Origin of the sequence: Leptolyngbya sp. FACHB-261 (assembly GCF_014696065.1) — a bacterium.
Classification (GTDB): domain Bacteria; phylum Cyanobacteriota; class Cyanobacteriia; order FACHB-261; family FACHB-261; genus FACHB-261.
Genome location: NZ_JACJPL010000013.1, coordinates 115344 through 170498, shown reverse-complemented (window position 1 = coordinate 170498; position 55155 = coordinate 115344). Strand labels below are relative to the sequence as shown.

General features: G+C 48.5%; 68 protein-coding genes, 2 tRNA genes and 1 riboswitch (1 of these 71 cut by a window edge). Of the genes, 21 read left to right on the top strand and 49 right to left on the bottom strand.

Annotated features, from left to right (window positions below; genetic code table 11):
• Position 1 precedes the first annotated feature (1 nt).
• A complete protein-coding gene (locus H6F94_RS05970) occupies positions 2 to 442 on the top strand; it encodes a GNAT family N-acetyltransferase (protein ID WP_190801305.1) in 441 nt (146 codons plus the stop codon).
• 94 nt (positions 443 to 536) lie between these two features.
• Here the strand turns inward: H6F94_RS05970 and H6F94_RS05965 are convergent, their stop codons facing one another.
• From H6F94_RS05965 to H6F94_RS05950, 4 genes are all read right to left on the bottom strand, one after another.
• Positions 537 to 941 carry a GFA family protein gene (locus H6F94_RS05965; RefSeq protein ID WP_190801304.1) on the bottom strand — a complete coding sequence of 135 codons (405 nt, stop codon included), beginning with the start codon at positions 939 to 941 and terminating at the stop codon, positions 537 to 539.
• Between the two features lie 286 nt (positions 942 to 1227).
• A complete protein-coding gene (locus H6F94_RS05960; RefSeq protein ID WP_190801303.1) occupies positions 1228 to 1560 on the bottom strand; it encodes a helix-turn-helix domain-containing protein in 333 nt (110 codons plus the stop codon).
• A 50-nt stretch (positions 1561 to 1610) separates the two neighbouring features.
• On the bottom strand, positions 1611 to 2351 hold the full coding sequence (locus H6F94_RS05955; RefSeq protein ID WP_190801302.1) for an SDR family oxidoreductase: 741 nt from the start codon (positions 2349 to 2351) through the stop codon (positions 1611 to 1613).
• Between the two features lie 114 nt (positions 2352 to 2465).
• Positions 2466 to 2744, bottom strand: a complete 279-nt coding sequence (locus H6F94_RS05950) for a hypothetical protein (RefSeq protein ID WP_190801301.1) — start codon at positions 2742 to 2744, stop codon at positions 2466 to 2468.
• A gap of 128 nt (positions 2745 to 2872) precedes the next feature.
• Here H6F94_RS05950 and H6F94_RS05945 point away from each other — a divergent pair, with 128 nt between their 5' ends.
• Positions 2873 to 3847: an AraC family transcriptional regulator gene (locus tag H6F94_RS05945; protein ID WP_190801300.1), complete on the top strand. Its 975-nt coding sequence runs from the start codon at positions 2873 to 2875 to the stop codon at positions 3845 to 3847.
• 211 nt (positions 3848 to 4058) lie between these two features.
• On the opposite strand, the gene H6F94_RS05940 is transcribed toward H6F94_RS05945, so the two are convergent.
• The 14 genes from H6F94_RS05940 to H6F94_RS05875 form a co-directional block, all read right to left on the bottom strand.
• Positions 4059 to 5270, bottom strand: a complete 1212-nt coding sequence (locus H6F94_RS05940) for a glutathione S-transferase family protein (RefSeq protein WP_190801299.1) — start codon at positions 5268 to 5270, stop codon at positions 4059 to 4061.
• 59 nt (positions 5271 to 5329) lie between these two features.
• Positions 5330 to 6241 (bottom strand): NmrA/HSCARG family protein, encoded by a 912-nt coding sequence (locus H6F94_RS05935; RefSeq protein ID WP_190801298.1) that lies wholly within the window; start codon positions 6239 to 6241, stop codon positions 5330 to 5332.
• A gap of 94 nt (positions 6242 to 6335) precedes the next feature.
• Entirely contained in the window at positions 6336 to 7103 is a 768-nt protein-coding gene (locus H6F94_RS05930) for a red chlorophyll catabolite reductase (protein ID WP_190801297.1), read from the bottom strand.
• Positions 7104 to 7740: 637 nt separating this feature from the next.
• Entirely contained in the window at positions 7741 to 8382 is a 642-nt protein-coding gene (locus H6F94_RS05925) for a hypothetical protein (protein WP_190801296.1), read from the bottom strand.
• 303 nt (positions 8383 to 8685) lie between these two features.
• Positions 8686 to 9675 (bottom strand): NmrA/HSCARG family protein, encoded by a 990-nt coding sequence (locus H6F94_RS05920; protein WP_199320236.1) that lies wholly within the window; start codon positions 9673 to 9675, stop codon positions 8686 to 8688.
• 304 nt (positions 9676 to 9979) lie between these two features.
• Positions 9980 to 10474: a P-loop nucleotide/nucleoside kinase family protein gene (locus tag H6F94_RS05915; protein WP_190801295.1), complete on the bottom strand. Its 495-nt coding sequence runs from the start codon at positions 10472 to 10474 to the stop codon at positions 9980 to 9982.
• Positions 10475 to 10593: 119 nt separating this feature from the next.
• Positions 10594 to 11061 carry a nuclear transport factor 2 family protein gene (locus H6F94_RS05910; RefSeq protein WP_190801294.1) on the bottom strand — a complete coding sequence of 156 codons (468 nt, stop codon included), beginning with the start codon at positions 11059 to 11061 and terminating at the stop codon, positions 10594 to 10596.
• Positions 11062 to 11186: 125 nt separating this feature from the next.
• Positions 11187 to 11555, bottom strand: coding sequence for a hypothetical protein (locus H6F94_RS05905; RefSeq protein ID WP_190801293.1), 369 nt, complete (start codon positions 11553 to 11555; stop codon positions 11187 to 11189).
• A 42-nt stretch (positions 11556 to 11597) separates the two neighbouring features.
• Positions 11598 to 11768 (bottom strand): HTH domain-containing protein, encoded by a 171-nt coding sequence (locus tag H6F94_RS33510; protein ID WP_396426420.1) that lies wholly within the window; start codon positions 11766 to 11768, stop codon positions 11598 to 11600.
• Between the two features lie 325 nt (positions 11769 to 12093).
• A complete protein-coding gene (locus H6F94_RS05895) occupies positions 12094 to 12456 on the bottom strand; it encodes a DUF1428 domain-containing protein (protein ID WP_190801292.1) in 363 nt (120 codons plus the stop codon).
• A gap of 111 nt (positions 12457 to 12567) precedes the next feature.
• Positions 12568 to 13047, bottom strand: a complete 480-nt coding sequence (locus tag H6F94_RS05890) for an SRPBCC domain-containing protein (protein ID WP_199320235.1) — start codon at positions 13045 to 13047, stop codon at positions 12568 to 12570.
• A 19-nt stretch (positions 13048 to 13066) separates the two neighbouring features.
• A complete protein-coding gene (locus tag H6F94_RS05885) occupies positions 13067 to 13390 on the bottom strand; it encodes an ArsR/SmtB family transcription factor (protein ID WP_190801291.1) in 324 nt (107 codons plus the stop codon).
• Positions 13391 to 13620: 230 nt separating this feature from the next.
• Positions 13621 to 13947, bottom strand: a complete 327-nt coding sequence (locus tag H6F94_RS05880; RefSeq protein ID WP_199320234.1) for a hypothetical protein — start codon at positions 13945 to 13947, stop codon at positions 13621 to 13623.
• Positions 13948 to 14093: 146 nt separating this feature from the next.
• Entirely contained in the window at positions 14094 to 14906 is an 813-nt protein-coding gene (locus tag H6F94_RS05875) for a hypothetical protein (RefSeq protein WP_190801290.1), read from the bottom strand.
• 511 nt (positions 14907 to 15417) lie between these two features.
• Here H6F94_RS05875 and H6F94_RS05870 point away from each other — a divergent pair.
• A complete protein-coding gene (locus H6F94_RS05870; protein WP_199320233.1) occupies positions 15418 to 16809 on the top strand; it encodes an LVIVD repeat-containing protein in 1392 nt (463 codons plus the stop codon).
• Between the two features lie 371 nt (positions 16810 to 17180).
• On the opposite strand, the gene H6F94_RS05865 is transcribed toward H6F94_RS05870, so the two are convergent.
• On the bottom strand, positions 17181 to 17645 hold the full coding sequence (locus tag H6F94_RS05865) for a hypothetical protein (RefSeq protein ID WP_190801289.1): 465 nt from the start codon (positions 17643 to 17645) through the stop codon (positions 17181 to 17183).
• Between the two features lie 577 nt (positions 17646 to 18222).
• Between H6F94_RS05865 and H6F94_RS05860 the strand changes: the two genes are divergently transcribed.
• Positions 18223 to 19275: a serine hydrolase domain-containing protein gene (locus H6F94_RS05860; RefSeq protein ID WP_190801288.1), complete on the top strand. Its 1053-nt coding sequence runs from the start codon at positions 18223 to 18225 to the stop codon at positions 19273 to 19275.
• Here the strand turns inward: H6F94_RS05860 and H6F94_RS05855 are convergent.
• The 7 genes from H6F94_RS05855 to H6F94_RS05825 all read right to left on the bottom strand — a co-directional run bounded on the left by H6F94_RS05855 (position 19259) and on the right by H6F94_RS05825 (position 23211).
• A complete protein-coding gene (locus H6F94_RS05855; RefSeq protein ID WP_190801287.1) occupies positions 19259 to 19396 on the bottom strand; it encodes a hypothetical protein in 138 nt (45 codons plus the stop codon). The genes H6F94_RS05860 and H6F94_RS05855 overlap by 17 nt on opposite strands.
• Positions 19397 to 19458: 62 nt before the next feature.
• Positions 19459 to 20013 (bottom strand): VanZ family protein, encoded by a 555-nt coding sequence (locus tag H6F94_RS05850; protein ID WP_190801286.1) that lies wholly within the window; start codon positions 20011 to 20013, stop codon positions 19459 to 19461.
• Positions 20014 to 20381: 368 nt separating this feature from the next.
• Positions 20382 to 20888, bottom strand: a complete 507-nt coding sequence (locus H6F94_RS05845; RefSeq protein ID WP_190801285.1) for a GNAT family N-acetyltransferase — start codon at positions 20886 to 20888, stop codon at positions 20382 to 20384.
• The gene (locus tag H6F94_RS05840; RefSeq protein ID WP_190801284.1) at positions 20867 to 21193 is read right to left on the bottom strand and encodes a hypothetical protein; all 327 of its coding nucleotides are present in this window, start codon (positions 21191 to 21193) and stop codon (positions 20867 to 20869) included. The genes H6F94_RS05845 and H6F94_RS05840 overlap by 22 nt, the downstream gene beginning before the upstream one ends.
• Before the next feature lie 154 nt (positions 21194 to 21347).
• Positions 21348 to 21884 (bottom strand): GNAT family N-acetyltransferase, encoded by a 537-nt coding sequence (locus tag H6F94_RS05835; RefSeq protein ID WP_190801283.1) that lies wholly within the window; start codon positions 21882 to 21884, stop codon positions 21348 to 21350.
• Between the two features lie 180 nt (positions 21885 to 22064).
• On the bottom strand, positions 22065 to 22481 hold the full coding sequence (locus H6F94_RS05830; RefSeq protein WP_190801282.1) for a VOC family protein: 417 nt from the start codon (positions 22479 to 22481) through the stop codon (positions 22065 to 22067).
• Between the two features lie 442 nt (positions 22482 to 22923).
• Positions 22924 to 23211: a hypothetical protein gene (locus H6F94_RS05825; protein WP_190801281.1), complete on the bottom strand. Its 288-nt coding sequence runs from the start codon at positions 23209 to 23211 to the stop codon at positions 22924 to 22926.
• 340 nt (positions 23212 to 23551) lie between these two features.
• Here H6F94_RS05825 and H6F94_RS05820 point away from each other — a divergent pair, with 340 nt between their 5' ends.
• Entirely contained in the window at positions 23552 to 24433 is an 882-nt protein-coding gene (locus tag H6F94_RS05820; protein ID WP_190801280.1) for a bile acid:sodium symporter family protein, read from the top strand.
• Positions 24434 to 24706: 273 nt separating this feature from the next.
• On the opposite strand, the gene H6F94_RS05815 is transcribed toward H6F94_RS05820, so the two are convergent.
• The 5 genes from H6F94_RS05815 to H6F94_RS33505 all read right to left on the bottom strand — a co-directional run bounded on the left by H6F94_RS05815 (position 24707) and on the right by H6F94_RS33505 (position 28028).
• Positions 24707 to 25162, bottom strand: coding sequence for an HIT family protein (locus H6F94_RS05815; RefSeq protein ID WP_190801279.1), 456 nt, complete (start codon positions 25160 to 25162; stop codon positions 24707 to 24709).
• Between the two features lie 249 nt (positions 25163 to 25411).
• Entirely contained in the window at positions 25412 to 26083 is a 672-nt protein-coding gene (locus H6F94_RS05810) for a glutathione S-transferase family protein (protein WP_190801278.1), read from the bottom strand.
• 155 nt (positions 26084 to 26238) lie between these two features.
• Positions 26239 to 26613 carry a nuclear transport factor 2 family protein gene (locus tag H6F94_RS05805; RefSeq protein WP_190801277.1) on the bottom strand — a complete coding sequence of 125 codons (375 nt, stop codon included), beginning with the start codon at positions 26611 to 26613 and terminating at the stop codon, positions 26239 to 26241.
• A 391-nt stretch (positions 26614 to 27004) separates the two neighbouring features.
• Positions 27005 to 27901 carry a DUF4238 domain-containing protein gene (locus tag H6F94_RS05800; protein WP_190801276.1) on the bottom strand — a complete coding sequence of 299 codons (897 nt, stop codon included), beginning with the start codon at positions 27899 to 27901 and terminating at the stop codon, positions 27005 to 27007.
• Entirely contained in the window at positions 27849 to 28028 is a 180-nt protein-coding gene (locus H6F94_RS33505; RefSeq protein ID WP_190801275.1) for a DUF4238 domain-containing protein, read from the bottom strand. Before H6F94_RS33505 ends, H6F94_RS05800 begins: the two co-directional genes overlap by 53 nt.
• 683 nt (positions 28029 to 28711) lie before the next feature.
• Between H6F94_RS33505 and H6F94_RS05790 the strand changes: the two genes are divergently transcribed.
• Positions 28712 to 29080: a hypothetical protein gene (locus H6F94_RS05790; protein ID WP_190801274.1), complete on the top strand. Its 369-nt coding sequence runs from the start codon at positions 28712 to 28714 to the stop codon at positions 29078 to 29080.
• A gap of 28 nt (positions 29081 to 29108) precedes the next feature.
• Here H6F94_RS05790 and H6F94_RS05785 read toward each other — a convergent pair whose 3' ends face one another.
• Entirely contained in the window at positions 29109 to 29270 is a 162-nt protein-coding gene (locus tag H6F94_RS05785) for a hypothetical protein (protein ID WP_190801273.1), read from the bottom strand.
• A gap of 18 nt (positions 29271 to 29288) precedes the next feature.
• The gene (locus H6F94_RS05780) at positions 29289 to 29459 is read right to left on the bottom strand and encodes a hypothetical protein (protein WP_190801272.1); all 171 of its coding nucleotides are present in this window, start codon (positions 29457 to 29459) and stop codon (positions 29289 to 29291) included.
• Positions 29460 to 29908: 449 nt separating this feature from the next.
• Between H6F94_RS05780 and H6F94_RS05775 the strand changes: the two genes are divergently transcribed.
• Positions 29909 to 30553, top strand: a complete 645-nt coding sequence (locus H6F94_RS05775; RefSeq protein ID WP_190801271.1) for a hypothetical protein — start codon at positions 29909 to 29911, stop codon at positions 30551 to 30553.
• Between the two features lie 664 nt (positions 30554 to 31217).
• Here the strand turns inward: H6F94_RS05775 and H6F94_RS05770 are convergent.
• A tRNA-Val gene (locus H6F94_RS05770) sits at positions 31218 to 31289 on the bottom strand.
• 30 nt (positions 31290 to 31319) lie between these two features.
• On the opposite strand from H6F94_RS05770, the gene H6F94_RS05765 reads away from it, so the two are divergent.
• The 10 genes from H6F94_RS05765 (at position 31320) to H6F94_RS05725 (ending at position 38769) form a co-directional block, all read left to right on the top strand.
• Positions 31320 to 31889 carry a metal-binding protein gene (locus H6F94_RS05765; protein WP_190801270.1) on the top strand — a complete coding sequence of 190 codons (570 nt, stop codon included), beginning with the start codon at positions 31320 to 31322 and terminating at the stop codon, positions 31887 to 31889.
• Positions 31890 to 32107: 218 nt separating this feature from the next.
• A riboswitch (guanidine-I (ykkC/yxkD leader) is annotated at positions 32108 to 32252 on the top strand.
• A 90-nt stretch (positions 32253 to 32342) separates the two neighbouring features.
• The gene (locus tag H6F94_RS05760; protein WP_190801269.1) at positions 32343 to 33530 is read left to right on the top strand and encodes an agmatinase family protein; all 1188 of its coding nucleotides are present in this window, start codon (positions 32343 to 32345) and stop codon (positions 33528 to 33530) included.
• 3 nt (positions 33531 to 33533) lie between these two features.
• Positions 33534 to 33920, top strand: a complete 387-nt coding sequence (gene hypA, locus H6F94_RS05755) for a hydrogenase maturation nickel metallochaperone HypA (RefSeq protein ID WP_190801268.1) — start codon at positions 33534 to 33536, stop codon at positions 33918 to 33920.
• The gene (hypB, locus tag H6F94_RS05750; RefSeq protein WP_190801267.1) at positions 33904 to 34644 is read left to right on the top strand and encodes a hydrogenase nickel incorporation protein HypB; all 741 of its coding nucleotides are present in this window, start codon (positions 33904 to 33906) and stop codon (positions 34642 to 34644) included. Before hypA ends, hypB begins: the two co-directional genes overlap by 17 nt.
• A 57-nt stretch (positions 34645 to 34701) precedes the next feature.
• On the top strand, positions 34702 to 35742 hold the full coding sequence (locus H6F94_RS05745) for an ABC transporter substrate-binding protein (RefSeq protein WP_190801266.1): 1041 nt from the start codon (positions 34702 to 34704) through the stop codon (positions 35740 to 35742).
• A gap of 57 nt (positions 35743 to 35799) precedes the next feature.
• Positions 35800 to 36645 (top strand): ABC transporter permease, encoded by an 846-nt coding sequence (locus tag H6F94_RS05740; RefSeq protein ID WP_190801265.1) that lies wholly within the window; start codon positions 35800 to 35802, stop codon positions 36643 to 36645.
• Positions 36646 to 36651: 6 nt separating this feature from the next.
• The gene (locus H6F94_RS05735; RefSeq protein ID WP_190801264.1) at positions 36652 to 37428 is read left to right on the top strand and encodes an ABC transporter ATP-binding protein; all 777 of its coding nucleotides are present in this window, start codon (positions 36652 to 36654) and stop codon (positions 37426 to 37428) included.
• 110 nt (positions 37429 to 37538) lie between these two features.
• Positions 37539 to 37661: a hypothetical protein gene (locus H6F94_RS32845; protein WP_277878000.1), complete on the top strand. Its 123-nt coding sequence runs from the start codon at positions 37539 to 37541 to the stop codon at positions 37659 to 37661.
• A tRNA-Gly gene (locus H6F94_RS05730) sits at positions 37647 to 37717 on the top strand. Before H6F94_RS32845 ends, H6F94_RS05730 begins: the two co-directional genes overlap by 15 nt.
• A gap of 584 nt (positions 37718 to 38301) precedes the next feature.
• Entirely contained in the window at positions 38302 to 38769 is a 468-nt protein-coding gene (locus tag H6F94_RS05725; protein ID WP_190801263.1) for a type II secretion system protein, read from the top strand.
• Positions 38770 to 39095: 326 nt separating this feature from the next.
• Here H6F94_RS05725 and H6F94_RS05720 read toward each other — a convergent pair whose 3' ends face one another.
• From H6F94_RS05720 to H6F94_RS05650, 15 genes are all read right to left on the bottom strand, one after another.
• On the bottom strand, positions 39096 to 39485 hold the full coding sequence (locus H6F94_RS05720) for a DUF302 domain-containing protein (protein ID WP_190801262.1): 390 nt from the start codon (positions 39483 to 39485) through the stop codon (positions 39096 to 39098).
• Positions 39486 to 39512: 27 nt separating this feature from the next.
• Positions 39513 to 39680 carry an SDR family oxidoreductase gene (locus tag H6F94_RS05715; protein ID WP_199320231.1) on the bottom strand — a complete coding sequence of 56 codons (168 nt, stop codon included), beginning with the start codon at positions 39678 to 39680 and terminating at the stop codon, positions 39513 to 39515.
• A gap of 5 nt (positions 39681 to 39685) precedes the next feature.
• On the bottom strand, positions 39686 to 40369 hold the full coding sequence (locus tag H6F94_RS05710) for an SDR family NAD(P)-dependent oxidoreductase (RefSeq protein ID WP_190801261.1): 684 nt from the start codon (positions 40367 to 40369) through the stop codon (positions 39686 to 39688).
• 100 nt (positions 40370 to 40469) lie between these two features.
• A complete protein-coding gene (locus tag H6F94_RS05705) occupies positions 40470 to 41219 on the bottom strand; it encodes an SDR family NAD(P)-dependent oxidoreductase (RefSeq protein WP_190801260.1) in 750 nt (249 codons plus the stop codon).
• A 156-nt stretch (positions 41220 to 41375) separates the two neighbouring features.
• A complete protein-coding gene (locus tag H6F94_RS05700; protein WP_190801259.1) occupies positions 41376 to 41753 on the bottom strand; it encodes an SDR family NAD(P)-dependent oxidoreductase in 378 nt (125 codons plus the stop codon).
• A 54-nt stretch (positions 41754 to 41807) separates the two neighbouring features.
• Positions 41808 to 43196, bottom strand: coding sequence for a mercuric reductase (locus tag H6F94_RS33205; protein ID WP_313949229.1), 1389 nt, complete (start codon positions 43194 to 43196; stop codon positions 41808 to 41810).
• 23 nt (positions 43197 to 43219) lie between these two features.
• Positions 43220 to 43867, bottom strand: a complete 648-nt coding sequence (locus H6F94_RS05690; RefSeq protein ID WP_190801258.1) for a cysteine hydrolase family protein — start codon at positions 43865 to 43867, stop codon at positions 43220 to 43222.
• 149 nt (positions 43868 to 44016) lie between these two features.
• Positions 44017 to 44904, bottom strand: a complete 888-nt coding sequence (locus H6F94_RS05685) for an alpha/beta fold hydrolase (protein WP_190801257.1) — start codon at positions 44902 to 44904, stop codon at positions 44017 to 44019.
• A gap of 116 nt (positions 44905 to 45020) precedes the next feature.
• Entirely contained in the window at positions 45021 to 46016 is a 996-nt protein-coding gene (locus H6F94_RS05680) for an alpha/beta hydrolase (protein ID WP_190801256.1), read from the bottom strand.
• Positions 46017 to 46154: 138 nt separating this feature from the next.
• The gene (locus H6F94_RS05675; RefSeq protein WP_190801255.1) at positions 46155 to 47045 is read right to left on the bottom strand and encodes an alpha/beta fold hydrolase; all 891 of its coding nucleotides are present in this window, start codon (positions 47043 to 47045) and stop codon (positions 46155 to 46157) included.
• Between the two features lie 41 nt (positions 47046 to 47086).
• Positions 47087 to 47326, bottom strand: coding sequence for an SDR family oxidoreductase (locus tag H6F94_RS33500; protein WP_190801254.1), 240 nt, complete (start codon positions 47324 to 47326; stop codon positions 47087 to 47089).
• A gap of 32 nt (positions 47327 to 47358) precedes the next feature.
• Positions 47359 to 48747 carry a mercuric reductase gene (locus H6F94_RS05665; protein ID WP_190801253.1) on the bottom strand — a complete coding sequence of 463 codons (1389 nt, stop codon included), beginning with the start codon at positions 48745 to 48747 and terminating at the stop codon, positions 47359 to 47361.
• Positions 48748 to 48980: 233 nt separating this feature from the next.
• A complete protein-coding gene (locus H6F94_RS05660) occupies positions 48981 to 49550 on the bottom strand; it encodes a DUF981 family protein (RefSeq protein ID WP_190801252.1) in 570 nt (189 codons plus the stop codon).
• A gap of 688 nt (positions 49551 to 50238) precedes the next feature.
• Positions 50239 to 50427, bottom strand: coding sequence for an alpha/beta fold hydrolase (locus tag H6F94_RS33495; RefSeq protein ID WP_396426419.1), 189 nt, complete (start codon positions 50425 to 50427; stop codon positions 50239 to 50241).
• Between the two features lie 192 nt (positions 50428 to 50619).
• Positions 50620 to 51042, bottom strand: a complete 423-nt coding sequence (locus tag H6F94_RS05650) for a nuclear transport factor 2 family protein (protein ID WP_190801251.1) — start codon at positions 51040 to 51042, stop codon at positions 50620 to 50622.
• A gap of 769 nt (positions 51043 to 51811) precedes the next feature.
• Here H6F94_RS05650 and H6F94_RS05645 point away from each other — a divergent pair.
• The 4 genes from H6F94_RS05645 to H6F94_RS05630 form a co-directional block, all read left to right on the top strand.
• A complete protein-coding gene (locus H6F94_RS05645; RefSeq protein ID WP_190801250.1) occupies positions 51812 to 52264 on the top strand; it encodes a cupin domain-containing protein in 453 nt (150 codons plus the stop codon).
• Between the two features lie 48 nt (positions 52265 to 52312).
• Complete coding sequence (locus H6F94_RS05640) at positions 52313 to 52888, top strand: hypothetical protein (RefSeq protein ID WP_190801249.1); 576 nt, start codon at positions 52313 to 52315, stop codon at positions 52886 to 52888.
• Positions 52889 to 53071: 183 nt separating this feature from the next.
• Complete coding sequence (locus tag H6F94_RS05635) at positions 53072 to 54628, top strand: GMC family oxidoreductase (RefSeq protein ID WP_190801248.1); 1557 nt, start codon at positions 53072 to 53074, stop codon at positions 54626 to 54628.
• 430 nt (positions 54629 to 55058) lie between these two features.
• A protein-coding gene (locus H6F94_RS05630; protein WP_190801247.1) for a two-partner secretion domain-containing protein crosses the window boundary here: on the top strand, positions 55059 to 55155 show its 5' end (the start). Its footprint extends 2405 nt past the window's final position; 97 of the gene's 2502 nt are visible here — the first part of the coding sequence; the start codon lies at positions 55059 to 55061; its stop codon lies beyond the right edge, outside the window.

The window sequence follows — 55155 nt, the reverse complement described above, 5'->3', positions numbered from 1 at the left end:
GATGACGATCGTAATTAAGAGTCTGGGTCGCAACGATGCAGACATTCTTCAGAATGTTGATCCGGATGTCTTTGACGACCCGATTGACCTATCAAGAGCTGATGAGTTCCTGGCAGATCCGCGCCACCATTTAGTCGTTGCGCTCGCAACCGATCGAGTTATCGGCTTCGTTTCAGCGGTGCATTACGTTCATCCCGACAAGCCGCATCCAGAGTTATGGATTAATGAAGTGGGCGTAGCAGAAACCTACCGTCGGCAAGGCTTGGGAAAACGCTTGTTGCAGAGCATGTTTGATGTGGCACGGGAGTTAGGCTGTGCTGAAGCTTGGGTGCTGACCGATCGGGAAAATACCGCAGCGATGAATCTTTACTCGGCTGTCGCTAATGCAGAAGCACCGAGCGATCACGTCATGTTCACATTTAATCTGGGCGTATCGCAGTGATTGCCAAAGCATCTGGCAGGATAAAGTTTCTTGCTGCTGTTGGCTTCTCATGCCTGCTTGTCCAGCGTGTATGTCTTCCCAAAATGTCTGACCGCTAGAGGTGTTGGGTTTCAGCCGGGGCAACTTCCCAGTGATTATTCCGTCCGTCCGCATATCTAATCGGTGCTGCAATCAGTTCTTGCGGCTCTACGTTGTCTAACGCGGCCAGTTGAATTCCTATATAGTCACCACCGATTGCCTCAGCGTATTCACGTGCAAACGATCGCACCCCGCAGTACCGACAAAATAGATGGTGCATACTCTTTCTGCCAAATTGATAGTCGCTCAGCGCGTCTTCTCCTACGAGCAGCCGAAATGCATTGGGCTTAATGATTGCGTTCCAGTTTCTTGTTTTGGTGCAGATGGAACAATTGCATTTGTTAGTCCCAGCACTTAAGTCGATGTCAGCCTCGAACCGCACTGCACCGCAGTGGCAGCTTCCTGTGTACGTTTTCTTCATTTGTCAAATATGTCTGCCAACTACTTTTAAACCCTTCAGGTAGGCAACAAATCTAGAACACCAATAGGAAAATCAGCAACTGCGTTTTCAGCAAATAGGTCTACCCAAGTTTGGATGTCTTTTTCAGTCCGTGTCAGATAAGCGACCAAAATCTGGACAGTTGTATATTGCTTATATGCATTGCTGTCTGCATTGAATTCTCTTGGTTCTATCTATCTAAAGCGTATTGAGTTCGATGCTTGACTTCTTTCAGATTCTTGCGACGTTTTATCAAATTCTTATAGTGTTAGCGAACCTGCTTGGGTGTCGTTTCGGTAAATCGCTTAAACTGTTGTGTCAAATGGCTTTGGCTAGAAAAGCCGACTTGTGAGGCGATCTCCGCAATCGTCAAATCCGTTTTCGACAGCATCAATTTTGCCCGTTCTACTCGCTGTTGAATCACATACTGATACGACGAAATTCCCATGGCGCTTTTAAACAAACTCGCAAAGTAAGTGGGACTAATATTGATAACTTTGGCAATGCCAGCCAGTGATAAATCTCGGTCAAGGTGAGTGTGAATATAGTCAATGGCTTGCTGGGACAAACATAGTTGACGGGAGTGAAAACGCTCATTCATCCCTGATCCACTGCTCACAGCCCTTTCAATGCCTCAATATCGGCTGGCGCTTAGGTGCTCTGTCCGATCGGTCGAACGATGATTTCATTGACATCCACCTCTTCTGGCTGCTCAATCGCAAAGGCAATGGCACGAGCAATCGCGTCTGCTGGGATAACGGATTGGCGAAATTCTGCCGTCCACTGCGCTGCCTCAGCATCAGTGATGGTGTTAGCAAGTTCAGATTCGGTTGTTCCAGGCGAAACAACCGTGACACGAATATCTGTCGATTCTTGCCGCAGTCCCTCAGAGATCGCCCAGACCGCGTACTTGGTCGCACAATAAACCGCAGCCGTGGGAAAAACGGCATGTCCTCCGATTGAGGATAGATTCACAAACTGTCCGGAGTGCTGCTGCTTGAAGGTGGGAAGGGCGGCGGCGATGCCGTGGAGTACACCGCGAATGTTTACATCAATCATGCGGTTCCACTCGTCAACTTTCAATGCCTCTAGCTTGGAGAGTGGCATCAAGCCTGCATTGTTCACCACCACATCAATGCGACCAAACTTGTCTTTTGCAAATTCTACAAAGGCTTGCATCTCTTCGAGGCTAGTCACGTCAAGGGCGCGATATTCTGCTGAACCCCCTTTATGGTGGATTTCAGATGTGATCGCTTCGAGTCGATCGGTGCGCCTTGCCCCTAACACAACCCGTAAGCCCTTGTGAGCAAGTAAACGGGCTGTGGCTTCACCAATGCCGCTGCTCGCACCTGTTATTAGCACAACTTTCTGTGTGTTTGCGTCGGTAAGCATGAGACTCTATTTCCTAGTTAATCGTCCTAAAAAAAGCTGAGTGTCAAGAGATTGTTGTCTCTCTTTATTAAAGTTTCAAAAGACTATGCTAATTTGCTTAGTTTGCAAACATGGCTATTTCTCCACAAGGTGAGATTGACTAAACGAGTGAGCATTTTTTTGACCAAAAATCTTCTCAATCAGTTCTAAACGTGTTTGTTGTAAACAGTCAATTTGCTCCTCTACTTCCTCAAGTTGAATTAGAAGAGTCGCGAGAGTTTTGCAATAACCTTGTTCTAGCATCCCTGGAGCAAACGCTTTGCCAAGACTACGGGAAACACTTGTAGCCAGCCGGGTTTTCTTACTGTTCACCATTGCCTTATTCTTTGACGGTTCTCCTTGCGATGCTTTCATCCTACGAGTTCGAACCAGCCTTTCAAATGCCCAAATCTATGTGATCATTGCCTAATTCTCCAAAGCAGTCGCTTTGAGAGGTTCTATAATCGTCAGAAGTAAGGCCTTCAATGAGGCGAGTCTCTAGCATGACAGTCGAAATCTCTAAGCCTGAAGCGATTAACGCAAGGCTAAACTCTGTAGGCGAAACTGCTCCCAAGGCGCTAGGAACCGTGGCTCAACGCCAAGAACTCGCGACCCTAGTGATGCGGCATACTGAGGCTAACGGGAACCTTATCCAGCCAACTGCGATCGAGCAATTGGACTTCACGCGATCGGATACTGCGTCTACCGCACTCGGCCACAGTGTTTATAACCCAATCCTCGCGCTCATTGTTCAAGGTCAAAAAGAAGTGTTGCTGGGTGAGGAAACGTATCAGTATGGCGCAGCACAATATCTGATAGTTTCGGTTGAGTTACCACTGAGTGGATTTGTAGTTGAGGCGACCCCTGACAAGCCGTATTTAGGGCTGAAGCTAAGCTTAGACCCAATTCAACTGTGTGATATGGTTGCCCAAATGAATCTCAGGTTGGGTAAGAAAGAGAATTCTGTCCGGGGCGTATCAGTCAGCAATGCTGATGCTGCCTTGATCGAGAGCGCCCTTCGCCTAACCAAGCTCTTAGATACGCCGCAAGATATCCCCATGCTGGCACCGATGATGATTCGTGAGCTCTATTACCGTCTGCTCACGGGTGAACAAGGTGAAGCCGTGCGCCAAATCGCCACCTTGGGCAGTAGCATGCAGCGAATTGCGTCAGCGATCAAATTAATCAAATCTGATTTCACTAAGCCGATGCGGATTGAAGAGTTAGCCGGGCGAGTCGGTATGTCTACTTCGTCGTTCCATCAGCATTTTAAGCAAGTGACCTCAATGAGCCCGCTTCAGTATCAAAAGCAGTTAAGACTTTTGGAGTCTCGTCGTCTGATGCTTGCTGAAAATTTTGATGCGACTTCTGCTGCTTACCAAGTGGGGTATGAAAGTCCCTCCCAGTTCAGCCGCGAATATTCGCGCATGTTCGGTGCGCCACCGATTCGGGACATCGAACGGCTGCGCACTGCTTAAGCGAAAACTGTCTAGCTATTCGTTGCAGAGGTAGTGTCGCAAGATTTTTCTGGAACTCTATTTGAGTAGAGCTGTAGTAGCAATGCTACTAAATTAGCAGGGATGCCAAATTTCTAACCCTTTTTGCCTTGACACAAACAACGATGCTCATGCGAGCATCGTGAATGGGGCCTTTGGAAGTGCCCTCTCTCTGTAACTTGCCTTGTGTTTGTTAGTAGAGCGATGTCAGTAGTCGATCGACGGCTGCACGAAATGCGATCGCGGCACCTGCACTCATATCGCGCGGTGCACAGATGCGATTCCTCACGTAAGTCAGGGCGATCGCTCCTACGGCTGAAGCGAATGGATCGCTCTGATCTTTGCCCCCGATTCGTCCCCAGGGAAGTAGAGTATCTTCGCCGTAAAGAAGATAGGTCGCTAATAGTTTGAGATGGCTCTCGATCGCGGTTTCGAGTGCAGAAGTTTCTCCTGAAAACGCTTGTAGACCAGAGTTCTTGAGAATATCTGCGATCGCAAGCTCATGATTGTCGCTCAACCGCTCTGCGGCTTCCGCTCGACAGGCCAGCGTATGGCTGATGGCTGGATCAGGAGGAACTAGATTGGCGATCGGTTCTGCTCCCCAGAAACGACGGAACAGCAAATTGTTGGTAATATCTTCCGACTTGACCCGATGGTAAGCAGGACGCTCAGCCAATGCTACAAACCAAGCACTGATCCGAGGAAAGCGAGGATTGCCCTTGATCGAATAGTCTCTATAGACTGGTAAAGTGGCAGCCAATCGATCGAGATGAGGGCTATACGTGATATCGACCAAGCTAAACGTGCTCAAAAAGTAAGGCCCAGGATACTGCCCTAACGCTTGCTCTAGTTCGTCTAGTTTGGCTTCAAATGCAGCTTGCAGCCCTACTAGTCCATCCGCCTCTGACGTTTTTTCCAGCAGAAATTTGTAGCCAGCTTGCTCCAACCCGCCGGTTTCTGCCTCCTCGATCCATTGTCTTGCGATAGCGTTTTCTTCTAGATTATCAGGAAGTAATGTTATCCCGAATTGTTCTTCCAACGCTAAAAGAATGGCTTTGGATTCGTGAACAAATTGATCTTCAATTTTTACTGCCGGAACAAGGCCTGTCGGAACCAAATCAGTGTACCATTTTGGTTTGTTGAACAGGTCGATAAATTCAGTTGCAAACGGGATTTCCTTTTCCTCTAATGCAAACCAAACACGCTCACAAAAAGGACACCAAGAGTTTGTATCTCGATAAAGCACAACAGGAGGTGCAGTGTCAGTGGGCAGTTTGTGCAAACTACTCGCAATGGGGACAGTAGAAGGAGATTGTCCAGGTCTGCGTAGTCGTCGAGCCGAAGTATTGTCGCGGGCAACTTCTAACAGTTGCTCCCAGCTAGACTCAGTATTATGAATGACCATGTGACACAAACCATGCAGATAGGATATGGGATTGATCGTTCGTACCTGTCTTTGAAGTTCTACAAATCTTGATACGACAACTCTGCATTTGCCCAATCGGTTTCTTTTAGAAATTGGTCAAAGGTAGTCAGAAGCCCAGGAAATGTCTCTCTTAAGCAGGGAACATCTGCTTGATAGCCTTGGTTGCGATACCACTGAATTAAATCAAATAGCGATTTGCGAAATAGAAGTAAGAAAATCCAGGGAGGAATTTCTTTGTAAATCACCGGTTTTCCCTGCGCCCTGGAGAATGCTTCCGCCATTTGTTTAGGAGTCAACACATCTCCAGCCAGCTCAATTTCTTGACCCACATACTGAGAACGGTGCTTCATCACATGTGCGGCCACTCGTCCCATATCTTTTGTCGTAATCAGATGAAGCGGCCTGTTGAGCTGAACCGCAAAGGAAAAAGACCCTTTAAGGACAGACGGTCGGGTGTATTGCTTCCAGAACTCCTCCATAAATAGGCAGGCCCTCAGCATTGTAGTTGGTAAACCCGTCTGCTTTAGAATCTGCTCTACTTTATGCTTTTGCTCGATGTGACGAATGCCAGAATTGCGATCGACCCCTCCAGCAGAATTGTAGACAAAGTGGCTGATATTGGCTTGTTTAGCAGCTTGTGCAACTCGCTCTGCCCTTGCAATTTCTTGTGGATCGGGCTTGGCAGAATCTCCGGCAGTTGCGTGGCAGTAAACGGCTGAAACACCTGCAAAGGCCGCTTTCAACGAAGACTCATCATCGAGATCTGCTTCAACTAGCTCAACACCGCTATTGTGCAGTCTAGATAAGGAAGGACGCTCAAGGTCAATCTTGCGGGTAATCGCACGTAGATCAATCACATTCTGTTCGAGCAGTCCTTTGACAGCATTGCTGCCTGTCCCCCCAGTCACACCTATCAGCAGCACTTTACCAACTGCTGTCTCTGTATTCATAGAATCTGAAGGGTTCACAGCATAATCTCCAACGCTCTGTACTCAGTTTAGTCTTTAAAAAAACGGACTTTTTTAGAAAGATGGCATCGTGGCACTATGTTTCTTGCTCATGTTCTTTGCTCCATAGCGAACGGATCAACCGGTTTGCCAACTCTGCCCCAAAGATTTTTACTGCTACAGCATTGCCTGGATCGCGTTCTGCAGTAATTCGTCGCAGCAGTAAATCACGTTCTGCCAGTATAGTTTGGCGATCGACAGATACAGGTTCTGCCTGCTTAACCCAAGTTAACCAGCGAGAACACATTTCATGGGCAGTATTCCGAATAAACGAAAGAGAATCCTCTGTTGCAGGGCAAGTAAAGCAAAGCGACGTTGGAGACTGCAATTGCCTCACGTACAGCGCCTTACTCACAAACAAAGACAGATTAGGATTCTCTCTTAATTCTAGATAAGTTGCATTCACAGAGTCATAGTAGCGTTCTGTGTAGCTTAAATCACTCCACAAATCAACTCTAGGGATGTAGTCAATATAGAAGAAGAGATCGGGCTTTGTGCCAAATTCAAACGCTAGGTGAGGTACCTGAATCAGTGGGCTTAGCCAAAGAGTCAGGCGCATGGTGCTAAATCTCATTTGAGCGGCATTAATCCACGAGTGAACCATCCAATCCAGCTCCTCTCCAGTGAAGGACAAGAGTGAGCCTGTCACGTTGCCATCGGGGCTGCTAAAGCTCTGAAGTGGTTGATCTGACAGGGGCAAAACCGCAATCTGCTGGGTTACTTCTTTATATAACTCGCTCAAAATGCTCTGCAGTTGCTCAAACAGGGTTGTGTGCTCTAGCTCTAGATCAGTTGGGGAAGACATTTTTACTGTGGCCAGGTTAACTACTTGTCTAATTATGGCTGTAGAGGTCGTGCATCAAACGAGTCGGTTGGTCATCAAATTGTTGTTGGGGAAACCACATGCTTATGGTCCTGTTTTATCTCCGCTCTAAAAGTGATGATCAAATTGTTGCAGCGCGTGACCATGCCCAAATCGCTCGTATCAAACCAGCCGTCCGGATTGATCGCTTTCACCAGTGATCGTTCCCGATTGTATGCTCCCTTGGTCAGCAATTAGCTAGGGGGAACTGTCATCCGTTACTCAGGTGGAGGTACCTGACTAACCTCAGGTTCTCAAAAGTGCCTTTGCTCAGCAGCGTTACTAAATAGCAGATGTTCTAAGCGTTTCTGTAGCCTCCGTTTCGACCCTTCGGTATAGCCTTTTCGATAGCAAAGAAAGATATTAAGCAACCAGTGTTGGAGGGGGAGGGGACGCTTCAGGGAGCCATGTCTCCAGCCTATACAGTAAAGCTTGAACCACATTCGTTGAACACGCATTGCACACCTCTCTGGCCTACATCTAAATATTTACGGTTATTCAGTGAACGCACTACTTCAGTGCTAGTTCGTCTCGGATTAGATGATCGCTCCTAGTGAGTGTTAAAACACCAGAAAGCATCTTAAGAAATATAAGTATAGTCATCCTCAGACTGCAACCATTGGGGACATTGCCAGTGGTCTGTCCACACAATATTGTTTGCTGGATCATAGTGTTTCAGTCCTAGTTTTTGCCAGTAGCGTCTTAATCGATGTTTTATCGAGTCTTGTTGCTGAGGTGTTAGGTGGCTCACATCTAAGGGAGCAACTTGCAAGAACACGAACTTGCAGCCGACTAGATCTAGGTAGGTAGCGACGGCTCTCAAGGCGAGTTGCTGTCCTCGCCAACAAGGCTTAAGGACGACCTGATCAATGAACAAGGCTGCTTCTACACCAAACTCAGCCCGCTGGGCAATCAGCCAATTAAATGCCGAGCAAACATCAGAATTAACTCGATCAGACCAAAGTAGAACTTTGTTCGGATTAGAGCTAAGCGTGCGCCATCCTGAAATGTAACCAATCTCAATTGGTTTTGGCTCTTCACCAACTAGCTCGGATTCTGTTAATTGATTCCATTCCTCGTCCCAACCCTCTAGCTCAATAATCCCGGTAACACCATGAGCTATCCTTCGTGCTCCATGATCATCACAATCCCCTTTCAACAAAAGCTTTACACTCAGGATGTACCGTTTATTCGCTAAGGCCTGCTGAAATTTCGTGGGCAATTTCGGTGACTGCGACAACTCTGGAGATATTTCCGGGAATGGAGCTTGTTTAGATTGATTGGGATGAATAAGCATTTGTTAAAAGCGAAAAACAGCGCCTATAGCTTCTTAAGGCTGAGTCGCTGAGCTTATGCAGTTTTTTTCAAAAAGGGTGAATTATTCGACAATCAATAGACCCGTTGCAAAATAGGGGTAAATAAGTAGAGCGATTTTTCTCTTGCGGCGTGATACCCCACTGCAGTCGACACCGTACCCAGAAGCGGTCGTGCAAAGAGGCGTTCGCTGCCTCAGCAAATGCCACCTCTACCGAAGTGCGACGTCACCGCCGTCAGCTTGAATTGCAGCGAGAAGCGCAGACCTTCCAGCACCTGTGAGCCACTCGTCCATCGTGAGCAGCCCAGGGAATTCTTTCCGAAGTGCTGCAATGTCCGCACTGCCGGCTAGTCGGCCCTGATCGACAAGCCTAGCTAGTCCGCCGAGGAAAGCGTTCTGTTCAAGCAGGCTGTCCGGAAACCGATGATAGGCGATGGGACGCTCCGCTGTCCGAGCGAATTTTTCAGCCAGTTGAGCCCCCGTCAAGGTGTCGCCAGCGATCTCGATAGTCTGAGATCCGAACTTCGTGGGATCAGCGAAAATTCCGGCCACTATCTTGCCAATGTCCTCGACTGCAATGAACTGCATCGGCTGATCTGCTCTCATGAAGAATGTGAATGTGCCTTTATCGAGCCCCATACCGGGTAACGTCAGGATTTCCATGAACGCGCTCGGTCGGATGACCGTGTGCAAGATATTCAGACCGCGAATATATTCCTCAAGCTCACTTTTGGTATCAAAATGCCCCATGCCGGTCTTGGTTGGCCCAGCGGCGTTTACGGAACTATAAACGAGATGATGAACACTGTTCGCGACTGCGATGTCTGCCACGGCCTTGCCATATTGGATCTCATCATCATCGGTAACCCCATAGGCTGCCCCTTGGCCAGAGCTGGGTTGAACGCTGAAAACGCCGTAGGCACCTGCCATTGCGGACTGGATAGACCGTACGTCTGCTAGATCGCCACGGACTGTCTCGATCCCTTGAGATGCGAGCGTCTGGGCCTTATCGGTCTTCGTATCACGAACTAGTGCTTTGACCCGCCAACCATTTGCGCGCAAGGCACCTGCCACGGAGCCGCCCTGCTGGCCTGTCGCGCCGAAAACGAGGATAGTTTTGTCTCGATACATATAATTCAATTCTCCATCAGTCGCGTCTAATATGGCTTCATCAACCTGAGAGGTCCTTCGCGATCGCATCCTATCCTTCAGCTATCCGGTCGAATCCATTGCGCTCGAACTGCTTGAATGCGTCGCGCTCAGTGGGAGGGGACCCCGTCATTTCTCACCTCTTTGCCTCTGTAATGGATTTTATTGATGGACACTGAATGCATTATTGCAGCCTGATGCTTATGACCTGACGCTTGTGCCTATAAGCTTTCTCGTATCAGTAACTTAACGCCCTCATTCCACCTGCCATTAAAGCTTTTCACACTCAGCCATTGTCCCTGTATAGTCGGGGTGCAACGAGCTTGTTAGGTTTTTGCTAGGTTAATGAACCCAATTAATTGGACTCATATCTAATGATGTTAAAGCCTTCGTCTGCAGTCGGTGGTTGAAAATATGAGGTGATGTAGTCAAAGTCTGCCTCAGACATGACCATCGAACCTTCAGGCTGTTCAGCGTTTCGTTTCCGCAATTGCTTTTTGCATAAGGAGTCGGACGCAACAATGTAATGAAGCACATGATTCACGTTGGCTGCTTCAATGATTGAACGAAACCATTGTCGCTGAGAAGGAACATTCCCTGGGAAATCTAGAACAACAGATATTCCCTGTGCCAGAATATCTTGCACGTGTTTTAAGACTACAGGTTTTAAGCGTGACGAATATTTCAAATAATCATCGAAGGTAACAATCTCTTCTGGGTACAACTTCGACAACCAGATATCTTCACTGATTAGAATGGCATTATGTTCTGATGCCAGCTTTCTCGACAGCGTTGTCTTTCCTGATGCCATTTTTCCACAGAAAAAGTGCAGAACGGGATCAGTTTTCACTATTCACCACCGTTACATTTTTCAAGTCAGTCCAATAAGTCTAACGTTCCAGCTGAGCGGATCTAAGTAACCTCTGCTGCAAAACCTACCAACTTTGGCAGTCCTCTTCATCCGGGTTGTTAGGCTGCCTTTAAATGCCGGAAAGATTGATTTACCTGGGTTGTGCCGTTCGGTTGAGGTTGCCATGGTTCAAAGCAGTCATAGTTGCGCTGTGATCGGATTCGACCATAACTGAATTCAAAAAACACCGCGAAGTAGGCTCTCATCGTTGAGCCAGCAGCCAATTCACCCAGTGCAAGCCCAAGCGTTCCTGTCCATAACGCCTCGACTGCTACCCTCGATCCCTGGACAATTTCAGAGCGAATCTCATAGCGCTGGGTGCTTAGTAGCTTCTGCCCTTGTTTAGACCGCACAAGTATGGTCGGAAGATCACTTTCACCTCCTTTCGGATTTAAAAGGTTTGGCAACTCTACTTGAACTGCATCAGGGGTGAAGAATTGAATCAGATCCTCACCCACTGTGCCTGCTTCAAGGGCGGCCAGATAAGAGCGCACTAGAGCTAGATTACTTTCTTCAGCGTCTGTCATGGTTGCTCCAACAATTTGGTATGGGCATAACGCCCAGCATCACCCGTTGCCCTAGACCTCTGCTGTTGACGACAGACTCCGTGTCGGTGGTCGGTGCAGGCTGCTGTTGGGTTTCAGTCCACCCCTCACGCCCCACTACTCTTCTCGCTCTCTTTCACCTCTACAAACTCACCCCCGCTATTCAGCTGCTTAATGATCTCATGCGCCATAAAGCCGTAAACAGCCTCGGGCGGCGTGTCATTCTCCACATAATAGATGTGGCTCACTCCGTAATCCGTCCCGAATCTAGAATTCGCCTCCACCACGCCTTCGGTAACAGAGGAGAGAATAGCTTCCGCACTCAAAGCAGCGTGGCGGCACTCACCAACAGGCGGCAGAGCCTCGATAACTGTCTCACGAGTGTGGCCCGGCTTTAGGGCTATGGCGAGGAAGTTGTGCCTTGGCCCTGTAATCCTGGAAGCCTGATAGAAGTTGCCTCGTTTAGTAAAGTGCATGTTCTGAGATCTAACATTCCGATTGAGCGGCAATGAGAGAACTTAAATAATAGACGAAAAGACTCTCAATGTCCGCTCCAACCAGGTTGTTATATCGATGCGGTAAATTGTACGCACAGAAACACCAATCCGCTCGGCTAGTTGCTCTGCTGTAATAGGTTGGTGAGATTTGATGAGATTCACTAATTGGAAAAGACGGTCAGCTTTCCTCACTCTGTCTGTCGAGTGGCCTTAATCTTAGAGCAGTATAATATCTGATTGACTGGATGCCGAGCTTGTAATGTATGAAAACGAACGATATTTAGGTATCAAGCGCTGATTTAGAGGCTCAAGCTAAACTTAATTTTCAAACATTCGTGGACATCTTTTTAATAACTGCTTTTTAATAACTGCCACACCTAATAAAACAAGCCATATAACGTTCCGCTTCACCTGCCACTAGTAACCTTTGGTTTTCAATTAACCAATTCAGTACAGTCGGTGTGCAAGCGGAACGTTATGCAGTGTCTCCAGTTAACTCAAGAACACATAGTTTAATCTATGCATCAACTATCATCTGGAAGCCACCATAGAGCATTCGTTTTCCATCGAACACCATCTCAATAGCTGGATTGGTTTCTGGCTTCATACGTGGATCTGCCATGACTTTCTCCATACCTTCGTCTCTAATTTCGCGTGAAGGCCAAACAATCCAGGAGAAACAGACAGTCTCATCTTCTTTGCGCTTAACTGCCATAGGAAATGAAGTAACTTCCCCTTCTGGAACATCGTCACCCCAGCACTCGACCAACTTTAATGCACCATATTCCTTAAACACAATAGCCGCAGCTTCTGCATGCTGTTGGTAAATTTCCTTGTTGGCTGTAGGTACAGCTATAACAAAGCCATCGACGTAAAACATTGAGTTTCACCTCTCAATTTTGACTAAATTAATTGCAATGCTTTGCTGAATTGACTCTTTGAAGTCGCTAGCTTCTAACCAAGACTGGTCTTTCAAAAAAGCAGGTTGTAATTAATTTTCTGATTCTAAAAGCTTGCCGAGGGCTTCAACTGACTGACTCCAACCGCTTTCCATTCCGCTTGCAACCATGCCGTCACGGTCTTCTTGAGTCATTGCGGTGCTGTGTGTACGAATCTCAGTTGTATGTTCGTTAATAGCCACAAACTCGGCTTTTTCCAGCATGACGTGTCCACGCTCTGGCATCCCTAAAAATTCAAACGTCTGCACAATACGTCTGTTTTTAGCTACTTCGTGAAAACAGCCAGTGAATTCATACTCATTGCCGTTTTCTGATTGCTCGGCAATATGCCAGCTCCCGCCGTCTTTGCAATCAAAATGGTAAACTTTCATCGAATTACCGCGACACCACCATTTAGCGAAGAGCTCCTCTTTGACGTATGCTTCAAATACTTTTTCTAATGAAGCATTGATTGTGACGGTGCCCAAGATATTCTGTGAATTTTCTGGGACCGTTACTTTCAGATGTGCCATACAATTGTGCTCCTACTAGTCAATTTTCTTCTAACAATTGTTCCAAGGCATCGAAGCGGGCACCCCATACTTTTTCATATTCGCTGAGGTGCGCTGCAGCTAGTTTGATTGTCTTTGGTTCGACATGAATAACTTTCTCCTTACCACTTCGACACTTGGTCACGAGTCCTGCTTTCTCAAGCACGCTGATGTGCTTTGCAACCGCTGCTAAAGACATGGCATACGGTTCCGCTAATTCGCTTATGGTGTGTTTTCCTCTCGATACACGCTTAAGGATGTCTCTCCGCGTCGCGTCGGCGAGAGCACCAAAAATCATATCGAGAGCAACACTCGATTCAACCATATAGTTGAATGATAGGCTGTGATGTATGGCATGTCAAGCATTCTGAGCATTGGATATTGACATGACTAGCTGATCAAGGGGATGGGCGGCCTTTCAGGAGGGAATTGCTGTGCTGCATAACGATTGAGTTCAACAGCGGCTAAAACCTCAGCATCACAAGTGGTTAGGTCTATTCCGCCATTGCAACGATTTGTTATATCGTGCCTTACAGCATGTTTCCGACATAGGCGTCACGCGATCAAAATCCCAGCGACTTTGTCTCTATCCATAGTCATGCGTATTACAAACTCGTCTCCATCATCTTCAAAGCTTAGCTTCCACAAATAGATTTGATAGTGAAGTTGTTTCAAATGACCAAGATAAGCGGTTGTATATCCCTCTAACATACGTGGAGCAATCTGTTCACTAACACCTTCAAACATTTGCTTGGTAATGCCTGCTTTGTAAGATGAATTACCTACCGTGGTAAAAAGATCATAATCGTTTGAAACAGTAGCATCCAAGATGATCTGCAAACAGTCAATGACGTTTTGTGGGGGAGTTTCTTGGTTCATCATGGCATTTCTTGTAAAGTCCTTTCAAAACCTGTAGAAAATAGTGCCGACAATAATTATTTTATGCGTTGATCTAACGGTTGAACTCGGCGATAAGTAAAGCGTAACTCAGCATCATCGTGCTTAGATCGTTTGCTGCAGTGGCCTAGTTAGATGTGACGCAACTTAGTGGAGCGGCGAATCAGATATGCTGCGAGGAGAAAGAACGGTGCCCAGCTGACGAGGAAGAGAAAAAACGCTGGCGAAAACGGACCAGGCTGGTTGCCCAGATAGGCGCTGGTAGACAGATCGTCGCCCTTGATCGCGATGGCGATCGCTGGCCCAAACCCCTGAAGCGCGCCCCACCAACTGAATGCTGCCAAGCAGCTCATGCCAAAGCGATGTCGCGCCACATCCGTCGCACGGTTATTGTCCGAGGACGAAGTTGTTCGTGCCATGACGATAACAATGAGAATGAACGTCCAGATCATCCACAGTGCACCAGTCCACGGATTGAGTCGCAAAGCGGTGATGAGCGTGAGTACTAGTCCGGTCGCAACGAGCAGGCTGGGCACCACTGTGGCAACCGTCTCTCTGGACTGCCGACGGAATACACGCGGCGGTGTGACCTCTCGTAAAATGTAGAGAATACAGAGACCCACAAACAGAAAGCCTAGGCGTGCCGGACAGGTGCTGGGCATGGAGTAGCCTGCATATTTCGTATGATTTTCTTGTACGAAAAAGCAGAGTCGAACCACGTCGAGCAGGATACCCGTGAGCGCCACGGTGACCATCGACCAAGCGAAAAGGCGTCCGGAGCGCACGTGTGATTTGCTTCCCTTTCGCGCTGTGAAGGCCACAATAGCCGAGATCGGTGCGATCGCCCCAGCGATGATGTGGGGTAAAAGCATGATCAAGAAGAGGGAGTTTGCAAAGGAGCTTCCGTAACTGACTGGCTTGTGAAGCAAGAACGTTGATTCCACTACTTACTCCTACTCTGACTGCACACAGCTTACAAGTGAGGCATTGTTTAGCAATTTTACCAGGCTAATTATTATTGAACTGAAAGTTTCCGTATCACACCTCTATAGTGGTGTAGGCGGATGCTTTCCGTATAACACCATAAGTCAAGTAGATAGGCAGAATCTTTCCGCATATTTTCAGATTCAATACGCAGACGACTCAGATGTACGATCAAACACATAACATAGTGATCACTTTTAAGAACAAGGACAACTTTAAATGACAGCAAAATTCTAAGTGTGACTTGTGGAGAGAGCTACGAGATCTATCCGCTGGGTACTGAGGTTAATTGAGGATGGACGAGTTGAAAAGTTTCTTTTAGCATTAGCATCACCCGCCGAAGACGTGAGCTATAACAGAAGCCGAAATCATTTGCTCATACCGTTTCTACAAACCAATCAGGTTGTGATTCAATCGCTTGCTGAAGGTGTCTAATTGTTCTATTCAGGTTGTACTCAAGACAGGTAAATTATGTGTGGTTTTTGCGATCGTCGATCATTCTTTGCCCTCACAGCAGCCGGGTTTACCAGTGCGGTGCTGGGCAAAAAAGCAGCGGCTCAACAACCCGCTCAAATGGTTGATCAGCCCACAATTCTCAACCGTTCCTACCTACAAGAAACACCACAACGCGGTCATTTCAGCCAGTCCTTCAAACGGCAGGCTGAACCCATTGCTCACAATGTGCGTGTCGTTGGCTACTGTGACATGGCAGATAGACCCGCATTCAAGCTGTCGATTCGAGAGCGTCAAGGACGTTGGTATCTCTATACCGGACCCTCCTGGCACTCTGGCTGGTCGATTGTGGATGTGACCGATCCAACCCAACCTAGAGTTGCCAAATTCCTAGAGGGGCCCAGGAATACCTGGACACTGCAAATGGAAGTGTCTGGGAACACCATGATCACGGCTTTGGAGAAAATCTTTCCTAATTTTGGCGGGAACCAACAAGCGTTTGATGAGGGCGTTCTGATTTGGGATATTCAAGACCCGGTGAATCCAAAGCGGTTGGGACAATTTCGCACAGGCGGCACAGGTACCCATCGCAACTTCTACGCGGGTGGACGTTACATTCATCTGGCAGCCGGAATGCCAGGATATGATGGCAATATCTACGTAATTGTGGATATTAGTAATCCTGAGAAACCGCGTGAGACGGGACGGTGGTGGGTTCCAGGACAACATACCGCAGGGGGTGAAAAGCCTGGTGCAATGCATGTTTCTCATCATGGACCACCCTATGTTGTCGGGAACTTAGCCTACCTCTCCTACGGGGCAGCGGGAATGGTTGTACTAGACATCAGCGATGTCTCAAAACCGCGTCAAGTTGGACGGTTGCCCTTCAGTCCACCATTCCATGCCCGCTTTGGGGTGCACAGCGTATTGCCGCTGCCAGAAAAAGGCATTGCTTACGTCAACTCTGAAGATGTTTCCTACGGTGGCGGAGCGGCTGCCCATGCCTCGATCGTGGACATTCGTGATCCGGCAAATCCTTTCCTACTGTCAGTTCTACCGCGTCCTATGCCACCGGATGGTTACGGCTACAGTGACTTTTCCGAGAAGGGAGGTTGGCAGGGACCGCACAACATCAATCATCTACTCCACAATCCAGATGTGCAGCAGCAAGGTGATCTGTTGTACCTGACTTACTTCAATGCGGGTTTGCGAATCTTTGATGTTTCTAAACCACGTCTACCACGAGAAATCGGCTTTTTTATTCCGCCTGATCCCGAAAAACGATATGGTCCGATTCCAGAAGATCGGCTAGTTGTGCAAACCGAAGATGTGTTGGTCGATCGCCGAGGCTACATTTACATCTCTCATAAGAATCAGGGTGTGTGGATTTTGCAGTATCAACCAAAGTAGCTTTTTTTCATCCTCAAAGAACTCAGAGTGACATTTGTCGAGTTTCAAACCATTTTGGCTCTTACGCACTTTAGGTGATTTAGGTTTTTGAGCAGCTTGAAATCCAGATTCCACACGAAAAGAACGAGAGGTCGAGTCCATTTTCACCAAAAGAGCGCAAGAGCCGAAATTCCTGCCATTTACCGAGAGACGTGACAGTTCAACTAAGAAAGACTTATCTCATAATTGACATGGAGCTAGCAAGGATAGCAGCACAACGGTTCGCTTAAGCGGCTGCAAGAAGACTTGAACTCAATACCAGCAGCTTTCGGCAATCTGCTCCAAGCGAATTGCTATGCCGCCGCACAACTTTTGTCAAATCAGTATCCTTGCTACTGTAGCGTGGTCAGGCGTTGGCGCAGGGCTTCGATTTGAGCTTTACGCACCTGCAACGCTGGGTGAGAATCAGAAAACTTCGCTTGGTCTTGCGCGTAGAGCACTTCTAAATCAGCAATTTTAGACTCGATAGCACTAGCGGTAACGACGACAATTGCACTTTGGCTGCTATCTGGTTGTAACTGGGTAAGGCGTTTTTCAAGACTGGATTGCTGTTCTTTCAACTGAGTGATCACAGGTGCGTCTTCCATAAATATTTCGCCCTGAAGAACTTTTTCAACTTCCACTTGGGCGATTCGTTGAGTTAAGGCAGTGGCAGTGGCTTGTCGTACGCGTTCTTCATAATTAGCATTGATTTCAGTAACAGGAGCTTCGTTTTTGAAAGATTGGACACCAGTGATCGCACCCGCTGATACCAGAGCAACACTGCCCGTTAAGACCACTAATTGCTTTGAATTCATTGTGAGCACCTTAGCAATGTTTTACTAATGAAAGCATTCGCCTTCTTAAGACGTATTTCAGGAAAGCTAGTTCCTCGAAAACATAGTCACTAACAGATCAGCTTGCGATCACGCCTCCGCCGAAATTCAGCGGCATAACTATTCCTGGACTGAAACTTTCCGCTGTGTTTCCACTGGTGAGTTTGTTGGGGTTTGTTGCTTTGACAGAACTGGAATCAACAACGGCGACCGCCGAAATAACATCGGAGTACTCAGAAATAACATCCGCGACTGCGGAAATACATCGGAGGTCGCCAAAGTAATAAATACCTAAGACGATGCTGGTGGTGTGAACGAGTAGCTCAACGAGATTTACACGGTTGACCCTGCAACACCTTCTCAAATTCAGCAGACAAGCTCTAGATTATGTTCTCACCCACAACCTGAGTAGGCTAACATCGAAGCAACCGGATGGCGACAATATTTGCAACTTAGCAGACGACCTATATCCCGCTCCGGTTCAGCGCGTTGTTACGCGGCGATCACAACACAACCCCTACCATACAAACTGAACTACTGTGTATTCAAGTACTTTACTGTGGATCAAGACCTTCGGGAGCAACTCAAATTAGTTGTCCAACAATCCCTTATTAAATCTCAGACTCCTGGTGCTGCGATCGCTGTACATATCAATGGCCAGGCTTTTCTCGAAACAGGAATTGGCTGTGAAAACAAAGATCATGAAGGGTTGCTGTCTACAGATGCCAGTTTTTATATCTACAGCATCACTAAAAGCCTGATAGCAACGGCATCACTATACCTGGTTGGAAAAAGATTGCTTGAACTAGACGCACCTGTACATGCCTACCTAACTGATCTTTCTCTAGATACCTCCATCACACTTCGTCAACTGCTTAGCCATACCAGTGGGCTGTCAGATTACAGCGGAGTGCCTGCCTATTCTGAGGCTGTCAAAGCCAATCCTAGCTCTCCTTGGTCGACAGAAACGTTTCTAGATCTTGCCCAGACCCAAGGACTACAATTCGCACCAGGCAAAGGATGGGGATATTTCAATATTGGCTATCTGTTACTCAAACGCATTCTTGAGAGAACAACAGGTTTATCAATACAGATGCTCTTAGATCAAGTGATTTTCAGCCCTCTGTCTTTGAAAAAATCTTTTGTCCCAATAACTTTAGATAATAGTTTTCATCTGACTTCAGGCTATTCCGCTTTTTTCAATGGAGATGAATTACAAGATATAACTCGCATCTATCATCCAGCCTGGGTTGCTCACAGTGTTTTCATTTCTACTGCGCCAGAACTTGCAATGATCATAGATGCAATATTTAGGGGGCAGATTCTCGACCCGCCACTTGTTGAACAAATGTCCCACCCTAATTACAGCCTAGGAAAATTCCCGTTATTTGGGAATTTAGGATATGGGTTAGGACTATTTATAGATACAGAATCACCTTATGGGAAGGTCACGGGGCACACAGGTGAAGGACCAGGATATTCAGCCGCCGCATTTCATTTTTCAAGGTTGGCAGGTTTTAGCACAACAATCACAGCACTGGTTAACCGAGATAAACACGACTATGGATTAGCTCTAGTTTATAAGATGGCTCACATCATTGCTGAGCACTAATGGGTAAGCTTGCGGTTGCGTCCTCACCGACTAGTCGAGCCGCATAACGATCTTGGTCAGCGGCTGCTAATAACCCTGGCGACACCACAAGCGCGCTGCACCACGGTTGTTCGACTACCATCCGCAGTTGCTGAAGAGGCTTGTACTCATCGTATGCGCTGCGGATGTGCTTTGACCGTTCGTTCAGCGTGTTGGACGTGCGTCCCGATCGAAGAATTCGTCAATGGCTGCAATACGTGACATCTGTTTGAACAGCAGATATCCCAGTACCCCGCCCAGCGTATTTGCAATCACATCATTCACATCGGGAAGGCGAGCACTCCCCAAGATCATGTTGGTAAGAAACTGCGTGAGTTCGATGGCTAGGGAGAGTTTGAACGTTCGCCGTGCAATGGTTTTGATAGACGAGGATGAAGGGAAGATCAAGGGGAGAAACACGCCAAGCGGAACCATCAGCAGCATACTTGACAAGAAGCTGTGAAGATCAGCAGTGAGGATTGGTATCGCGTTAATGTACCAAAGATTTTCTGAATAAGGGTTGCCAATACGAATCTGCATGGGGAACAACACAAGATGCAGAACAGCAAGGAGGTAGAGCACGAATGCGGTGAGAATTGCAAACCGGAGAGGGCTCAACCTTCTGCCTTGATAGACAGCAAGGTACACCAGGGTAGCCAGATACGCCACAAAGAGGAACAGAAGTATGGGAGCAGACTGAATTGAGAACATGCTGGTCATGGGATGAACTTCTTGTTAGAGGGTGCAACGCACAGGATGGTGAGGACAAAGATACTAAGAGTAATGACTAATAAGTAGGTGGCGAACCAGTTGTTAGTTTTCAACCCCACTGAACCAACGCATTGTAACTATCTACTTCGTTTGCTCTGCTGAAAAGACGGAAACATTGGCAAAAAGTTGCAGGGATGTGGTGCATGTGCACGAAGAAGGTATTTACAGGGATTAAAAAACAGGTTGAGCGATCGATCAGGACACTCGAATACAATTGGGTACGGAAGTGAACAAGCAGGCGGACGGTGAAGTTGTGCGGCGTCAGATCACCTCGGATGCCCACCAATAATTACTGTTTCGTCCGCACTAACGCAGTGTTAGGCATCTTCGTTGAAACTGTAGACCATAAGATAACAACGACCATATCCAGGAGGGCTGTATTCTCGCAGAATGCGAAAGCCAACTTTGGTATAGGCGCGCTGTGCGAACAGATTCTGCACACTTGTAGTCAGACCAACCAACGGGACATCTCGCCTCTGGCGAAGCTGTGACAACAATACCAGGAGTGCTTTCGGTCCGATCCCACGACCAACAAACTCCGGCTCACCAATGAGAATGTCTACGTCAACCGATCCTGCGGGGATTTCGTGAAGACCAACTGAATCCAAAATTTCACGCGACACAGCCTGCCATCGAACGTAGCCAACTGTCTGACCTCCGACTGCGATCAGCGCTCGATCACCACCGGCTGGTGGATTGGCTGCCCACTCAACATGGTCTTCAGGGTCAGGATACCAAGCAGCGACATGGGGAGCCACTAGCCAACGTCTTAGTAACGTGACCTCGGTGCTGGAGAACGGAGTTAACGTGACATCGGCTTCCATAGTGACCTGCAAGCTTCTTCTGCATAACGGTAGGCATCACCGGGCGCACGAACGGCACTGGTGTGAAGTATACGGAATTCACTTTGCGGGCTCCGCTGCATGTGTTTGTTAGGTGTCATTCGGATGAAGTTCAACAGAGGTTGGGCGATTGTTCCATCTAGGTTGACAGGTCCACGCCCAGAGATCAGTGCCCTCGTGCCAACGATCCGAACCCAAGAGAAGGGAAAGACAACTCCGGGTGGCAGTTGGAGTGGCTGCGGGAGAACGATTCCAAGGTCTTGCAGCCTTCGTTCAGTTTGGGACATCTATTACCTCCGTTATATGGGCGAAAGGCTTCGCCCTACTTTGCCTAAACTGCATTCCAGCTGGGTTGTGATGCCTAACGGCTGCGCTCACCGGACGCAGATAAACTTTGCAACCCGACTGATCCGATGGGTACGTTCTAGTGCAGCTTAATTGTTAGGTTGCTGGTAGCTTCGTACTTTCTGCTTTTCCCCAAGTTTGAATTTCGTAGTAAAGCAATGGACGCTCATTGACGATCGCTCTACGAGTTCGAGACATTCCCAATGCCTCAAGCACTCGAATCGACGCTTTGTTAGGCTCATCAACGTCTGCCTCTACTCTCTCCAATCCAAGCGCATCAAATGCGTAGCGAAGTATAGAAAGTGTAGCTTCCTTGGCATATCCCCTTCCCCAGAGTTGAGGCCGTGTGCCAAAAATTAGACTCGGTGAACCTTGTAGTGAATGCAGCAGACCTGAAAACCCTGCTACCTGAGCGCTTTGATGCTCAAAAAAGAGCCAAATTCCATAGCCATGACTAGCAAAGCTCACCACACTTGTTTCAATAAACGATTTTGCTTCCTCGACAGAGATTTGTCGATTATCGAAGAGAAATCGTCGGACATCAGCCTCGTTCCATAACTGGTGTACAGCATCTAGATCGCTCATCTGACAGGAGCGCAAACTTAAACGTTCAGTGTGAAGCAAATGCGACATTATTCCAACACTTTACTTTATACTTGCTTTGAAGAAATCCAACTTAGCACTGTGTGACTGGTCGTTAACTTTGAAGCACTGTCTCAACCCAGAACGAACAGTCGAACGACCAAGCTCACCGGAGGCAGACAACCTTTGCAACTAACTGACTAGACTGAGGTGTTCCGATGTAGCGTATTTTCATGGTGACTGGTTTACAGTTAATCCTATTTCTTGTCCATAAGATAGTTCAAGTGTGTGACCGTCTGGATCTCGTAAAAAAGCCCAGTATCCAACCGGATATCCAGAATCTTTTGGTTCCTGAAGCAGAACACCTTCTTTTTTTGCTTTCTCACAAAGAGCATCCATAAATTCTCGGCTTTGACACCCAACTCCAAGGTGTGCAAGGGGAGATAGAACGGGATGCACTGAGCTTGTTTGAATGAGAACAATGACGAAAGGGCGAGTGCGATCAGAAAGCCATACAACCGCAATCCCTGTTTCTGCGTCAATGCGACGATGAACAACCTGCATTTGAGCGTAGACAGAGTAAAATTTAATACTTTGCTCTATATCTGTAACGGGGAGCGCTATGTGAGTTAGTCCAACATCAACCATCGCAGTCTATCTCTCGCTTTACTTATAGATGATGGTTGTCTCTAAGCGCTTATGCAGCTTTTTTGAGCAGTCTAACGGCAAAACGCAGCGGCGGCAGAGAGCCTTGAACTCAGCACCAGCGGCTCGCGTTCGTCCGCTACCGTGAAGTGTCGGGCTGCTGCAACATCAGTATCTGAATGGAGTAAGCCTCCATGTTCTTTCTGAATAGGCTTGGCAAGCTTTGCTCAGCAAGTGGGCGTTACACGGTTTCGACCTAGCTTCTTGAAGCATTGGTCGGCAAGAGCTTAGGAGGCGTATAGATGCTCCTTGACTGATTTGTTCTCAGGATGGCGGAGTGCTCTTTTTCCTCGGTTAAGTAGTTTTGTGGATTGAATCGACGGTTGAACTGATCAATTGGGAATTCGTCTGTGGTTCTACCTATGAGTTTGTTGCGATTTATTGCTTAGGCGGGACTGGAATCAACAATGGCGACCGCCGAAATAACATTGGAGTACTCGGAAATAACATCGGCGGTCGCGGAAATAGCTTTTGAGTACTCCGAAATAACATCCGCGACTTCGGAAATAGCTTTTGAGTACTCCGAAATAACATTGGCGGTCGCCGAAATAACATCCGCGACAACGGAAATAACATCGGCGAGCGCCGAAACAGCTTTTGAGTACTCGGAAATAACATCCGCGGCAGCGGAAATAACATCGGCGGTCGCGGAAATAGCTTTTGAGTACTCCAAAGTAATAAATACCTACGGCGATGCTTGGGCGTGAACGAGCAGCTCAACGAAGCCTACACGGTTAACCAGCAATACCTTCTCAAATTACAGCGGACAAGCTCTAGATTATGTTCCCACCCATAGCCTGAGTAGCCCAACGCTGCCCATCACCTGCTGCAGATAACCTTTGCATCATAGCCAACTAACTCTCGGCGGTCGGCGTACATGGGCGTTGTTAGGCAGTGCTTTTGTGAAATTAATACTCACTGATGATATTTGTAAAGATTAAGGTGCAATGGGTGCTATTTTGTTTCTGGTCTGAACAGATCAAATTCTCTCCTGTTGTCAATTTCTAGCACTTATGCAGAGCAACTTATTCACCTCTGTTTTACTGCCCCTGGCTCTAGCAATTGTCATGCTAGGTATGGGACTAAGTTTGGTTCCAGAAGATTTTAAGCGAATCACTCGCTACCCCAAGGCAGTTGCAGTGGGCACGGTCTGCCAGGTATTGCTGCTGCCGCTGATTGGGAGCCTGATCACACTGGTAGTTCCCATGCAACCGGAAATCGCTGTGGGTCTGCTTGTTTTGGCAGTCTGTCCCGGCGGTCCTTCCTCTAATCTTATTACCTATCTGGCAAAGGGCGATGTTGCTCTATCGGTGACGCTCACGGCAGTCAGCAGCATTATCACCGTGTTTACGATTCCCCTTTTTACAAATCTGGCGCTCCAGTATTTCCTAGGGAAAAGTGCTGCGCTCGCTTTGCCGATTGGCACTACCATCCTGCAAATCTTCCTGATCACGCTGTTGCCTACAGCGATCGGGATGGCAATTCGTCACCAGTTTCCTGACACAGCACGTCGCCTAGAAAAGCAAATGAGCCGCCTTGCCGTAGGACTATTAGCGCTGATTATTGTGCTGTTGCTGGTAAGAGAAGGCAGTAAGCTCCCAGGATTCCTGGTGCAGGTGGGAGTCGGCGCATTGCTGCTCAACCTACTGGCAACGCTAGCAGGATTTCTTGCTGGAAAGTTGTTTCGGCTGCCGCTGGCTCAACAGATCTGTATCGCCATTGAAGTGGGCATTCAAAATGGAACGTTGGCGCTCGCCATCACTGCTGGTCTACTCAACAATCCCGACATGGCTGTGCCCGCTGCCGTTTATAGCTTGTTGATGTATGTTACTGGTTTTGGAGCTATCCTCTATGGCAGACAATCGATCGGCGGCGCAGCTAGCTTGAAGTACTGAACTACTATTCCAGTTGGAAAACAGTTTCCTAATATTCTCGGTAGGCACAAACTTTGTTGTCCCTCGCGTACGAAGTCTACCGACTTTAACCTAAGGGCAGAGCGAGTAACTTAAAACCATTGCTACAGATATTCAAACTACCGACCATACCGACAATTGAAGCTGCCTAATGTTCCAGCTGAGCGGCTGCAAGTAACTTTTATATTCCCACCAAAGCTCCCAACAGTCTGCTTCAGCCGGGTTGTTATGCCGCCGCGACGCTCCACAGTGCTATTAACTCTCCACAATTTCCTGACGCTGCTGAATCGATGCCGCAATTTTACGCATCAATTGCTGATCCCGCTTCAAATCAAGTGGAGGCGCACTTGCCCAATCGTAAAACCATACGGGCTTCCGCCGCTTCTCTTCTGGCTCGGTTGTAAACCTCGGAAACACATGGGCGTGTAGCGCCGCTTCACTATTACCCAAGATTTCATAGTTGATACGAACTGCGCCAGTAACCTCAAGCAAAGCATCACCCAAAACTGTCATGTCTTGCAAGAAGCTTGTGCGTTGCTCCATTGCTAAAGAATTCAGACTTGGCACGACTGGATCAGGTAGTAGAAGAGAGTAACCCTGCAAGAACTGCACATCGCCAAGCACTACCCAGCCTGATGGAACCCGACAAATCACTGCTGGATTAATGCCTTGACGTGCTTCCTCAACCCGACGATGAATCAGAGTAGACATTTCAAGTTTTAGTTGCCTAACTACTAACCCTAAAGCACTGCCTCACCAACAATCTCACGATAGCTTAATTCCTGACCTCCAACAGATAAACTTTCGGTCACGTCCCCACCGAGAACTTGCAGGCATAACGACCAAGATAAGCGGCTGCAAGTTTTCTCTGCAACTCCACTAGTGGCTCTCGCAGTCTGCTTTATCGACTTTGTTATGCGGTGATTTCTTCCAACTTTTTAACGTCTCTGCCTAACGATGCTAAGAAATCACCGATGCCGAGCTTTGTAACCGCGCATAGTGTTTGAGATAAAATTCTTTAGGCTTGGCAATTGCCCGAACTGATTCTCGGTTGGCGACGGTTTCGTACCATTTTTTTAGGCGATTAAGTCCGCTTGGGAATTGAAATCCACGAAAATGCTCCAATACTGCGACTTGTTCAAACCAAGGGTAATAGGTCAGATCGACAAGGCTGATTTCTGCGCCCAACCAGTAAGGTTCCTCTGCCGATAACTTTTGCAATCCCTCTTGCTCAACAAATTGTAAGTACTTGCTTAGTTCTTCTACGCCCTCTGCTTGCTGTAGTGGTTCTAGGGTGAGCAACAATTTATGAGTGGCTGCAAACAACCGAACATCGGCAAAATTAATCCAGATTCGCGCTTGGGCACGTTGCACCAGGTCTTTGGGTAATAGCGGAGGGGTTGGAAACGATTCCTCCAGATATTCATTAATAATCGCAGACTCCCATATGCGGAACTTGCCATGCTTGAGTAAGGGTACTAGACCATAGGGAGAAATTTCCTCAAAGTTGGTAGGCTTGTTTTGTAAGTCAATTTCGATTAGCTTAAATGGCACTTGTTTCTCGGCTAGAGTTAAGCGTGCTCGATAGGCGAAGGGACAAAGAACCGCGCTATAAAGTTCGATCTCAGACATGAGGAAACCTCTTTGCGTCTAGAATTAGTCAAGGATTACAGGTCATTTCACGGGATCAAGTAAGGTTTATGCAAAAGTTGTTCGGTTGCGTCTCATCGTAGTCAACGCCGTTCGCTACTTCAACCTTAAGAAATTATCTCGTTCTTAATTGCCTACTAGTCCCCAAAAAACAGGGACATATCTGCATAGACACGCCATTCGCGGATTTGCAACCCGCTCATACGGTAAATGTCAGTGCATGATATCGTAATTGGGCGTTGGTCACGCAATCGCATGAAATGTGAGTCAACTTCAATCACCACAATGTCGTCGTAGTTCCATTGGAGTCGCAGCGTGTGCCCCTGCCACAGAGCATATTGGTTTTGCCATTCCATGTAATCCCGGATGCCTGCTACACCGTAAACCGGCTCCCGTGAGCCGACCTTGTACATAACGTCAGAGGTAAAGTATGCGGTTGCCGCTTGCCAATCCTGCGACCCTACAAGACGCTCCATCGTTTTGACAGCTTCGATTTGCGACATTGATTGCATTGTAGATCGCACTCCTCGCTTGCCTACCATTCGCATATCTTCCTACACCCACAATTATGGCAAAGCGAGATTTCTTTCAGTTGTTACACTGTGTAAGCAGCCGAACGGCAAAAGTCAGCGGTTACAGACCAATTTGAATACAGTACTATGATTGCTTGCCAATCCGCTGCACTGAAGTGTTCAACTGCTGACAACTACTCAAAGTGCCTACGAAACCCATCCAGTTTAACCTTCAATACCTTGTCAAATCCCATCAGACAAGCTCTAGATTATGTTCTCACCTATAGCTTGAGCAGCCTAGCGTTCAAGATCCCCTGCCGCCAATTCCAGACGGAACAAGTAACGGACGAATATAAAAATGAAAAACAGTAAGCCTACGACAGAGGGGGAATTAGTTTGAGTTAAGAGTATTGTGTATTGTTGCTGTAACTCCAACAGTATCCTTTTGTGGATTGCAAATCTCCGGCTTCGTAGCACAAATTGTTTGCGCCAAGCCGAAATCATTCGATACGCTATATATTTGTCGATTACTTTGTAAAACCTGCAAGGCATTAGCGCCTTGTACATCGTCTGGGCTCATCCTGAATGCCCTGCCTTGCTTTTCTTCTAGGTGTTGAAAGTGCTTGTGCTCTAGCATAAAAAGAGCGTAGGTCGGAGTAAGAGGGAAAATTATCTCTACGCCCTCTGATAGTGGGCTTGGCAGCTTCGATGTTAGTTGGATTGTGGCTAAAGTGAGGCCCGGACCAGCAAGCGGATCAATCGATGGTTTCTTCCCTGCTTTGTGAGATTGCAGCACTACAGGGCTATCGGAAGTGTACAGGGGTATGTCTGTATTGTTGATACCAACAAACCACAGATGATAGCACAAACCTGTTGCAACTTTAATTAAAAAGCTTGTGTCCCACATTTGTTGGGCATGAAGTACCGAAGCAGTATCTTTATCGTAATCGACTCCTACACTAAGCTTTTCTGCAAGATCAGGAGCCAGTAATTGCAATACAGTATTGAAAACTGCTTCCTGAGTCTTCGTCCTCGCCTCAATGAGCCGATTACGGAATGATCTTGTCCGTACAAATTGTACAGTTATGAAGCGTGCCATGAGTACACGCTCCTCTAAACTAGCTCCTTTACCTTGCGCGACTCGAAGTGCAGCCTCAATTGCGGCATCAAATTCTGCTTCCATGACGCTAAGCGCTTTTTCTATAAACTGGGAGTTTTGGTCAACACCAGCTTCACTAGGGATATCGCATAATGGCAAGTCGTAAAAAAAACCGCTCTTGGGCAACATTTTCTATGTTTTCTGGTCCACGAACCTCGCCTTTCAACTTGTCGAATATGTATAACCGTTTTCCATCAACGGTAAAACGTCTTAAGTAGAATTGGGGAACATAATGTTGTTTCTTCGTCTTTTTCATGCCAGATTATCTTATACACTTCTACTGTAGAAAAGAGCCTAGGAGACGGGATGCACACCGAACGATTCCATACACTAGATGAAAATAACCTCTGTACTCGCCCATAGATAAACTTCGTTCCGGTGCAGTTTTTAAGTCAATTTCTGAGTTCAGCAATTAGGCTGCTAGATTATTCGAATATTAACCTTTGCCTAAGGAATTGACTAGAAAGTTCAGCATTTTTTCCGGGAATATTACCTCTCTTCGCGGACTAGTATCTCTAAATCTGAGGTAGATAGACAACTTGATGTTTCTTGAAGATGTGCTACGACCAAAAGAGCTATTTGGCTATATGCAGAATGAAATTTATCCTCTTAGATCCTACCTCTTTCTGATTGGGCAGAAAAAATTAGTGGAGTGAAACGGGACTGAAACTAAGTTTCAGTGCTACTTCGCTTGGTCAGCTGCAACACACAGATCTTTTTTGCGCTGCCTACTTGACTCCAGCGGTAAGTCCCTGCTACCTTTCAACGCAGGCAACTGGACCCCTAGGCGTCCCCCAGGGTCTTAACCAAACTCTGGGGAACTAACCGCCAGGTTGTTAACACCAGCCTGGCGGCTAGGGGGCAGTTTATCACCTACCTTTCTCGGCCCTGAATAGGGGTCAAAGGCTCTATTGCCCTCAAATTTTTGGAGTTCTTGTCATGCACCTTACTCAGGTGTTGCAGCCGCAGCTTTGCATTCCTTTGTCTCAAGTCGCCCGCTTCTTAGGCATTCCCGAATCGCTCATTTGCCGCATCGAACACTGGCTGCATGTGCTGTTCGTCCATCGCGCCGACCGAGGCGGACAGTTCCTCAGCTATCGCAAATTCAATCAGTGGCTTGCCGCCTGTGCTCTCACCATCCAAGCCTGCAACGACCTGCACCTGCTCGACTGGATTGGCGAAGTGATCAAAACCGAAATTCAGCGCTACTCCTACCCCGAAGACGTGCTGAGCTATTGGCGGCAACTGTGGCGACAGCGACACACCCAACTGCGCAACTCAAGCAGCCCTGTGTCCGCTATCCCTTGACGGGCTTCGCCACAAGTACCCCTGCCTGTCAAGCCGCAGCAATGACACTTTTGCCCCCAATCCCCCAACCATGAGCCTCAACCTTCGCCTCGCCCTCTGGGACCACATCACCCGCCGCCTCAACCTCTCCGCTCAGCTCAAACTGATCCTGCTGACCATCGCCAACTACCTCGAACCCAACAGCGCTCACTCCCGCGTCACCCTCGCCCTACTCAGCCGCGACAGCAACCTCGAACCCCAAGACCTCCAACCCCTGCTCCTGGGCCTCGAAGCCCGCGACCTGGTCCGCAAAGTCACCGTCCACCCCGAAGGCGGCGGCCCCACCATCGCCCTCTACAGCCTCTCCCCCAATCTGCTGCGAACTGTGCAGAATGGCCATTGAGGGCTTGGCAACCAAGCCCCTACCCAGGATTTCCTCGCCACCCGCAGAACCCCGTCCCTTGCCCCCCTTCCCTGCGAGGGAAGGGGGCCGGGGGGTTAGGTCTCCCCCAACCTGTTAACGACGACAAATAGCGCGTTAATCGACACGACAAGTGCTCAAACCCTCATGCAACAACCATTAGTTAGCCAGAGCAACAACCAACTATAAGGAAGGCTGCTATTTTGCCTTGCGTCTGCGAACCACTCGGTAAATATGCTGTCCAGTTATATTCCATCGCTTCACATTTCCTTGATAACACTGGAGCCAATGTTAGTCCTGATTGTTTATCTTGATTTTTTAGAGTCAGGGTATCCGTTCGTCATGCCCAATTGCGTTGAATCTCAGCCACATGGGGATTGGTTGATCCTGGCATTCCACAAGATAAAGGAACTTCTGGGAGGATCAAGATGAAAAAGTCACCGACTGCTTGTAGACCACTGGCGGATTGGCTGGGGCAAAACGTTCGCTTTGAGGGATATTTAAATTACTGGGGAACGGCGGACAAAACTGGAGATAGTTCTTTTCTACTGCAAAACATCAAGGCCATTCCTTACAAAGGTCGTCAGGATCAACTTAGAACACTGGATCATATTTGGCTTTATATGAATAAAGACATCTATGAACCACCCAGATGTGAACGGTTTGGCAGATACGCAGCTCTTGGGAAAGTTGTCAGCTATACAAGGAGTAATGGCACCAAAGACTATGCAATTGATATAAAGAAGTACGTACCGATCGAGGCCCACCTTGACTTATTGAAGCCATACGAAGGTTATAAGCTCAATCACGTCCAAGCCAAGACGATTATTCTCAAGGAAACGTTAAATTTACTAGACATTGAAGAATTAGATTTTGGCGTTCATTTGTCCTACAAAGATGTTTATCAACATTTTCAGGATGAATATGAATTTTGTCACAGGCAAGTTGAAATCAACGAACGGTATGAGGCTAAGAAACAGCACCGCCCCAGACCAAACATGAAGGACATCAAATTCACCTCGGCTGCACCGAAATCAACCAAAGTAGCAGGTAAAGGCTTCGCAATCTCGTAACCCGTCCTATGTCTTGCTGGACTGACAAAATTAAAGGAATGAAATGATTGGGGCGATTGTTCAAAGCGGGGTGAGATGTCCATCTAGCATAGCTGCCGTTTTCCCAATTGAGTTAGTAGGAAGAGATTCAGTTGAGTAACATTAGGCTGAACGTGGTTTCAGCGCTTATTCAATCCTGCTGACCATTGCCAACTACCTCGAACCTAACAGCGCCCACTCCCGCGTCACCCTCGCCCTACTCAGCCGCGACATCAACCTCGAACCCCAAGGCCTCCAGCCCCTGCTCCTAGGTCTCGAAGCCCGCGACTTAGTCCGCAAAGTCACCGTCCACCCCAAAGGCGGCGGCCCTACCAGGCCCTCTACAGCCTCTCCCCCAACCTGCTACGAGCCGTGCAGAATGGCCATTGAGGGCTTGGCAACCAAGCCCCTACCCAAGATTTCCTCACCCTCTGCAAACACCTGTCCCTTGCCTCCCCCTTCCCTCGCAGGGGAGGGGGCCGGGGGGTTAGGTCTCCCTCAACCTGCTACGTCGCTCTCAATGGGGGAGACTGACAAGCATATGGTTGTTGTCGCAACGACATGAATCTACTAACGACGACAAATAGCGTGCTAATCGACGAGTGCTCAAACCCCTACTAGTAAAGGATTTGAGCACTGAAGAAGATGGGCAGTACTGGATTTGAACCAGTGGCATCCTGCTTGTAAGGCAGGCGCTCTACCACTGAGCTAACCGCCCGGTAGAATCTGAGTATATCAAACTTTTGCCATGCCACTCGGTCGAACCCACGATCAAATCACACTGTGGACTTTGCCCCTGATTTCCGGGGCGAGCTACTGGGGCACCCGAAGTGGCGAACTCTCCCTGCTGCTCAGTGGCAGTTACCTATTCGCAGGTTTGATGTTCGGGGGCGATCTGGATATCCATTCGCAGCAGTACAAACGGTGGGGCATCCTGCGTTGGCTCTGGCTACCCTATCGCAAGAGCATGCGCCATCGCTCCTTTCTGTCCCACGGCCCTGTAGTGGGGACGGTCCTCCGTCTCGCCTACCTAGCCTGCTGGGTACTGCCTGTGGTTCTGCTGATCCTGTGGGGCTGGTACCAAACACAGGGTTGGCTGTGGCAGTGGCGACCCATTGCCAAGGCTGGACTAGCCCTGTTCACCACCTTTCCCTTGCAGTGGCTGGCTATTTTAGTGGGCTTGGAACTGGGAGCCATGAGCCATAGCCTGAGTGACTGGATTGGTTCTGGTCTTAAGAAGCTACGCGGCCCCAGCAAAAAACGGTCTGCTAGCAAATTCCGGCAAGCTGAACGCCGCAACCGATCAAGCAAGTTTTAGAGCAACCTTCTTGTCTACAGGAGCCTATTCCACTAGGCAAGTCTAAGCAACAAGGCTGGTCTAATCACAAGCCCGCGTTTTCGTTAGATGCAAAAAAATAGTGATAACGAGCCTTTGTAGGCTTTGATACACTTTCCGCTCAACGCTCTTGTTAAGACTACGTCAGGCTTAACAAGATTGGGAGGTCTGAGCAACTGCTTTAGCACCACGCTATACAAGTGATTAGCTTCTAGGGTTCCGATCTGACCGTATGCAGTTCAGATGTCTGGTCCGAGAGAAGCAACCAACTTTCGACAATCTTGGCAATGAGAAACCCAAAGATTGCGGAAGAGGGTCACACGGCGGGAGAAAAGCCCGGGAGAGCCATACAGCAGCAAAGGACTGTTGGCGACTTCTGGGCTTTTGCCATTTTCAACGGATCACCGGTTCAGCATCTACAAAGGATCAATCAACATGACCGAACAGCCCCTTTTTCAACAGCCCAATTCCGATGCACCTGGCACTGAGGGTCGTCGTGCACTAGAACGAGAAACCCATCTGCCAATGACGGGCTGGCAGCAAGAGGTGAGCCGAGGCTTAGAGTTCGGTTTAGAAGCCGCCGAAAGCATTCGTGACCGCTCCATCCCAACATTTTCCCGAGGCGAACTCCCTCACTTTGCAGGCATTAACACTTTTCTCAAAGCACCATATTTAGAAGATGTGCGCAAGGTTGGGGAATACGATGTTGCTGTTGTCGGCGTGCCTCACGATTCCGGTACAACCTATCGACCTGGAACGCGCTTTGGACCTCAGGGAATTCGTCGCATTTCAGCCCTTTACACGCCCTATAACTTCGAGCTAGGCATTGATTTGCGCGAACAAATCACCCTCTGTGATGTTGGCGATATCTTTACGATTCCTGCCAACAACGAGAAGTCCTTTGACCAGATTTCCAAAGGGATTTCCCACATCTTCAGCTCCGGAGCCTTCCCAATTATTTTGGGCGGCGATCACTCGATTGGTTTCCCTACAGTTCGTGGTGTTTGTCGGCATCTAGGCGACAAGAAAGTTGGCATCATCCACTTCGATCGCCATGTGGATACTCAGGAAACAGACTTGGACGAACGCATGCATACCTGCCCCTGGTTTCATGCCACCAATATGGCAAATGCGCCTGCAAAAAACTTGGTGCAGTTGGGCATTGGTGGCTGGCAGGTGCCGCGCCAAGGGGTTAAAGTTTGCCGCGAACGGGCTACGAATATTCTCACGGTTACGGACATTACAGAAATCGGGCTGGATGCTGCCGTAGACTTCGCATTAGAGCGTGCTTTAGATGGCACGGATTGTGTCTATATCAGCTTCGATATCGACTGTATCGATGCTGGTTTTGTGCCAGGGACGGGCTGGCCAGAGCCAGGTGGGTTGCTCCCCCGTGAAGCACTCTATCTGTTGGGCAAGATTATCCGGCGGGCTCCGGTTTGCGGTCTTGAGGTGGTGGAAGTTTCACCGCCCTATGACATCAGTGATCTGACTTCGCTGATGGCAACCCGGGTCATTTGTGATGCCATGGCCAATCTGGTTTTGTCGGGTCAACTGCCGCGCCGCCAAAAGCCAGACTATATCCATGCAGAAGCCCAAGTAGTCGATAGTCCTTGGGGGTAAGCTGTGCACGAAACTGACATGACTAGGGCCTTGATTCTAACGGTCAAGGACTGGTGGGATGCTCAAACTGAGCCTCCCCGTATCGAACGCATTCACTTGACGGTTGGCAAGTTTACCTGTGTTGAGCCTGTAAGTTTGCAATTCAGCTTTGAGGTACAGAGACAGGGAACTTTTCTGGCTGAAACCGAGCTGGTCATTGAAGAGATACCACTCGTTGCCTTCTGTCACCCTTGCCAACAGTCCTATGAACCTGAAATCGGTTTGCATTATGCCTGTCCTCAATGTCAAAGCCCGATGGAAGACATTCGTTCAGGCCGCGAACTGAAGATTGACCGCCTCGAATACTGTACTGATTCGACTCCCTCACAAGCATATGCACCAAACATTTGACGCAGCCCTGGGCATCAACTTGCTGCACGCTAATCAGCGGGGCGCTGACCACAATCGAGCCCATTTTGATCAGTGGGGCATTACTTGCTTCAATCTCATGAGTAGCCCTGGTGCAGGTAAAACAGCGCTGCTCGAAAAGACCCTGGCTGCTTTAAGTCAAGATCTCAAGATCGCCGTAATCGAAGGCGATATGACCACGGAGCTAGACGCTGAGCGGTTGCGTCAATATGGAGTGCCTGTAATGGCTATCAATACCGGGCGTGCCTGCCATTTGGACGCCAAGATGGTGGCGGGTGGGCTCCATCAACTGGCCCAGGAGTACGTTCCTGCTGAGTTTGATTTAGTCTTGGTCGAAAATGTCGGCAATTTAGTTTGTCCTGCTGAATTTGAGGTAGGCGAACATGCCAAGGTTGCCCTGTTAAGTTTGACCGAAGGCGAAGATAAACCCCTGAAGTACCCAATCATGTTTCAGGAGGCAGACTGCTTGCTAATCACCAAACTAGATCTGGCCCCCTATCTCGATATTGATCTGGCTCGTATTGAAGCCAATGTGCGACAGATCAATCCAGATGTCACGCTGATTCCAGTTTCAACCAAAACCGGTGAAGGTTTAGATTGCTGGTTTAGCTGGGTGCGGTCACAGGTTGCAAGTCAAACAACCTTGCGTCTAGAAGCTAGGCCATTAGAAGCCAAACCAGACGCTCTGATTGCCTCACCGCATTGACTTTTTTAGTCGCTTTTCAGCGGATAGTTTTCAGTGGATAGATTCAGAGGATAGCTCATGAGGGTGCGTACGCTTGTTTCTTTCTTCGCGCTGGCCTTGGTCGGCTTAATTGTAACGGTCAGTTGTACACCGTCCCCATCGGCAACTACTTCAAATGCAGGCACATCCGCAGCCGCTTCTGCGCCTGTACGGATGGGGTTCAGCGCTTGGCCCGGTTGGATTCCCTGGCAGATCGCTCAGGATGAAAAGCTGTTTGAGGCTAACAATGTCACGGTGGATCTCAAGTGGTTTGATGGCTATTTAGATTCGATCAAGGCACTGACCGCTGGGCAATTGGATGCCAACACTCAAACCCTCAATGACACCATTAGCTCGGTGGCTGCTGGTTCCGATCAGGTGATTGTGTTGGTCAATGACAACTCCACCGGCAACGACAAGATCATTGTGAGCGAGGGCATTAATCAAATCGCTGACCTTAAGGGCAAGAGAGTTGCCGCTGAGGAGGGAACTGTCGATCACTTTCTGTTGCTGCTGGGCATGAAGAAGGAAGGTTTAACTCAAGCTGACATTGACTTTCAACCTCTAGAAACAGGGGCAGCCGCAGCAGCTTTTGCCGCTGGCCAGCTGGATGCTGTAGCCGTTTTTGCCCCTTTCACCACTCAAGCCCTCAAGCGACCTGGCAGCAAAGAACTCTTTAGTTCCAAAGACTTTCCGGGTGCTGTTCCTGATCATCTCGTCGTCACTCGTCAGTTGATCAATGAGCGGCCGCAGGATGTTCAAGGGCTGGTCAATAGCTGGTTTGCTACTCTCGATTTCATCAACAGCAATCGTGATAAGGCTTATGAAGCTTTAGCCAAGCGAGCCAATGTTTCAGTAGACGAATACAAAGATTACGATTCGGGTACCAAAATCTTCACTATCGAGGAGAATCTTAAAGCCTTTGCGCCTGGGCAGACTCCGACGTCCTTGTTCTATTCCGCTCAGCAAATTAATCAGTTCTTAGTTGAGAGTGGTCTAGCAAAAGAAGCGCCGGATATCAGCAAGCTCTTCGACGATCAGTTTGTCAAAGCCTATGCTGCCAAGGCAGGCAAAACCTAAGGGATACGGCTCTAGCTTGTTTCTTTAGTTTCTCCTAATACCATCAGGGCTCAAGGTATGGCTAAACCGATTCAGAATTCCAGCGCACTCACGTTCCAGCGTCCGCAGCGAATGTTGGGACCATCAGTTTTCTGGCAAATCTGTGAGGACATTCCTCGGCCTTTGACCTGGCTCTTGATGGCTCTGTCAGTCTGTGTTCCCTTTGGTCTGTGGTGGGCGGTTTCAAATTCGGGGGTGGTCCCTCCGTTGTTACTGCCCACCCCCCTTCAGGTTTGGGCAGCTCTGCAAAAGTTAGCCAGTGACGGTAGCCTGCTGCAAGATGCGGGCTTTAGTCTGTTTCGCGTTTTGTGCGGTTTCTTTTTAGCTGCAATGATCTCAGTGCCATTGGGTGTGTTGATGGGGACGTTTGCCAGTATTCGTGCCCTAACTGAGCCGCTCATTGGCCTGATTCGTTACATGCCAGCCTCAGCCTTCATTCCCTTATTAATTCTGTATTTTGGGCTGGGCGAAGTCCCTAAAATTCTGCTCATTTTCATCGGCACTTTGTTTTTCAACACGCTGATGATTATGGATGCGGTCAAGTTTGTACCCAAGGAGATGATCGAAACCTCCTATACCTTGGGTGGTCGTCGCTCCCAAGTTTTACTCCAGGTGATTCTGCCTTTTATTTTGCCCAACATCATTGATGCCTGTCGGGTAAACATGGCGGCATCTTGGAACCTGGTGATTGTTTCTGAATTGGTCGCAGCGACTGAAGGACTAGGACGTCGAATTAGCGTCGCTCAAAGGTTTCTCAAGACTGATGAGATGTTCGTCGGTTTGATTGTGATCGGCTTAATTGGTGTTGGTATCGATTTATTGTTCCGCTTACTGTTGCGCTTTGCCTGTCGTTGGTCACGGTAAATTCTTATGCAGTTAGAAGTTCGTCAACTCTACAAGCAATTCAAGACTCGGCTTAACCCTCTAGCAGTCCTGAGAGATATCAATTTGCACATCGCAGAAGGGGAACTAGTTTGTGCCGTTGGTGCCTCTGGTTCTGGAAAGTCTACGCTGCTGCGTCTGATTGCCGGGTTAGATACACCCACTGCCGGTGAAATTCGGGTGGACGGTGTTTCAGTAGCGGGGCCAGGGCCAGATCGGGGCATGGTCTTTCAGAGCTACACGCTCTACCCCTGGATGACGGTTGCTGAAAATGTTGGCTTTGGCTTGAAGTTGCAGGGTGCGCCCTCCACCTTGCGACGCCAGCAAATTGCCTACTATTTGGAGGTGGTAGGTTTATCTCAATTTGCCCAGGCTCTACCCCGTGAATTATCGGGTGGCATGAAGCAACGCGTAGCGATTGCTCGAGCTTTGGCTTCTCAGCCCAAGATTCTGCTGATGGATGAGCCTTTCGGAGCCTTGGACGTGCAAACGAAGGAAGCCATGCAACAGTTTCTCTTACATGTGTGGCGACAGACCAGCACGACTATTTTTATGATTACCCACGACGTTGAGGAAGCTGTTTTTCTCTCGCAGCGCCTCTATGTGCTCACCTCACGTCCGGGCAGCATTAAAGCAGAATTTAGTTTTGACTGGCCTGCGGAACGCACCTATCAAATCAAGCGTTCTAGTCGCTTCCTAGAAACGAAAGAGAACGTGATGGATCTACTGCGGGCGGAAACAGAAGAGGCTGTTCTGGTTCACTAGCAACCGACCATGCCCTGTCATTGGTGGGCTGGAAGGCAAGGCACAAACCCATGAGGCCACGAGGCTAGCAAGGCCCATAATGCCTGCTGATCTCGTCTGGGACTAGGGCTATGTCCTTGAAAGCTCTGCGTCTCGGCGTTCTTGGCTATGTACCAGGTAATGCTGGCGGTGGGGAAAGCTTCTGCCATGTGCTATCCTGGTCATTGCTTGTTCAGAGTGCGGGTGTAGTTTAGTGGTAAAACCACAGTCTTCCAAACTGTAGTTGTGGGTTCGATTCCCACCACCCGCTTGACTCATTAAAAAACCCTGAAAGCCTTGAAAATTAAGGCTTTTCCCCATAGCCAAAGACATCCCATATTCAACTATTACTCTAAGCACAAGCAGAAGGCCGCCGAGTGGCTGGTCCAGAGGTTGAGGCAGCAGCGGATTGACAGCAGGGCTCATCTCATCCGTCGGCTGGCAATACTTTCGTCAGCCGCTCCAATGGGGGAGTGCAGGGAGCAGCACTCAATGTCTAAATGCCTGAGTCGGAACATTAGGATATGCTTGGTGTCCCTAGTGGCGACCCTATCGGAGGGAGAGATGGTGAGAGATCTAAGCTAGTTCGCCTTTAGGTTCAGAAAGCCGAGAACCTCTGCATAAACTCATCGCCGCAGCAGGTATTAGGTAATTATCACGCCCCTTGGACGGGACCTCTGGGACGGGTCGTAGCAGAGGTTTTTGTCCCTATAAGTGAACCAGGCGAAGAAAAATTTCTAAATTACGAACAGATCAGCAACAGCATGGCTGTTTTGAACCGAGAGCCTGTGGGGGACTATGTGGGGGACTGGTCCAACGGAAACGTGATCGCTATGAGTAAACAGGAAGTGTTCAGTGAGAAATAGCTCAAGCTCAGGCTTTACGCTTACTGAAATGCTGGTTGTTGGAGTCATTATTGGGCTTCTATCGGCAGTCGCGGTTCCAAACTGGCTTGCCTTCGTGAATCAGCGTCGTATGAGTGTTGCTCAAGAGGAAATTCTGCAAGCCTTGCAAAGCGCTCAGAATGAGGCGAAGCGGGTCGAGCGCACAACAGCAGTTCAATTTGATCTCAACTCAGACCCCCCCCTTATCAGCGTCAACAACCGATGGCAAACATTGGGGCGTGGAGAACTCAAAGCAGGGCAACTGCTGTTAACCGTGAGCAGTAGCACCTTTAGCTTCAACGCCAAGGGAGAGCCAGTGAGTGGTCAAATCCCATTTAAAGCGACGGTAACAGCTCCCAGTAGTAAGGCCAAGCGGTGCGTAGTGGTTCATACGCTTCGGGGCACCCTGCAAGAAGCAAACGGATCTGCTTGTGACTGACCCAACAACCTTGCATTGCCTTCCCGTCAAACTTGCTAACCACCACTCGTGAGCTTTAGTGGTAGCGAGCAGGTTCTCAGTTGGTTTCTTCGAGAGGGGTAAGAGGCGCAGGGTCATAGCTTCGAGAAGTTGTCAACGTTTTTTCGATGCGGGTTCCCAGACCGCAGCTGCGAACGCTGTGGGATCTTCCTGGGGCAGGTTACGGCCAACGTTCGAAATGACCTGATGCTGGTACTCACCGATGAACTTCGCTGTCTGCAGAGTTGTTACCACGATGTTGAATTGGGTCGCCGTCAAGCATTTCAGCAAGTGGATTAAGGCATTGCTTAGAGAAGTGCTTGATGGATTAACGGTGTAATGACATCAATGTTCTTAACCAACTCATCAGAGAGGGAGAACCGTTGTTTTAAGTAGAGAGGATCGTTGTAACTCAGCCATACCTTGCCATCAGATGCTTCCCAGCCCACCACTTTTAGAGGTAAATCCAGGGCAATCGTTGGCTCTGCTACCATGAGCGGTGTTCCAGCTTTAGGGCTACCAAACAATAACAACTGCGTCGGCCGCAGGTTTAGCCCAACTTTCTCAGCTTCAACTTGTTGATCGATGCGGGCAAAAATGGTGATGCCTTTTGCCTGAAGGACGGCTGCTAATCGATCAATGGTTGCAGTTACTGAATACTGGCTGGGCTGGTTGATGATGCCGTTATTTGCATTCATAGCAGTGGGCTCTTTAACAGAAACAAATCAATGAATACCACCCGCGATGACCAGCGTTTCGCCAGTGATCCAGGCTGAATCGGAGGATGCGAAGAAGACAGCCGCAGGGGCAATGTCCTGCGGCTGTCCGATGCGACCCAGTGGGGTTAGCGCTTCAATTTGTTTTTGGTCAAAAACAGCGTTTAGAAAAGCCAACGAGATTACTTGTAGTTGGTAGATTCAGATAGCGTTTGCCATTTTACTGTCTCTTGCTCAACGTAAGCGTTCTTCTCGGCTATTGCCTGAAGTGTATCTGTGCCTAGACGCGACCTTAGGGGTGGCTCGTCTGTGTTGACGATCTGAAGAATGGCTGGGGCGAGCTTAGTGGGATCTCCTAGTTGTTGATGATTGCGTTCAGCCGCGATATTCCGAGTTTTACCGACAGTTCCAGCATAATCAGGGATTTGCGCTGCGCTCTGGCGTAGCGAACTGCTATCGAGAAAATTGGTGCGGAAGTATCCCGGCTCGACAACCGTAGCGTGAATCCCCAAGGGGGCTAACTCGCCATATAAGGCTTCGGTAATGCCTTCAACTGCAAACTTGGTCGAGGAATAGATGCCCCACCCTGGGGCGGATCGGTAGCCACCAATCGACGAGAAATTAATGATATGTCCGGAGCGGTGCTGGCGCATACTGGGTAGCACCGCACGGGTGACATTCAGCAGCCCGAAGACATTGGTTCGATAAACGCTCCCAACCTCTTCGGCACTGCACTCTTCGATTGCTCCCAGCAAGCCGAATCCGGCATTGTTAACCAGCACATCAATCCGTCCAAATCTTTCCAGCCCTGTTGCAGTTGCCGCTTTCACCTGGGCTTCGTCGGTTACATCCATGCTGAGTGTCAATACGTCCTTACTGGCCTCAAACTGTAATTAGCCACGTCTTTTGGGTCATCATCCATCTCCTTGAGATTAGTTATGTATTTGTGATCGGGTTTAGGGCGCTTCAAATCTGAGCCATACCGCCATCAACAAATAGCTCAATGCCGTTGACAAAACTACTGTCATCTGAAGCGAGAAAGACAACGGCTTTAGCAATTTCATCGGGGGTGCCCACTCGTCCTAGAGGAATGGTGACGGCTTGGCTATCCACGAATTCCTGCACCTGCTCATCATTCAGTCCTATGAGGTTGTAGCCAGGAGTTGGAACCACGCCAGGACTAATGGCGTTAACTCGGATATGACGCTCTTTGAGGTCGAGCGTCCAATTGCGAGCAAAAGAGCGCACGGCGGCTTTAGTAGCGCTGTAAACACTGAAGGCGGGCGTGCCTTTCCTAGAAGCAGTCGAGGCGTTCAGAATAATGGAAGAGCCCTCTGGCATCAGCGGTAGTGCCTTTTGCACGGTGAACAGCAGACCTTTGACGTTGGTGTTGAAGGTTTTGTCAAAATGTTCTTCGGTGATTGAACCGAGTGGGACGATTTCTCCACCCCCCGCATTAGCGAAGAGCACATCGAGATGTCCTTGCTCTTGCTCAATTGTGGTGAATAGGCGATCGAGGTCTGCCAGATTGGAGACATCACTCTGAACGCCCGTAACGTTTTTACCAATTTCTTTTACCGCAGCATCTAGTTCAGGTTGACGACGACCTGTGATGAAAACATAGGCACCTTCGGCCACGAAACGCTTGGCAGTGGCAAGACCAATGCCACTATTACCGCCGGTAACAAGAGCAACTTTTCCTTCTAGTTTTCTCATGATGATTAGTCCTGTGGTTGTTGGGTTTGAAAGAGCTGTTTGCGACGGGGTTTCGAAAATTGGATTTGTCCCGGTAGTAACTCGATGGGTAGTGGAACGCTCAGGTACTTAGGCGCAACGCTATAGAAGATTAGTCAAAAGCAAAGAAGTGAATTCTTACCTAGACCGCTGCAAAGTGACAGCCGCGAATAAATTAGCATTAAATGTCTGCTGCCAATCATCATCACTTAGGGCAAGTACGCCACCGCTCGGTGCCGAAGAACCGCCAACATTATTGATTAAAATATCTACGCCATCGAGACGAGCAAACACTTCCTCAATGACCTTTTTTACACCATCAGGTGTGCTGATATCGGACTGAATAAATAAATCTGGCGATTGAAGTTCATTGGGCTTTGAGCGGACGGTTGCTATCACCTTTGCACCGGCTTGCCTCAGACGTTTGACGGTCGCTTCGCCCATGCCTTTGGTTCCGCCTGTAACCAGCACTCTCTTGCCGGATAGCTCGTCGGGGTCAATTTGGAGGGTTGTCATGAGCCTGAGAGCCTTGTTTGGGTATGTAGATTGCGAGGCGTTTGCACTTGCTGCCTACACCTTTGAAAACAGCAAATTCAACCCTTCGGTCATCGTTGGATGAGTCAAAACGCCATCGCGCAGAACGGTGTAGGGTAGCTGAGCCTGCATCACCATCTGCACCGTTGAAATTACTTCACCTGCTTCATGGCACAACAGTGAACACCCAAGAATACGACCTGTCACGCTATCCACGATCGCCTTCAGCAGTCCATCAGTTTGACCCAGTGTTCTCGCTCTAGGAATGGCTGAGGCATCCAGCATCGCCACGCGGATGGCATGTCCTTGTCGTCGCGCTTCAGTTTCGGTCAAACCCACATGAGCCAGTTCTGGATCAATGAATAGACAGGATGGCACCAATCGGTCGCGCGTGCTGCGGTTACCCCCATCAATAAGATTGGCTTTGATAATGCGATAGTCGTCGAGCGACACATGGGTATATTGCGGTCCGCCATTGATGTCGCCCAGCGCCCAAATCCCCGGTACATTCGTCTCTAGACGTTCGTTGACTCGAATGAATCCGCCTGCACCTACTTCAACACCAGCGGCGGCTAAATTTAAGCTATCAGTAGTGGACGACCGACCGACAGCGATGAGCAAATGTGACCCTTGTAGACTCACCTCTTGGCCAGCAATGTGGATGTGAAGAGTGGTCTCACTATCAACGCGATCAACTCTCAAGACCTCTGCGTTCAGCAAGAATTCAATGCCGTCCCGCTGCAGTAGCGTTTGAACCGCATTGGCAATATCGGGGTCTTGCTGTGACAGAATTTGCTCACTTCGCCCAATTACGGTGACGCGGGAGCCAAAGCGTTGAAACATCTGGGCAAACTCCAACCCAATGTAGCCACTCCCAAGCACGATCAGATGCTCAGGCAACTGTTCTAGCTCCATGATTGACTCGCTGGTCAAAAACCCGGTTTCTTTGAGTCCGGGAATTGATGGAATCAACGGTCGGGTACCTGTATTAATAAACAACCGTTCTGCGGTGAGTAAGCGAGTTGTGCCTTCAGCTGTTGTTACTTCAATCGTTTTGGGTGCTACAAAACGGGCGGTGGCAATGATCAGTTCGTGACCCAGAGCAGTTTCTAGATTGTGCAAGTTCACTGCACGCGCCGATTGCACCACCGATTGCTTGCGCTGAACGACTGCTGCTAAATCAACAGTGGGCGCGTTAGTTTTCACACCATAAGTGGCACTATTCCGAACTGTATTTGCTACTTCTGCGCTTGCCACCATCGTTTTGGTGGGAATGCAAGCAATATTGATGCACCCGCCACCAATCATGTTTGAACTGCGTTCCACCAACGCAGTCTTGCGTCCATCTGCAACCAGCGCTGGTGCTAGTGTTTTACCTGCTTTACCGCCACCGATAACAATGTCATCGTAATATTCAGTGTCCACTTCTATCTCCTTTAAGTTTGACGTTATGACATTGCTATTACAACGTCGTCTGTAGACAGAACTGCATTGGCGATATACCCAAAGTTAATCAGTGCTGCCTTGTAGCCATCGCCTAACTCCGGATGGTGCGGGGCAGCGGTTGCATCCTTGACAACGAGCACCTCAAATCCTTGCTCGATTAAATCGCGCAGGTGAGCTTCAACACAGAGATTCGCCAACATCCCAAGCAGAATGACTTTACTGATGTTGCGCTTACGCAGTTGCAAAACGAGGTCATTGTTCTGGGGTCCATAGGCTTTATGAGGACTAACTACGACCGTCTTGCCATCCTCAATAAAGGGCTTGTAGCGATCGAGCCAGTCAGCACCTGACCCCAAAAAACCGTCAAGACTTAACGGCCCACTGCGAACAAATTCCTTGACCTCAAGCATCATCTGCTCTAGGTTTCCAGCAAATTTCCAAGTGTAGTCAGTGGGGTAGTAATAGTGAGGAGAGATGAAAACCTCAAAACCATTCTGCTTCGCGGCTTTGAAGACTCGCTCGATGTTCTCGACAGTTTTATTGTCCTTGACGCTTTCACCTACCAAGTCCCAGGAGACCCCGGTTTCACTTAAGACATCATTTTGTGGGTCGATGACGACTACTGCGGTGTCATTTTTATTGATGTTCATGGTTGTTTTTTTGCTTGTTGATACGCTGATAGCCTCGTCAACCACCAATGTGCTAACCGCCCATTTGCTGACGTTGTAGACACCGCTTTCCTGGGTAGGAATATGTATTGGAATTTAATTTAGACAAGTCTCCACTAGACTCTAGGGTGCTAAATGACACCCGCCTTCAGTAATACCCTTTCTCCAACGTGAGTGGTCATAAATCGCCGGATATGGTCTGCGATTGCGTCCCCATCTTCTTCCAGGGCAAAGTGCCCGGTATCGAAGAGATGAAACTCAAGGTTCTGCAAGTCGCGTTTGTAGGCGTAGGCTCCTTCTACTAAAAAGCCTCGGTCGTTCTTACCCCATACCACTAGCGTGGGTGGTTGATGCTGACGAAGGTAGGCTTGCCATTGCGGATATAGCAGCAGATTGGACTGGTAGCTGTATTTCAATGCCAGTTGAATATCTAGGTTGCCAGGGCGATTGAGGAGGGCTTGATCCAGAGTCCAAGTATCAGGACTGAGGTTTTCTAGATTCCTGGCTCCGGTGGTGTAATACCGTTTCGTGGCATCCACTGTCATAGTCTGGCGCACCCGCTCGGCATTTTCAGGTGTTTTGTGCTGCCAATAGGCTCTCATTGGTTTCCAAAAGTCGCCTAACCCTTCCTCATAGGCATTGCCATTCTGCACAATCAGGGACTCTACTCGCTCTGGATTTTTAGCCGCGATTCGATAGCCAATGGGCGCGCCATAATCCATTAAGTAAAGGCTGTAGCGTTTCAACCCGATCGCATCGATAAAGCCTGTCATCACTTCGGCAAGGTGATCGAAGGTGTAATCAAACTCATCCACCGCGGGCATGGAACTATAACCAAAGCCAGGATAGTCGGGGGCAACCAGATGGAAGCGATCGGCAAGCGCAGGCATCAGATTGCGGAACATGTGGGATGACGTGGGAAAACCGTGTAGCAACAAGATAGTTTGCGCATCAGGTGAACCTGCTTCCCGGTAGAAAATGTCAAGCCCATCAACAGTAACTGTGCGAGATACCGTCACATACAATCTCCTCAAATGGATGCGTCAAATACAAGGCCGTTCCGCAGAGTGATGATGACCACTGCGGCATCATTCATGCTTGATATTCATAGTCTTTCTTGCTGAACGAGCGATCCCTATTGCAGGTATTTTTTCAGTTCAGCGGCTGCGTGGACGAAAAGAGAACGAACGGCCGGAACCTCGGCCAAACCATTCAACAGTCCGAAGTCATGGATCATGCCGTTGTAACGCACAGTTGTCACGGTTACCCCGGCTTCATCCAACTTGCGTCCATAAGCTTCGCCTTCATCTCGCAAGATATCGCTTTCGGCGACCTGAATTAACGCTGGGGGCAATCCTTTCAGTTGCTCAATCGTAGCCTGTAGAGGAGAGGCGTAAATTTCTTTGCGTTTTTCCAGATCAGTTGTATAAAGGTCATACATCCACTTCATCAAAGGTGTGGTCAGGAAACGTTTCTCGCCAAATTGTTGATAAGAATCTGTTTCAAAATTAGCGTCCACGATCGGCCACATCAGGATTTGCAACTTAATGTCTGGTCCTCCCTTCTCTTTTGCCTTCAATGCGGTCACAGTCGTCATGTTACCGCCAACACTGTTGCCGACAATTGCCAGATTTTTGCCATCAACACCAATCTCTTCACCATGCTCGGCAACCCATTGCGTCGCGGCATAGATCTCATTGATAGCCTGCGGGTACTGAGCATCGGGAGTTGGAGTGTAGTTGACAAAGACAGCCGCAAAACCTGAAAGCACGACGAGATCGCGAACCATGCGTTTATGTGTTGGATAATCACCCAGCACCCAGCCGCCGCCATGAATAAACATGAAAACAGGTAAGGTGCCCTTAACACCTTCAGGTCGCACGATGTTTAGCTTGATCGAATAGCCGTCAGCAGTAATTGTCTTCTCAGACTCGTCAATCCCTGAAAGATCAACCTCAACAGAAGCTTGCGCATCCACTAGCGCTTGACGCGCTTCGACTGGAGGGAGCGTCTCTAAAGGTACACCACTTGAATTCAGAACTTTCAAAAATGCTTTCACTTCTCTGGAAAGACGTGGATCATCTGCGACTTCCAAAATTTTCACCGCTTGTGAGTTTGCTTGAGCAACCATAAGTTCTCCCTGAATTTATAGGGGGTGAATAATTTGTTGAAGTGTCACTGTCAAGCTAATTAACTTGACAGTGCTAACTGATGGGCAGCGATCGTGGAATGATGATCACCGGCTATCGATATCGCTTTCCAGTGAAGATTATTTTCGGCTAGAGGTTGCCATAAGACCCTTTTTCATAACATGAGTTGTCATAAAGCCACGAATATGATCCGCGATCACATCCCCGTCCTCTTCTAGGGCAAAGTGCCCAGTATCCAGTAAATGGAACTCAACATCTTTCAGATCGCGCTGGTAGGGATAGGCACCCTCAGCGGGGAAGATATAGTCGTTCTTACCCCAAACAATCAGGGTCGGCGGCTGGTATTTGCGGAAATACTCTTGCCATTGGGGGTATAGTGGCGGATTCGTGCCATAGCTATACAACAGCGCCAGTTGGATTTCAGCGTTTCCGGGGCGGTCGAGGAAGAGTTGATCCATAGTCCAGGTATCCGGGCTAATCGCTTCAAGATCGCTAACGCCGTTGGTATATTGCCACTTGGTTGCTTCCAGGGTGACAAGGTGAGTGAGCTTGCTAGCATTCTCAGGCGAACGCTCTTGCCAGTAAGCCTTGATCGGGTCCCAAAATTCGCGCAGTCCTTCCTCGTAGGCATTCCCGTTTTGGACAATCAACGCTTCCACTCGCTCTGGGTGTTTTGCTGCAATCCGATAGCCGATGGGAGCACCATAATCCATTACGTAAAGGCTATATTTCTGGAGATCGATCGCGGCAATGAATTTCTCCATAATCTCAGCCAGATGATCAAACGTGTAGTCAAACTCATCCACGGTTGGCATCGAACTGTTGCCATAACCTGGATAATCGGGTGCAACCAGATGGAATTTATCGGCTAACGCAGGGATCAGATTGCGGAACATGTGAGAGGATGTCGGGAAGCCGTGCAGCAGCAAAATTGTCGGATTACTGCGCGAGCCCGCTTCGCGATAAAAGATATCTAAACCATCGATCGAAACGGTGCGAAATGTAGTCACGAGATTACTCCTTGAAGATCAGGTCTATGGGATCAAATACGTTAAGCAAAACCACCTGCGATAGGCAGCGTTGCCCCCGTGATCCAGGCTGAATCGGAAGATGCGAGGAAGACAACCGCAGGGGCAATGTCCTGGGGTTGTCCGATCCGTCCCAAGAGAATTTGCGAAGCATAGTTAACAACTACCAATGCTCCTTCGGATGCCAGATGTTTAGCGATCTCGGTACCAATTCCTTTGGATGCCCCTGTCACAACTGCAACTTTTCCGTCTAGCTTTTTCATGATCATTAATCCAGTAATATTGCACTCGCTGCCTACAACTTTGAAAACAGCGCGTTTAACCCTTCAGTCATCGTGGGATGGGTCAAAACTCCGTCACGCAAAACGGTGTAGGGCATCTGGGCCAACATCACCATCTGCACCGTTGAAATCACCTCACCCGCTTCATGGCACAAGAGCGAACACCCGAGAATACGACCTGTCTCGGTATCCACGATCACCTTCAGCAGCCCATCCGTTTGACCCTCTGTTACCGCTCGCATAATGTCTGAGGGATCTAGCTTCGCCACACGGATGGCATACCCTTGTCGTCGTGCTTCGGTTTCGGTCAGACCTACCTGAGCCAGTTCTGGATCGATGAACAGACAGGATGGAACCAAGCGTTTGCGCGTGCTGCGGTTGCCACCATCAATCAGATTCGCTTTGACAATCCGATAATCGTCCAGCGACACATGGGTATATTGCGGCCCGCCGTTGATATCGCCTAAGGCCCAAATATTCGGTACATTCGTCTCCAAGCGCTCGTTAACTTGAATAAATCCGCGAGTATCTGTCGCCACACCCACAGCGGCTAAATTTAAGGAATCAGCGTTTGACGACCGACCGACGGCGACGAGCAAATGCGAACCCTGGAGCTTAATGTCACGCTCGGCAACCTGGATCTGTAGGGTAATTTCATTGCCAGAGCGATCAACTCTCAATACCTTTGCTTTTAGCAAGAAGTCAATGCCGTCTCGTTCCAGTAGCGTTTGTACCGCATTGGCAATATCGGGATCTTGCTGCGACAGGATTTGCTCACTTTGTCCAATTACGGTGACACGAGAGCCAAAGCGCCGGAACGTCTGGGCAAACTCCAACCCAATGTAGCCACTCCCGAGCACGATCAGGTGCTCAGGCAACTGTTCGTTCTCCATAATCGACTCACTTGTCAGAAACCCAGCTTCTTCGAGCCCTGGCACCGGTGGAATTAACGGTCGCGTGCCTGCATTGATAAAAAACCGTTCTGCGGTGAGTAAGCGAGTTACTCCCTCAGATGTTGCCACTTCAATTGTTTTAGGTGCCACAAAGCGAGCGGTGCCAATGATCAGATCATCCCCCAATGCAGTGTGCAAGTTATTAAGATTGATGGGTCGCAGGGACTGCACGACCGATCGTTTGCGCTGAATCACTGCAGCCAAGTCAATCGTGGGTAGTGTTGTGTTGATGCCATAGGCAGCACTGTTTCGCACAGTATTTGCAACCTCTGCACTGGCCACCATTGTTTTGCTGGGAATGCAAGCAATGTTAGGGCACGAGCCACCGATCATGTTTAAGCTGCGTTCCACCAGAGCGGTTTTGCGTCCGTCCGCGGCTAGTGCAGGTGCTAGAGTTTTACCTGCTTTACCGCTGCCAATAATAATATCGTCGTAGTATTGAGTATCCATTTTTACCTCTGCGTTTGACGTTCCTTCATTCGGCATTGAGATTACTTCACAGCAGAACTCGCTGCTTTAATTGCGTAAGCCTTGAGTTTTTTACTTGGCAAACAATTCTTTGCCTGCTAAGGTAGCAGCTTCTGGGTATTGCCGTAATCGGCTGCGTAAACAATTAAAACCTTCGTCACTATTTATCTCACACTTGTTGGAAAGGAAAGCGCATTAGAGTTGTTTTGCATCAGCTACTTTGGCATAGGCTGCCAGGCTGAGAAGTTAGCAAGATGTACCCAGTAGGAAGCCAATCCAATAAAACCAAAGATGAGTGCTGCCACAATTAATACAATGGCTCCAATTATTCGCAAGAAACGATTTTCTTTGAGATAGAGCGTCAGTGCAGCAAAAACCCCTCCTAACCCCACTAAGATGAACCCAATTCCTGCTGGCACAGCAATTGGTGTTAGCCCCAGATTGATGAAGCGCAAGCCAATGAGAAGTGATACGAGTCCGGCAAAGAATCCATAGATGCCCAGACTTATTAGCTCCCAACCCATTGCCAAAGTGAGTGAAGTTCCTGCAAATAGAACGCCAAATAGGGCAGTTGTTTCGCCAAAGGCGATATTGAAACTACCGGGAATGGGCCAGGTGAACGTCATGTGCAGGCCAGTGACCAAGGCGATCGCGCCGACCACACCAAAACCTGGAATCCAGCGTCTCTGGTTTGAAGTACCTAGCCCAAAATATACATAGGCAGCTAGCAGAACGAGTCCAGCTGCCAAGTTAATCAGCATGAGTGTAACGTAATCGATAAACATGAGTAGAGTTCCTGCAAACGTTCGACTTTATTGGAACTTAGATAAAAACTGAAACAACAAAGCTTTCTATCTGCTTAAATCCTTGCATGACAGTTGCAGTTGTCTGAACTAGGTTTGGAATGCAATTGTGTACCTCTTAAACTTAGGACACACCATTGATTTACACCAGGCGAGATCGGCAAGTTAAGATCTAATTTAACGAGCAAAAATTAAATAGTGTAAACACGAGAGATAATGCTTCACCTGGCAAGCACGAAAACGGAAATGGGTAAGCCGAAAAATGTGATTGAGCCAGAGGATTGAACGGTGAAGAAAACTGTAAAATCAACTTGCCAGTAATCGTAATATTCGAATGGATAGACCTAGACGGCTTTGTCTGGTCCTCCGTGAACGGTCAGATCGGCCTGCCGCTGCCGTCCAAATTGAGCAATCGCAGTATAACTCGCTCGTTGACTGGCTCTTTGAAAATCCCAGTTCTAACTTTTTTCCCTTTCCAAGCCGCTTCATGCGGAAGCCCTACGTTGACAGAGATAAGTTTCATATTTATAGCTCTGCTAACTCGCATCCACTTTGGGCAGACGTTGAAATGCTACCTACTTTCCAACTATTTAAGGAGAAAAGGGCAAGCTACCAAAGCCAAATTCTTTCTTCCACTTTTGCCTTTTGCCCTTTAACCGGAAGTATTGGATTAATTCCCTTGTTTAAGGAAGTTCAACCATGCAGGGTTGACTTGCTCCGCAGAAGTCCAAATGACTGCGTGGGGACCGCCAGATATCACTACAAAGTGACTGTCTTTGATCAACTTGGGTAGCCTTGCTCCAGTGGAATGATAAGGAAGGATGCGATCGGCCTCTCCCTGAAGGATTAGGGTTGGCACGTTGATGCGTGGCAGATCATCGCGAAAGTCGGTCAGTCAGGCTGGGACACAGTCCAGAGCCCCCTTAGCTGAAGCACCTGCTCCAAAATCTTCGTAGTAAATATCGATGCTTTCAGAGTTTTCTTTGCCGACAGTAACGTAAGGCATTAAAGTCTTCTTTTGTTAATTGGTTTGTTGCTTTAAACTTCCAGCTCAGATAAAGAAGGCGTTCATACCCTCAACGTCGGAGAGATAAGTCTCGATTGCGGCAATTTTGTTGCCCTTGAGCTGACATACCGTTGCCAGATACTCGTCGAGTGTGCGATTGCCTTGCTGGGCAGTATTGTGCAAAGACAAAGCCACGTTGTCTCTGCTAACGAGAATATGCTGTAGCTCAAAGCTCAGACTGTAGCCTGCAATCTTGCTCGCCCGCTCAACTACAGAATCAGCTCCGTTGGCAGTTCCTGAGATTGTGTTGTCGCCCGGCAATGTCCAGTGTGCGTCGTTAGCCAGGAGGGCCCGCAGCGCGCTCCAGTCTCGTGCAACAAGCGCAGCGTGGAAGTGACGGGCGATCTCGAATTGGGTATGGTAGCTGGTTCCTTGTGAGGCGACTTCTGTTTGAGAGTGTGGATTCATAGTCAGGGATGTTATCTATACAAAAAATCAGATTGCCATTCCAGCCCAGGGCAAAATCAGGAATTTAATTTTTGCTCTGGGCTGAGAGAATGGTGATATTCTCTCAGCACTGTGGTCAGTGTTTGATCTGCAGCAGCGCAGACGCGAGAGTCAAACAGCCAAGGAAATGGTGTGATCAGATTGCTCCTTAGCTGAATGACTTTTGCAATAAGTAGTAATTTTGGTTGTGCTGCAAAACCTGAAGGAGCGGATGTATTTCACCTGATTTCAAACGAGCCACCCCCATTCTTCGGAGTTAGGCTAATTCAGACCAGGCAAGTTCTTGAAGATAAGTTTCAACTTAAGCCTCTGAAGTTGACGAAGGCACGTAATGTCTAAGGAGCAACAGGATTGACTGAAGTGAAATGCAAAAAATCACCCCTGAAGCATTCGGTGCGTTGGCTTAGGCTGCCCGTGGCCTGTATCGAGGGTTGAGATGATTGACCTAACTCAGAGCTTAACTGGCGCATCTTGAGTGGTGGAATTTGGGTAAATCTTGAAGACTACGGTAGAGGTAGTCATAAGGGGATAGGGATGGGCCATAGTAACTATCTTGAAGGTCGAGCACTTTGAAGCTTTCCAGGAAGAGGGCTTCGAGATTGCAAGAGCAGCTGTTTTGAGAGGGTTCGAGAAATAAGAGTTTCCTCTCTGATGTTGCTGATATGAACGCCTTCTAGGGCGGAGGCTTGATAGTTCATCACACAAATCATTCATCAATAAGGACAATCGAATGACACAGTCACTCTGGTTTTTTGGCGCTCGCCTCAACATCGTTGCCGATCACACCACGACTGGAGGTAAGTACGATTTGATCGAAGGCTACTTCCCACCTGGCTCACAAACCCCTCCTCATCGCCACACGCGCTATTCTGAACAACTCTATGTGCTGGAAGGGGAGTTCACAGTCTGGGCAGGTGAGAACAAAGTTGTGCTGAGCGAAGGTGAAAGCTTCCTGATTCCGATTGGCACAACTCACGTTGTCGCTGCACTCGGCAACCAGCCAGCTCGCGGCTTGGTCGTTGCTGCACCCAGTGCCTTTGCGCGGCTGATTGCAGCGGTGGGGACGCTGGATGAGACAGAACCACCGGACATGGAGCTAGCTGAACGTATTTCTGCCGAGATCGGCGACGAAATTCTGGGTCCGCTCGGAGCCCTACCCTTCGCAGATGCTACGAACCCATAGCGATTCCCTTAAGATGATGAACAAAACCAGTGCAAAGTCGTTTTGACTGTGTTCAACCCGGTTATCAATCCATTAATTACTTTTTCGCTACTTGTATTGGCAGATCAACCGTTGAAGCTGGCAGAAAAAATCAAGTTTTCGGGGATTGCCAGTCTGTTTGCCTCTGGGCTAGTCATTTTGTGCCTGTTCATCTTCATGCGTCTCGGGCTGATTAACTCTCCAGATATTCCTGATCGCAAGCAGCGCTCTTTCCCCTTAATTGTGGCTGCAATTGTATTATTCGCTGGCTTCCTTACTTTATCGTTTGCTCATGCACCTAACCTGATACAGGGCTTAATGTGGTGTTACGCCACAGAAACACTGATTGTCGCCATCATTTCGTACTGGTGGAAAACCAGTATTCATACAGGAAGCATGGCTTGCTCTCTAGTAGCTCTCACTTTATCGATTTGGCGCGATTTTTCTTCCCTTCTATCTATTACTGCTGCTAGTGGGCCAAGCGCGAATTATTTTGAGGCGATACACAATTACGCAGGCGGCTGCTGGTGCTTGATTAGGCGTTATCCTGACCGCGATTCAACTGCTGTTCTTCAAACTTGCTTAAGTTACATCTTAACTGATTAATTTTGCCTGGTGATCACTCTGTCGAACTTATAAGATCTCTGCATACAGTGCTTTACTTCAACCAGACCCTGTAGGCATTGTGAGCAAATGACTCAGCAGTGTTTCAGCGAGCGTTCTTCAAACCCATTAATTCTCGCTCATTCCTGGTGACATTAATCCATTACAACCGAGAAGGAGGATGTCATGCCCCAATACGACTACATTGTGGTTGGTGCAGGTTCGGCAGGCTGCGTGGTCGCAAACCGTCTGACACAAGATAGTGACACAACTGTGTTATTACTCGAAGCGGGCAACCCGGATACGAAACCAGAGATTCAAATCCCGGGAGAATGCGTCAATCTACTCGGCACTGAGGTGGATTGGAGCTATTTCTCTGAACCAGAACCCTACCTGAATAACCGCAATATCTTTTGTTCTCGTGGCAAAGTCTTGGGTGGCAGCAGTTCGATTAATTTCATGTTTTACATTCGAGGCAGTCGTCATGATTATGACCACTGGCAAGCATTAGGAAATCCCGGTTGGAGTTACCAGGATGTCTTGCCCTATTTTAAGAAATCTGAGCACCAGCAGCGAGGCGGGTCCGAGTTTCACGGGGTCGATGGGGAGTTAAGTGTGACTGATCCGATTTCCCCTGCTGTCGTATCCCACCGCTTTACAGACGCAGCGGTGGCATTGGGATATGACTACAATCCTGATTTCAACGGTATACAACAGGAAGGGGCAGGATTATATCAGTTGACTGTCAAGAATGGTAAACGACACAGTGCTGCGGCTGCCTTCCTCGTGCCCATTCTCCAGCGTCCCAATTTGACCGTAACAACTGGGGCCTTAGTAACTCGATTGTTGTTTGAGGGCACTCGCACCGTCGGAGTGGAATATCTGCAAGAGGGCTCGCTGCACCAGGTCAGAGTTAATCAGGAAGTGATTTTAAGTGCGGGTGCGTTCGATTCACCCAAACTGTTGATGCTTTCTGGCATTGGCAATGCAGCTTACTTGCAAGCAATGGGGCTTTCTGTCGTCGCTGATTTGCCAGGGGTTGGTCAAAACCTCCAAGACCACATTCTCATTCCTGTGGCATATCAAGCAACTCAGAATTTACACCCTGCAACCACCAGTAGTATCGCGGAAGCTGGATTATTTTTGCATACCGAGTGGAATTCGGGACCTGCACCCGATTTACGGTTTTATTTCGGTCCCAAGCTGTTCGCACCACCTGGCTATCCCCACTCTGATTGGGCATTCACAGGGGCGTTCTCTTTAACCCATCCGCAAAACACAGGTAGTGTCAAGTTGCGATCGCTCGATCCGAAAGATGCCCCCATGTTACAGATGAACTATCTGCAAAGTGAAGTCGATGTGCGAAAAGTTGTTTTCGCAATTAAGTTAATCCGTCAATTGTTTCATACCAGCTTCTTTGATGAATTTCGCGGTGCAGAAATCGCTCCGGGTGCCGAGATTCAGAGCGATGAAGACCTTGAAGCTTATATCCGCAACAGTTGTGGCACAGAGTGGCATCCTGTCGGAACCTGCAAAATGGGCACTGACTCGATGGCGGTTGTAGACCCTGAACTGCGGGTCTATGGAGTTGAAGGGTTGCGTGTTGTCGATGCATCCATCATGCCGACGATCACCACAGGTAATACGAACGCACCCACCATCATGATCGGCGAAAAAGGAGCCGATTTAATTAAAGCTGCGGGTGACGCTTCACAACAAGTACCTTTAGCAATTGCCAGTTAACAGTCTAGCTAACACGGACGAAGGCCTTCTCTATCTGCTGGTGACAACGAAGACAATCGGCCTGCCCTTGCTGGTCAAAAGGGTGTTGCCTATTTCATCCGCCTCGCAGTTAGCACCGCTACTGACACTAGCAAATCAGATCAGTTCGGCTACTTATCATTTTGTAGTGCCTAAGGAGATAGATCAATGTCAGACAAGCATAATGATTTCAATGAATACTGCCATGTCTAGTACTCCTATGATTGGCAATCCAGATTTTGATTTTTCTGTCATGATGTAGCGCGAGCATAATTTCGAATCTCAAATTGAGAGGAGTGGTTGTTTGAGCGAGTTTTAGTCAAGTCGACCGCTTGCCCTTCAGCAGTTTTTACAACACAATCACCCAAAGGAGCTATCTTGTCCATATCACTCCAGGGGCTAAGACAGCAAAATGAACCAGGGGCGTTTGCAAGCATGGTTTTTGACTGGTAGCACCCTGGGTGCGTTGCTTTTCGCTCAATCAATGGCCGCACAAGTCGTGCCTGATA

Bases quoted from the DNA above. Each gene is read 5' to 3' on its own strand.
- H6F94_RS05835 (WP_190801283.1), bottom strand. From the start codon at position 21,884: ATGTCGCATTTGCTTCACACTGAACGTTTAAGTTTGCGCTCCTGTCAG.
- H6F94_RS05660 (WP_190801252.1), bottom strand. From the start codon at position 49,550: ATGTTTATCGATTACGTTACACTCATGCTGATTAACTTGGCAGCTGGA.
- H6F94_RS05930 (WP_190801297.1), bottom strand. From the start codon at position 7,103: ATGTCTTCCCCAACTGATCTAGAGCTAGAGCACACAACCCTGTTTGAG.
- H6F94_RS05940 (WP_190801299.1), bottom strand. From the start codon at position 5,270: ATGGTCATTCATAATACTGAGTCTAGCTGGGAGCAACTGTTAGAAGTT.
- H6F94_RS05845 (WP_190801285.1), bottom strand. From the start codon at position 20,888: ATGGAAGCCGATGTCACGTTAACTCCGTTCTCCAGCACCGAGGTCACG.
- H6F94_RS05950 (WP_190801301.1), bottom strand. From the start codon at position 2,744: ATGAAAGCATCGCAAGGAGAACCGTCAAAGAATAAGGCAATGGTGAAC.
- H6F94_RS05690 (WP_190801258.1), bottom strand. From the start codon at position 43,867: ATGAACATCAATAAAAATGACACCGCAGTAGTCGTCATCGACCCACAA.
- H6F94_RS05905 (WP_190801293.1), bottom strand. From the start codon at position 11,555: ATGCACTTTACTAAACGAGGCAACTTCTATCAGGCTTCCAGGATTACA.
- H6F94_RS05805 (WP_190801277.1), bottom strand. From the start codon at position 26,613: ATGCAATCAATGTCGCAAATCGAAGCTGTCAAAACGATGGAGCGTCTT.
- H6F94_RS05830 (WP_190801282.1), bottom strand. From the start codon at position 22,481: ATGGTTGATGTTGGACTAACTCACATAGCGCTCCCCGTTACAGATATA.
- H6F94_RS05720 (WP_190801262.1), bottom strand. From the start codon at position 39,485: ATGAATGCAAATAACGGCATCATCAACCAGCCCAGCCAGTATTCAGTA.
- H6F94_RS05780 (WP_190801272.1), bottom strand. From the start codon at position 29,459: ATGGCCATTCTGCACAGTTCGCAGCAGATTGGGGGAGAGGCTGTAGAG.
- H6F94_RS05815 (WP_190801279.1), bottom strand. From the start codon at position 25,162: ATGTCTACTCTGATTCATCGTCGGGTTGAGGAAGCACGTCAAGGCATT.
- H6F94_RS05865 (WP_190801289.1), bottom strand. From the start codon at position 17,645: ATGAATTCAAAGCAATTAGTGGTCTTAACGGGCAGTGTTGCTCTGGTA.
- H6F94_RS05810 (WP_190801278.1), bottom strand. From the start codon at position 26,083: ATGTCTGAGATCGAACTTTATAGCGCGGTTCTTTGTCCCTTCGCCTAT.
- H6F94_RS05820 (WP_190801280.1), top strand. From the start codon at position 23,552: ATGCAGAGCAACTTATTCACCTCTGTTTTACTGCCCCTGGCTCTAGCA.
- H6F94_RS33500 (WP_190801254.1), bottom strand. From the start codon at position 47,326: ATGAAAAAGCTAGACGGAAAAGTTGCAGTTGTGACAGGGGCATCCAAA.
- H6F94_RS05760 (WP_190801269.1), top strand. From the start codon at position 32,343: ATGACCGAACAGCCCCTTTTTCAACAGCCCAATTCCGATGCACCTGGC.
- H6F94_RS05890 (WP_199320235.1), bottom strand. From the start codon at position 13,047: ATGGCACATCTGAAAGTAACGGTCCCAGAAAATTCACAGAATATCTTG.
- H6F94_RS05970 (WP_190801305.1), top strand. From the start codon at position 2: ATGACGATCGTAATTAAGAGTCTGGGTCGCAACGATGCAGACATTCTT.
- H6F94_RS05885 (WP_190801291.1), bottom strand. From the start codon at position 13,390: ATGGTTGAATCGAGTGTTGCTCTCGATATGATTTTTGGTGCTCTCGCC.
- H6F94_RS05650 (WP_190801251.1), bottom strand. From the start codon at position 51,042: ATGAATCCACACTCTCAAACAGAAGTCGCCTCACAAGGAACCAGCTAC.
- H6F94_RS05955 (WP_190801302.1), bottom strand. From the start codon at position 2,351: ATGCTTACCGACGCAAACACACAGAAAGTTGTGCTAATAACAGGTGCG.
- H6F94_RS05895 (WP_190801292.1), bottom strand. From the start codon at position 12,456: ATGTTTTACGTCGATGGCTTTGTTATAGCTGTACCTACAGCCAACAAG.
- hypB (WP_190801267.1), top strand. From the start codon at position 33,904: ATGCACCAAACATTTGACGCAGCCCTGGGCATCAACTTGCTGCACGCT.
- H6F94_RS05790 (WP_190801274.1), top strand. From the start codon at position 28,712: ATGCACCTTACTCAGGTGTTGCAGCCGCAGCTTTGCATTCCTTTGTCT.
- H6F94_RS05680 (WP_190801256.1), bottom strand. From the start codon at position 46,016: ATGGTTGCTCAAGCAAACTCACAAGCGGTGAAAATTTTGGAAGTCGCA.
- H6F94_RS05665 (WP_190801253.1), bottom strand. From the start codon at position 48,747: ATGGATACTCAATACTACGACGATATTATTATTGGCAGCGGTAAAGCA.
- H6F94_RS05850 (WP_190801286.1), bottom strand. From the start codon at position 20,013: ATGACCAGCATGTTCTCAATTCAGTCTGCTCCCATACTTCTGTTCCTC.
- H6F94_RS05870 (WP_199320233.1), top strand. From the start codon at position 15,418: ATGTGTGGTTTTTGCGATCGTCGATCATTCTTTGCCCTCACAGCAGCC.
- H6F94_RS05700 (WP_190801259.1), bottom strand. From the start codon at position 41,753: ATGACAACCCTCCAAATTGACCCCGACGAGCTATCCGGCAAGAGAGTG.
- H6F94_RS05735 (WP_190801264.1), top strand. From the start codon at position 36,652: ATGCAGTTAGAAGTTCGTCAACTCTACAAGCAATTCAAGACTCGGCTT.
- H6F94_RS05705 (WP_190801260.1), bottom strand. From the start codon at position 41,219: ATGAGAAAACTAGAAGGAAAAGTTGCTCTTGTTACCGGCGGTAATAGT.
- H6F94_RS05855 (WP_190801287.1), bottom strand. From the start codon at position 19,396: ATGGTAGTCGAACAACCGTGGTGCAGCGCGCTTGTGGTGTCGCCAGGG.
- H6F94_RS32845 (WP_277878000.1), top strand. From the start codon at position 37,539: ATGTCCTTGAAAGCTCTGCGTCTCGGCGTTCTTGGCTATGTACCAGGT.
- H6F94_RS05920 (WP_199320236.1), bottom strand. From the start codon at position 9,675: ATGCGATCGCGAAGGACCTCTCAGGTTGATGAAGCCATATTAGACGCG.
- H6F94_RS05740 (WP_190801265.1), top strand. From the start codon at position 35,800: ATGGCTAAACCGATTCAGAATTCCAGCGCACTCACGTTCCAGCGTCCG.
- H6F94_RS33505 (WP_190801275.1), bottom strand. From the start codon at position 28,028: ATGAAAAAGACGAAGAAACAACATTATGTTCCCCAATTCTACTTAAGA.
- H6F94_RS05945 (WP_190801300.1), top strand. From the start codon at position 2,873: ATGACAGTCGAAATCTCTAAGCCTGAAGCGATTAACGCAAGGCTAAAC.
- H6F94_RS05800 (WP_190801276.1), bottom strand. From the start codon at position 27,901: ATGTTGCCCAAGAGCGGTTTTTTTTACGACTTGCCATTATGCGATATC.
- H6F94_RS05960 (WP_190801303.1), bottom strand. From the start codon at position 1,560: ATGAATGAGCGTTTTCACTCCCGTCAACTATGTTTGTCCCAGCAAGCC.
- H6F94_RS05645 (WP_190801250.1), top strand. From the start codon at position 51,812: ATGACACAGTCACTCTGGTTTTTTGGCGCTCGCCTCAACATCGTTGCC.
- H6F94_RS05910 (WP_190801294.1), bottom strand. From the start codon at position 11,061: ATGACAGACGCTGAAGAAAGTAATCTAGCTCTAGTGCGCTCTTATCTG.
- H6F94_RS05935 (WP_190801298.1), bottom strand. From the start codon at position 6,241: ATGAATACAGAGACAGCAGTTGGTAAAGTGCTGCTGATAGGTGTGACT.
- H6F94_RS05880 (WP_199320234.1), bottom strand. From the start codon at position 13,947: ATGATGAACCAAGAAACTCCCCCACAAAACGTCATTGACTGTTTGCAG.
- H6F94_RS05765 (WP_190801270.1), top strand. From the start codon at position 31,320: ATGCCACTCGGTCGAACCCACGATCAAATCACACTGTGGACTTTGCCC.
- H6F94_RS05965 (WP_190801304.1), bottom strand. From the start codon at position 941: ATGAAGAAAACGTACACAGGAAGCTGCCACTGCGGTGCAGTGCGGTTC.
- H6F94_RS05635 (WP_190801248.1), top strand. From the start codon at position 53,072: ATGCCCCAATACGACTACATTGTGGTTGGTGCAGGTTCGGCAGGCTGC.
- H6F94_RS05775 (WP_190801271.1), top strand. From the start codon at position 29,909: ATGAAAAAGTCACCGACTGCTTGTAGACCACTGGCGGATTGGCTGGGG.
- H6F94_RS05840 (WP_190801284.1), bottom strand. From the start codon at position 21,193: ATGTCCCAAACTGAACGAAGGCTGCAAGACCTTGGAATCGTTCTCCCG.
- H6F94_RS05745 (WP_190801266.1), top strand. From the start codon at position 34,702: ATGAGGGTGCGTACGCTTGTTTCTTTCTTCGCGCTGGCCTTGGTCGGC.